The sequence below is a fragment of the Pedococcus ginsenosidimutans genome (assembly GCF_039544395.1).
In the GTDB taxonomy this organism is placed as follows: domain Bacteria; phylum Actinomycetota; class Actinomycetes; order Actinomycetales; family Dermatophilaceae; genus Pedococcus; species Pedococcus ginsenosidimutans.
Map to the genome: position 1 here is coordinate 112,278 of NZ_BAABLO010000001.1, position 55,742 is coordinate 168,019.

General features: G+C 72.6%; 58 protein-coding genes and 1 tRNA gene (2 of these 59 cut by a window edge). 24 read left to right on the forward strand and 35 right to left on the reverse strand.

Annotated features, from left to right (window positions below; translation table 11 throughout):
- The 7 genes from paaA to ABEA42_RS00605 all read left to right on the forward strand — a co-directional run.
- Window positions 1-210: the 3' portion of a 1,2-phenylacetyl-CoA epoxidase subunit PaaA gene (gene paaA, locus ABEA42_RS00575; protein WP_345500433.1), read on the forward strand. 750 nt of this gene lie to the left of the window's left edge; the window shows 210 of its 960 coding nt (coding positions 751-960); its start codon lies beyond the left edge, outside the window; the stop codon is at window positions 208-210.
- Window positions 207-515, forward strand: a complete 309-nt coding sequence (gene paaB, locus ABEA42_RS00580; protein ID WP_345500435.1) for a 1,2-phenylacetyl-CoA epoxidase subunit PaaB — start codon at window positions 207-209, stop codon at window positions 513-515. The genes paaA and paaB overlap by 4 nt, the downstream gene beginning before the upstream one ends.
- A gap of 8 nt (window positions 516-523) precedes the next feature.
- Window positions 524-1,531, forward strand: a complete 1,008-nt coding sequence (paaC, locus tag ABEA42_RS00585; protein WP_345500436.1) for a 1,2-phenylacetyl-CoA epoxidase subunit PaaC — start codon at window positions 524-526, stop codon at window positions 1,529-1,531.
- Window positions 1,528-2,076: a 1,2-phenylacetyl-CoA epoxidase subunit PaaD gene (gene paaD, locus ABEA42_RS00590; RefSeq protein WP_345500437.1), complete on the forward strand. Its 549-nt coding sequence runs from the start codon at window positions 1,528-1,530 to the stop codon at window positions 2,074-2,076. Before paaC ends, paaD begins: the two co-directional genes overlap by 4 nt.
- Window positions 2,077-3,177 (forward strand): 1,2-phenylacetyl-CoA epoxidase subunit PaaE, encoded by a 1,101-nt coding sequence (paaE, locus tag ABEA42_RS00595; RefSeq protein WP_345500438.1) that lies wholly within the window; start codon window positions 2,077-2,079, stop codon window positions 3,175-3,177.
- Window positions 3,178-3,280: 103 nt separating this feature from the next.
- Window positions 3,281-4,459 (forward strand): thiolase family protein, encoded by a 1,179-nt coding sequence (locus ABEA42_RS00600; RefSeq protein WP_345500440.1) that lies wholly within the window; start codon window positions 3,281-3,283, stop codon window positions 4,457-4,459.
- A gap of 65 nt (window positions 4,460-4,524) precedes the next feature.
- A complete protein-coding gene (locus tag ABEA42_RS00605; protein WP_345500441.1) occupies window positions 4,525-5,385 on the forward strand; it encodes a 3-hydroxyacyl-CoA dehydrogenase family protein in 861 nt (286 codons plus the stop codon).
- Here ABEA42_RS00605 and ABEA42_RS00610 read toward each other — a convergent pair.
- Complete coding sequence (locus ABEA42_RS00610; protein ID WP_345500442.1) at window positions 5,373-6,041, reverse strand: TetR/AcrR family transcriptional regulator; 669 nt, start codon at window positions 6,039-6,041, stop codon at window positions 5,373-5,375. The two genes, ABEA42_RS00605 and ABEA42_RS00610, sit on opposite strands and share 13 nt — an antisense overlap.
- A 24-nt stretch (window positions 6,042-6,065) precedes the next feature.
- A complete protein-coding gene (locus tag ABEA42_RS00615) occupies window positions 6,066-7,316 on the reverse strand; it encodes a D-arabinono-1,4-lactone oxidase (RefSeq protein WP_345500443.1) in 1,251 nt (416 codons plus the stop codon).
- A 91-nt stretch (window positions 7,317-7,407) separates the two neighbouring features.
- Between ABEA42_RS00615 and ABEA42_RS00620 the strand changes: the two genes are divergently transcribed.
- Window positions 7,408-7,872: an SRPBCC family protein gene (locus tag ABEA42_RS00620; RefSeq protein WP_345500444.1), complete on the forward strand. Its 465-nt coding sequence runs from the start codon at window positions 7,408-7,410 to the stop codon at window positions 7,870-7,872.
- Window positions 7,873-7,985: 113 nt separating this feature from the next.
- Here ABEA42_RS00620 and ABEA42_RS00625 read toward each other — a convergent pair whose 3' ends face one another.
- Genes ABEA42_RS00625 through ABEA42_RS00640 form a run of 4 tightly spaced genes read right to left on the reverse strand, consistent with a single transcriptional unit; the run spans window position 7,986 to window position 12,654 of the window.
- Window positions 7,986-9,044 carry an NAD(P)H-binding protein gene (locus ABEA42_RS00625; RefSeq protein ID WP_345500446.1) on the reverse strand — a complete coding sequence of 353 codons (1,059 nt, stop codon included), beginning with the start codon at window positions 9,042-9,044 and terminating at the stop codon, window positions 7,986-7,988.
- A 49-nt stretch (window positions 9,045-9,093) separates the two neighbouring features.
- The gene (locus tag ABEA42_RS00630; RefSeq protein WP_345500448.1) at window positions 9,094-10,446 is read right to left on the reverse strand and encodes a glycoside hydrolase family 130 protein; all 1,353 of its coding nucleotides are present in this window, start codon (window positions 10,444-10,446) and stop codon (window positions 9,094-9,096) included.
- A complete protein-coding gene (locus ABEA42_RS00635) occupies window positions 10,443-11,519 on the reverse strand; it encodes a glycosyltransferase (protein WP_345500450.1) in 1,077 nt (358 codons plus the stop codon). Before ABEA42_RS00635 ends, ABEA42_RS00630 begins: the two co-directional genes overlap by 4 nt.
- Window position 11,520: 1 nt before the next feature.
- Window positions 11,521-12,654 (reverse strand): glycosyltransferase, encoded by a 1,134-nt coding sequence (locus ABEA42_RS00640; protein ID WP_345500451.1) that lies wholly within the window; start codon window positions 12,652-12,654, stop codon window positions 11,521-11,523.
- A 349-nt stretch (window positions 12,655-13,003) separates the two neighbouring features.
- On the opposite strand from ABEA42_RS00640, the gene ABEA42_RS00645 reads away from it, so the two are divergent.
- Window positions 13,004-14,023 (forward strand): glycosyltransferase family 4 protein, encoded by a 1,020-nt coding sequence (locus tag ABEA42_RS00645; protein ID WP_345500452.1) that lies wholly within the window; start codon window positions 13,004-13,006, stop codon window positions 14,021-14,023.
- A gap of 44 nt (window positions 14,024-14,067) precedes the next feature.
- On the opposite strand, the gene ABEA42_RS00650 is transcribed toward ABEA42_RS00645, so the two are convergent.
- Window positions 14,068-14,652, reverse strand: a complete 585-nt coding sequence (locus tag ABEA42_RS00650) for a TetR/AcrR family transcriptional regulator (protein ID WP_345500453.1) — start codon at window positions 14,650-14,652, stop codon at window positions 14,068-14,070.
- Window positions 14,653-14,767: 115 nt separating this feature from the next.
- Between ABEA42_RS00650 and ABEA42_RS00655 the strand changes: the two genes are divergently transcribed.
- Window positions 14,768-16,282 (forward strand): MFS transporter, encoded by a 1,515-nt coding sequence (locus ABEA42_RS00655; protein ID WP_345500454.1) that lies wholly within the window; start codon window positions 14,768-14,770, stop codon window positions 16,280-16,282.
- An 80-nt stretch (window positions 16,283-16,362) separates the two neighbouring features.
- Here ABEA42_RS00655 and ABEA42_RS00660 read toward each other — a convergent pair.
- Window positions 16,363-16,446: transfer RNA gene (locus ABEA42_RS00660), tRNA-Tyr, on the reverse strand.
- Window positions 16,447-16,535: 89 nt separating this feature from the next.
- Between ABEA42_RS00660 and ABEA42_RS00665 the strand changes: the two genes are divergently transcribed.
- Window positions 16,536-17,036: a YajQ family cyclic di-GMP-binding protein gene (locus ABEA42_RS00665; protein WP_345500455.1), complete on the forward strand. Its 501-nt coding sequence runs from the start codon at window positions 16,536-16,538 to the stop codon at window positions 17,034-17,036.
- 408 nt (window positions 17,037-17,444) lie between these two features.
- On the opposite strand, the gene ABEA42_RS00670 is transcribed toward ABEA42_RS00665, so the two are convergent.
- Complete coding sequence (locus tag ABEA42_RS00670; protein ID WP_345500456.1) at window positions 17,445-18,020, reverse strand: hypothetical protein; 576 nt, start codon at window positions 18,018-18,020, stop codon at window positions 17,445-17,447.
- A gap of 120 nt (window positions 18,021-18,140) precedes the next feature.
- Here ABEA42_RS00670 and ABEA42_RS00675 point away from each other — a divergent pair, with 120 nt between their 5' ends.
- Window positions 18,141-18,695: a hypothetical protein gene (locus ABEA42_RS00675; RefSeq protein WP_345500457.1), complete on the forward strand. Its 555-nt coding sequence runs from the start codon at window positions 18,141-18,143 to the stop codon at window positions 18,693-18,695.
- A gap of 9 nt (window positions 18,696-18,704) precedes the next feature.
- Here the strand turns inward: ABEA42_RS00675 and ABEA42_RS00680 are convergent, their stop codons facing one another.
- The 15 genes from ABEA42_RS00680 to ABEA42_RS00750 all read right to left on the reverse strand — a co-directional run bounded on the left by ABEA42_RS00680 (window position 18,705) and on the right by ABEA42_RS00750 (window position 33,551).
- Entirely contained in the window at window positions 18,705-18,959 is a 255-nt protein-coding gene (locus tag ABEA42_RS00680) for a hypothetical protein (protein WP_345500458.1), read from the reverse strand.
- Window positions 18,960-19,760: 801 nt separating this feature from the next.
- Window positions 19,761-20,711 carry a serine/threonine-protein kinase gene (locus tag ABEA42_RS00685; protein WP_345500459.1) on the reverse strand — a complete coding sequence of 317 codons (951 nt, stop codon included), beginning with the start codon at window positions 20,709-20,711 and terminating at the stop codon, window positions 19,761-19,763.
- A gap of 153 nt (window positions 20,712-20,864) precedes the next feature.
- Window positions 20,865-23,339 (reverse strand): aminopeptidase N, encoded by a 2,475-nt coding sequence (pepN, locus tag ABEA42_RS00690; protein ID WP_345500460.1) that lies wholly within the window; start codon window positions 23,337-23,339, stop codon window positions 20,865-20,867.
- 151 nt (window positions 23,340-23,490) lie between these two features.
- Entirely contained in the window at window positions 23,491-23,694 is a 204-nt protein-coding gene (locus ABEA42_RS00695; protein ID WP_056882186.1) for a cold-shock protein, read from the reverse strand.
- A gap of 246 nt (window positions 23,695-23,940) precedes the next feature.
- Complete coding sequence (gene htpX / locus ABEA42_RS00700) at window positions 23,941-24,816, reverse strand: zinc metalloprotease HtpX (RefSeq protein WP_345500461.1); 876 nt, start codon at window positions 24,814-24,816, stop codon at window positions 23,941-23,943.
- A 38-nt stretch (window positions 24,817-24,854) separates the two neighbouring features.
- On the reverse strand, window positions 24,855-26,327 hold the full coding sequence (locus tag ABEA42_RS00705) for a proton-conducting transporter transmembrane domain-containing protein (protein ID WP_345500462.1): 1,473 nt from the start codon (window positions 26,325-26,327) through the stop codon (window positions 24,855-24,857).
- On the reverse strand, window positions 26,324-27,799 hold the full coding sequence (locus ABEA42_RS00710) for a complex I subunit 4 family protein (protein WP_345500463.1): 1,476 nt from the start codon (window positions 27,797-27,799) through the stop codon (window positions 26,324-26,326). The genes ABEA42_RS00705 and ABEA42_RS00710 overlap by 4 nt, the downstream gene beginning before the upstream one ends.
- Entirely contained in the window at window positions 27,793-29,670 is a 1,878-nt protein-coding gene (locus tag ABEA42_RS00715; protein ID WP_345500464.1) for an NADH-quinone oxidoreductase subunit 5 family protein, read from the reverse strand. Before ABEA42_RS00715 ends, ABEA42_RS00710 begins: the two co-directional genes overlap by 7 nt.
- Window positions 29,667-29,966 carry an NADH-quinone oxidoreductase subunit NuoK gene (gene nuoK / locus ABEA42_RS00720; RefSeq protein WP_345500465.1) on the reverse strand — a complete coding sequence of 100 codons (300 nt, stop codon included), beginning with the start codon at window positions 29,964-29,966 and terminating at the stop codon, window positions 29,667-29,669. The genes ABEA42_RS00715 and nuoK overlap by 4 nt, the downstream gene beginning before the upstream one ends.
- Window positions 29,963-30,472, reverse strand: a complete 510-nt coding sequence (locus tag ABEA42_RS00725; protein WP_345500466.1) for an NADH-quinone oxidoreductase subunit J family protein — start codon at window positions 30,470-30,472, stop codon at window positions 29,963-29,965. The genes nuoK and ABEA42_RS00725 overlap by 4 nt, the downstream gene beginning before the upstream one ends.
- Window positions 30,469-31,119 (reverse strand): NuoI/complex I 23 kDa subunit family protein, encoded by a 651-nt coding sequence (locus ABEA42_RS00730; RefSeq protein WP_345500467.1) that lies wholly within the window; start codon window positions 31,117-31,119, stop codon window positions 30,469-30,471. Before ABEA42_RS00730 ends, ABEA42_RS00725 begins: the two co-directional genes overlap by 4 nt.
- Window positions 31,116-32,081, reverse strand: a complete 966-nt coding sequence (locus ABEA42_RS00735) for a complex I subunit 1/NuoH family protein (protein WP_345500469.1) — start codon at window positions 32,079-32,081, stop codon at window positions 31,116-31,118. Before ABEA42_RS00735 ends, ABEA42_RS00730 begins: the two co-directional genes overlap by 4 nt.
- Entirely contained in the window at window positions 32,078-32,608 is a 531-nt protein-coding gene (locus ABEA42_RS00740) for an NADH-quinone oxidoreductase subunit C (protein ID WP_345500470.1), read from the reverse strand. The genes ABEA42_RS00735 and ABEA42_RS00740 overlap by 4 nt, the downstream gene beginning before the upstream one ends.
- Window positions 32,605-33,192 carry an NADH-quinone oxidoreductase subunit B gene (locus ABEA42_RS00745; RefSeq protein ID WP_345500471.1) on the reverse strand — a complete coding sequence of 196 codons (588 nt, stop codon included), beginning with the start codon at window positions 33,190-33,192 and terminating at the stop codon, window positions 32,605-32,607. The genes ABEA42_RS00740 and ABEA42_RS00745 overlap by 4 nt, the downstream gene beginning before the upstream one ends.
- Window positions 33,192-33,551: an NADH-quinone oxidoreductase subunit A gene (locus ABEA42_RS00750; protein WP_345500473.1), complete on the reverse strand. Its 360-nt coding sequence runs from the start codon at window positions 33,549-33,551 to the stop codon at window positions 33,192-33,194. The genes ABEA42_RS00745 and ABEA42_RS00750 overlap by 1 nt, the downstream gene beginning before the upstream one ends.
- Window positions 33,552-33,647: 96 nt before the next feature.
- Here ABEA42_RS00750 and ABEA42_RS00755 point away from each other — a divergent pair, with 96 nt between their 5' ends.
- The gene (locus ABEA42_RS00755; protein WP_345500474.1) at window positions 33,648-34,295 is read left to right on the forward strand and encodes an LON peptidase substrate-binding domain-containing protein; all 648 of its coding nucleotides are present in this window, start codon (window positions 33,648-33,650) and stop codon (window positions 34,293-34,295) included.
- Between the two features lie 57 nt (window positions 34,296-34,352).
- A complete protein-coding gene (locus ABEA42_RS00760; RefSeq protein WP_345500475.1) occupies window positions 34,353-34,856 on the forward strand; it encodes a DinB family protein in 504 nt (167 codons plus the stop codon).
- 126 nt (window positions 34,857-34,982) lie between these two features.
- On the opposite strand, the gene ABEA42_RS00765 is transcribed toward ABEA42_RS00760, so the two are convergent.
- The 4 genes from ABEA42_RS00765 to ABEA42_RS00780 all read right to left on the reverse strand — a co-directional run bounded on the left by ABEA42_RS00765 (window position 34,983) and on the right by ABEA42_RS00780 (window position 37,679).
- On the reverse strand, window positions 34,983-35,522 hold the full coding sequence (locus tag ABEA42_RS00765; protein WP_345500476.1) for a GNAT family N-acetyltransferase: 540 nt from the start codon (window positions 35,520-35,522) through the stop codon (window positions 34,983-34,985).
- A gap of 42 nt (window positions 35,523-35,564) precedes the next feature.
- A complete protein-coding gene (locus ABEA42_RS00770) occupies window positions 35,565-36,587 on the reverse strand; it encodes a glycoside hydrolase family protein (RefSeq protein WP_345500477.1) in 1,023 nt (340 codons plus the stop codon).
- A gap of 90 nt (window positions 36,588-36,677) precedes the next feature.
- The gene (locus ABEA42_RS00775; RefSeq protein ID WP_345500479.1) at window positions 36,678-36,980 is read right to left on the reverse strand and encodes a DUF2087 domain-containing protein; all 303 of its coding nucleotides are present in this window, start codon (window positions 36,978-36,980) and stop codon (window positions 36,678-36,680) included.
- A gap of 21 nt (window positions 36,981-37,001) precedes the next feature.
- Window positions 37,002-37,679, reverse strand: a complete 678-nt coding sequence (locus ABEA42_RS00780; RefSeq protein WP_345500481.1) for a hypothetical protein — start codon at window positions 37,677-37,679, stop codon at window positions 37,002-37,004.
- 102 nt (window positions 37,680-37,781) lie between these two features.
- Here ABEA42_RS00780 and ABEA42_RS00785 point away from each other — a divergent pair, with 102 nt between their 5' ends.
- From ABEA42_RS00785 to rarD, 10 genes are all read left to right on the forward strand, one after another.
- Entirely contained in the window at window positions 37,782-38,084 is a 303-nt protein-coding gene (locus tag ABEA42_RS00785) for an urease subunit gamma (RefSeq protein WP_345500483.1), read from the forward strand.
- A 54-nt stretch (window positions 38,085-38,138) separates the two neighbouring features.
- Window positions 38,139-38,531, forward strand: a complete 393-nt coding sequence (gene ureB / locus ABEA42_RS00790; RefSeq protein WP_345500484.1) for an urease subunit beta — start codon at window positions 38,139-38,141, stop codon at window positions 38,529-38,531.
- Entirely contained in the window at window positions 38,524-40,233 is a 1,710-nt protein-coding gene (locus tag ABEA42_RS00795) for an urease subunit alpha (RefSeq protein ID WP_345500486.1), read from the forward strand. The genes ureB and ABEA42_RS00795 overlap by 8 nt, the downstream gene beginning before the upstream one ends.
- Window positions 40,233-40,940: an urease accessory protein UreF gene (locus ABEA42_RS00800; protein WP_345500487.1), complete on the forward strand. Its 708-nt coding sequence runs from the start codon at window positions 40,233-40,235 to the stop codon at window positions 40,938-40,940. Before ABEA42_RS00795 ends, ABEA42_RS00800 begins: the two co-directional genes overlap by 1 nt.
- On the forward strand, window positions 40,933-41,640 hold the full coding sequence (gene ureG / locus ABEA42_RS00805) for an urease accessory protein UreG (RefSeq protein WP_345500488.1): 708 nt from the start codon (window positions 40,933-40,935) through the stop codon (window positions 41,638-41,640). The genes ABEA42_RS00800 and ureG overlap by 8 nt, the downstream gene beginning before the upstream one ends.
- Window positions 41,624-42,358: an urease accessory protein UreD gene (locus ABEA42_RS00810; protein WP_345500490.1), complete on the forward strand. Its 735-nt coding sequence runs from the start codon at window positions 41,624-41,626 to the stop codon at window positions 42,356-42,358. The genes ureG and ABEA42_RS00810 overlap by 17 nt, the downstream gene beginning before the upstream one ends.
- Window positions 42,359-42,424: 66 nt before the next feature.
- Window positions 42,425-42,673 (forward strand): SCO4226 family nickel-binding protein, encoded by a 249-nt coding sequence (locus tag ABEA42_RS00815; RefSeq protein WP_345500491.1) that lies wholly within the window; start codon window positions 42,425-42,427, stop codon window positions 42,671-42,673.
- A 207-nt stretch (window positions 42,674-42,880) separates the two neighbouring features.
- Window positions 42,881-44,788 carry a 2-oxoacid:acceptor oxidoreductase subunit alpha gene (locus ABEA42_RS00820; RefSeq protein WP_345500492.1) on the forward strand — a complete coding sequence of 636 codons (1,908 nt, stop codon included), beginning with the start codon at window positions 42,881-42,883 and terminating at the stop codon, window positions 44,786-44,788.
- Window positions 44,785-45,882, forward strand: a complete 1,098-nt coding sequence (locus ABEA42_RS00825; protein WP_345500493.1) for a 2-oxoacid:ferredoxin oxidoreductase subunit beta — start codon at window positions 44,785-44,787, stop codon at window positions 45,880-45,882. Before ABEA42_RS00820 ends, ABEA42_RS00825 begins: the two co-directional genes overlap by 4 nt.
- A 20-nt stretch (window positions 45,883-45,902) precedes the next feature.
- Window positions 45,903-46,823: an EamA family transporter RarD gene (rarD, locus tag ABEA42_RS00830; RefSeq protein ID WP_345500495.1), complete on the forward strand. Its 921-nt coding sequence runs from the start codon at window positions 45,903-45,905 to the stop codon at window positions 46,821-46,823.
- On the opposite strand, the gene ABEA42_RS00835 is transcribed toward rarD, so the two are convergent.
- The 7 genes in view from ABEA42_RS00835 to nuoL are tightly spaced (at most 59 nt apart) and all read right to left on the reverse strand, a layout consistent with a single transcriptional unit that may run on beyond the window.
- Complete coding sequence (locus tag ABEA42_RS00835; RefSeq protein WP_345500496.1) at window positions 46,820-47,320, reverse strand: DinB family protein; 501 nt, start codon at window positions 47,318-47,320, stop codon at window positions 46,820-46,822. The genes rarD and ABEA42_RS00835 overlap by 4 nt on opposite strands.
- Before the next feature lie 59 nt (window positions 47,321-47,379).
- Window positions 47,380-48,684 carry a D-arabinono-1,4-lactone oxidase gene (locus tag ABEA42_RS00840; protein ID WP_345500497.1) on the reverse strand — a complete coding sequence of 435 codons (1,305 nt, stop codon included), beginning with the start codon at window positions 48,682-48,684 and terminating at the stop codon, window positions 47,380-47,382.
- Window positions 48,681-49,826, reverse strand: coding sequence for an alanine racemase (locus tag ABEA42_RS00845; protein ID WP_345500499.1), 1,146 nt, complete (start codon window positions 49,824-49,826; stop codon window positions 48,681-48,683). Before ABEA42_RS00845 ends, ABEA42_RS00840 begins: the two co-directional genes overlap by 4 nt.
- A 55-nt stretch (window positions 49,827-49,881) precedes the next feature.
- Complete coding sequence (locus ABEA42_RS00850) at window positions 49,882-50,883, reverse strand: polyprenyl synthetase family protein (RefSeq protein WP_345500500.1); 1,002 nt, start codon at window positions 50,881-50,883, stop codon at window positions 49,882-49,884.
- Window positions 50,880-52,478 carry an NADH-quinone oxidoreductase subunit NuoN gene (gene nuoN / locus ABEA42_RS00855; RefSeq protein WP_345500502.1) on the reverse strand — a complete coding sequence of 533 codons (1,599 nt, stop codon included), beginning with the start codon at window positions 52,476-52,478 and terminating at the stop codon, window positions 50,880-50,882. The genes ABEA42_RS00850 and nuoN overlap by 4 nt, the downstream gene beginning before the upstream one ends.
- The gene (locus ABEA42_RS00860; protein ID WP_345500504.1) at window positions 52,478-54,004 is read right to left on the reverse strand and encodes an NADH-quinone oxidoreductase subunit M; all 1,527 of its coding nucleotides are present in this window, start codon (window positions 54,002-54,004) and stop codon (window positions 52,478-52,480) included. Before ABEA42_RS00860 ends, nuoN begins: the two co-directional genes overlap by 1 nt.
- Window positions 54,004-55,742, reverse strand: the 3' portion of a protein-coding gene (nuoL, locus tag ABEA42_RS00865; protein ID WP_345500505.1) for an NADH-quinone oxidoreductase subunit L. 199 nt of this gene lie beyond the right edge of the window; 1,739 of the gene's 1,938 nt are visible here — the last part of the coding sequence; its start codon lies beyond the right edge, outside the window — the gene reads right to left on this strand; it ends in the stop codon at window positions 54,004-54,006. Before nuoL ends, ABEA42_RS00860 begins: the two co-directional genes overlap by 1 nt.

Genomic DNA, 55,742 nt, shown 5'->3' on the forward strand with positions numbered 1-55,742 from the left:
CTGCGCTGGAACGCCGAGCGCGGCCACCACGACTTCGGCCAGCCCGACTGGGACGAGTTCATGCAGGTGGTCAAGGGCAACGGCCCGTGCAACACCCAGCGGATCGCCCACCGCCGCAAGGCGCACGAGGACGGTGCGTGGGTGCGGGAGGCCGCCACCGCGTACGCCGCGAAGCAGGCTGCCGTCGCCACCGCCGGGGGTGCCGCATGAGCGACGCACAGCCGGGTGGCGTCAAGGCCGAGTGGCCGCTGTACGAGGTGTTCGTCCGCGGCAAGCGCGGGCTCAACCACGTCCACGTGGGCTCGCTCCACGCGGCCGACGACGACATGGCCCTGCGGCACGCGCGCGACGTCTACACGCGGCGCAACGAGGGCGTGAGCATCTGGGTGGTGAAGTCCAAGGACATCGCCGCCTCGAGCCCGGACGAGAAGGACCCGATGTTCGCGCCGAGCAACGACAAGGTCTACCGGCACCCGACGTTCTACGAGATCCCCGACAACGTCCCCCACATGTGAGGCCTGCGATGACCGACCACGTCGAGCCCGCCTCGCACCCTGCTCCCGAGCCCGCCTCGCACCCTGCGCCCGAGCCCGCCTCGCACCCCGCGCCCGACCCCTCCGACGCCCACGGCAGCGTCTACGACGGCCTGCTCGGTGGCGACCCCTCCCACTGGGCGTTCGGCACCGACTTCGAGGACCCGCTCGCCGGTGTCGACACGACGATCCCGGACGGCGTCGACGCCCACGACCTCGGCACCTACTGCCTCATGCTCGCCGACGACGCGCTCATCGCCTCGCAGCGGCTGGCGCAGTGGACCAGCCGCGCACCCGACCTCGAGGAGGACATCGCGCTGGCCAACATCGCGCTCGACCTCCTCGGCCAGGCCCGGTTGCTGCTGGCCCGCGCGGCCGCGGCCGACCCCTCCCTCGTGCCGGTGCTGCCGGAGGGCTCGCCCGTGCCGCCGGAGGACGCGCTGGCGTTCTTTCGCGAGTCCGGCGAGTTCCGCAACGTGCGCCTCGTCGAGACCGACAACGGTGACTTCGCGGTGACCATCGTCAAGCTCCTCGTCCTCGCCACGGCCCGGCTGGCCCTGCTCGAGCGCCTGGCCTCGAGCAGCGACCACGTGCTGGCCGCCGTCGCCGCGAAGGGCGTCAAGGAGCTCACCTACCACCGTGACTACGCCGGGCGCTGGTTCCTGACCCTCGCGCAGGGCACCGACGAGTCACGGCGCCGCCTCGAAGCCGCCCTCGCCACCGTCTGGCCGCTGCAGGCAGAGCTCTTCGCCACCCACGACGTCGAGCGCCGGGTGGCCGAGGCCGGAGTGGGTGTCGACCCCGCCACCATCGCGGACGACGTCGCCGTGGTGCTGGCCCAGGTGTTCGCGGTGAGCGGTGTCGACCAACCGACCCAGGGCGCCCTCGCGGCCGTGCAGGGGCGCCAGGGTCGCGACGGCCTGCACACCGAGGCGCTCAGCCTGCTGCTCGCGGAGATGCAGGTGGTCGCCCGCGCCCACCCCATGGGTCGGTGGTGACCGTGCCGACCACCACCCCTGCCCCGGTCGAGTCGGAGACCCGGAAGGCGTTGCACGACAAGGCGATGGCCGTCGCCCGGACGGTGACCGACCCCGAGATGCCCATGCTGACGCTCGAGGACCTCGGCGTCCTCCGCTCGGTGGACGTCGACGACGACGGGCACGTCGTCGTCGCGATCACCCCCACCTACACCGGCTGCCCCGCCATGGCCGCGATGCGCGACGACCTCGTGCGGTCGCTGCAGGAGGCCGGCCTGCCGGGCGCCACGGTCAGGGTCTCCCTGACGCCTGCGTGGTCGAGCGACTGGATCAGCGAGCGCGGTCGGCAGGCCCTGCGCGACCACGGCCTCTCCGCACCCGGGCGCGTCCCGGCCCGCAGCGGCCCGGTCGCGCTGTCCCTGATGCCGACGCGTCGTGAGATCGCTTGTCCCCGTTGTGGATCCGCACAGACCGAGCTCACCTCGGAATTCGGTCCCACGGCCTGCAAGGCGCTCTACCGGTGCACCAGCTGCCTTGAGCCCTTCGAGCACGTCAAGGAGATCTGAGTGACCTCGGCCGCCCCCTCGTTGCTGCTGAAGAAGCCCCGACGCCCCGCCCCCACCTTCCACACGCTCACCGTCCACGGGATCGAGCAGCTCACCGACGACGCCGCTGCCGTGTCGTTCGACGTCCCCGACGAGCTCACGGACGCCTACGCCTTCGCCGCCGGCCAGTCGCTCACGCTGCGCCGCCGCATCGACGGCGTCGAGCACCGCCGCACCTACTCGATCTGCGCCGCGGTCGGGGAACGGCCGCGCATCGGCGTCCGCGAGATCCCCGGAGGCCTGTTCTCGCAGTGGCTCCTGCACGAGCTCCGACCCGGCGACGAGGTCGAGGTGCAGACACCGCACGGCACGTTCCGCGCCGACCCCGAGGAGGGCGGCCGCCACCTGTGCATCGCCGCGGGGTCCGGCATCACGCCGATGCTGTCCATCGCGACCACCGTCCTGACCAACCCCGGGGCCGAGGTGACGCTCCTCTACGGCAACCGCACCACCGGGTCGGTGATGTTCGCCGAGGAGCTGGCCGACCTCAAGAACCGCCACGGCAGCCGCTTCCAGCTCGTGCACGTGCTGTCGCGCGAGCCCCGTGACGTCGAGCTGTTCTCCGGGCGCCTGGACGCCGACCGGCTGCGCCGGCTCTTCGACGTCCTCGTTCCGGTCCACGACGTCGACCACGTCTGGCTCTGCGGACCGCTCGCCATGATCGAGTCGGCGCGCGAGGTGCTCACCGAGCTCGACGTCCCCGCCGACAGGGTCCACTTCGAGCTCTTCTACGTCGACGAGCCGCCGCCGGAGCTGCACCGCGCCGACGCGGTCGTCGAGGGCGAGACCAGCGACGTCACCGTGGTCCTCGACGGCGTGAGCTCGACGACCGCGATGCCCCGCGGCCGGTCGATCCTCGACTCGGCCCAGGCCACCCGCACCGACGTGCCGTTCGCCTGCAAGGGCGGCGTCTGCGGCACCTGCCGGGCGCTGGTCCGCGAGGGCGAGGTCGACATGCGCCGCAACTACGCGCTCGAGCAGCGCGAGGTGGAGCAGGGCTTCGTCCTCACCTGCCAGAGCCACCCCGTCAGCGACACCGTGACCGTCGACTTCGACGCCTGACCACCTGACCCCCTGACCCCCTGACCCCACCCCCGGCGACCGCACACCGGTGCGGCGGCGGGGCCCCGGCCCAGCGCCGTACGGACCCCGAAGGAGCACGACCGTGACCGAGGCCTTCCTCCTCGACGGAGCCCGCACCCCGATCGGCCGGTATGCCGGCGGGCTGGCCACCGTGCGCCCCGACGACCTCGCGGCGCTCGTGGTGCGCGAGGCCGTGCAGCGGGCGGGTGTGGACCCCGAGCTGGTGGACGAGGTGGTCCTCGGCGCCGCCAACCAGGCGGGTGAGGACAACCGCAACGTCGCCCGGATGGCCACGCTCCTCGCCGGGCTGCCGCAGTCGGTGCCCGGGTTCACCGTCAACAGGCTCTGCGCCTCCGGCCTGACCGCCGTCGCGACGGCCCGGCAGATGGTCGCCTCGGGCGACGCCGACCTCGTCGTGGCCGGTGGCGTCGAGTCGATGACCCGGGCGCCCTGGGTCACCGAGAAGCCGACCAAGGCGTTCGCGCGCCCCGGGGCGACGTTCGACACCTCGATCGGGTGGCGGTTCACCAACCCGCGCTTCGACGCCGACACCACGCTGTCGATGCCGCAGACGGCCGAGCGGGTCGCCGAGCGCTGGGGGCTGACCCGTGACGAGCTCGACGCGTTCGCGCTGCGTTCGCACCAGCGGGCGGTCGCGGCGATCGAGGCGGGACGGTTCGCCGACGAGATCGTGGCCGTGCCGGTGGGCGACGGCGAGTTCGCCGTCGACGAGGGTCCGCGCGCCGACACCTCGCTCGAACGCCTCGCGAAGCTCCGTCCGGTCAACCACCCCGCGGGCCTGGTGACCGCCGGCAACTCCAGCTCGCTCAACGACGGCGCTGCTGCAGTCGTCGTGGCCAGCGAGGCGTTCGTCGTCCGGCACGGGCTCGAGCCCCGGGCCCGGCTCGTCGCCTCGGCCAGCGCGGGGGTCGCCCCCGAGGTCATGGGCATCGGCCCGGTCCCGGCGACGCACAAGGCCCTGGACCGTGTCGGGTGGGCCATCGGCGACCTCGACGCCGTCGAGCTCAACGAGGCCTTCGCGTCGCAGTCGCTCGCCTGCATCCGCGACCTGGGCCTCGACGAGGACATCGTCAACGCCGACGGCGGCGCCATCGCCCTCGGCCACCCGCTCGGCTGCTCGGGCACCCGCATCCTGCTCACGCTGCTCGGCCGCCTCGAGCGCGAGGGCGGCCGTCGGGGTCTGGCGACGCTGTGCGTCGGCGTCGGCCAGGGCGCCGCGCTGCTCGTCGAGCGTCCCTGACCCGCGCCCGACCACCCCCACCCACCCCCGCCGACCGGCCCCGCCCACCACCCCCGGGAGAACCCATGACCGAACCCGCTGCCGCCGCCCTGCCCGACCTCGTCGGGGTCTACGGCGGAGGGCGCATGGGTGCCGGCATCGCCCACGCCTTCCTCGTCCGCGGGGCACGCGTCGTGGTCGTCGAGAACGACCAGGCGGCCGCGGACGCAGCCCGTGAACGCGTCGCGACCAGCGTGGGTCGGGCGGCCGACCGCGGCCTGCTGTCCTCAAGCGTGGACGAGGCACTGGCGCGCCTGCGCGTCACGACCGCCGCCGGTGACCTGGCCGGCGCCGGCCTCGTCGTCGAGGCGGTCCCCGAGGACGCCGGCCTCAAGCTCGACGTGCTGCGGCGGGTCGAGCAGGTCGCCCCGGACGCCGTGCTGGCGACCAACACCAGCTCGCTGTCGGTCAGTGGCATCGCCGAGGGCCTGCGGTCGCCGCAGCGCTTCGTCGGCCTGCACTTCTTCAACCCCGTGCCAGCCAGTGACCTCGTCGAGGTCGTGCTGGGCGCGCAGACCGGCGACGACCTGGCCGAGCAGGCCCGCCAGTGGGTCACCGCGCTGGGCAAGACGGCGATCACCGTGCAGGACTCCCCCGGGTTCGCGAGCAGCCGGCTGGGCGTGGCCATCGCGCTCGAGGCGATGCGGATGGTGCAGGAGGGCGTCGCCTCCGCGCAGGACATCGACACCGCCATGACCCTCGGCTACCGCCACCCGGTCGGCCCGCTGCGCACCACCGACATCGTCGGCCTGGACGTGCGGCTCGCCATCGCAGAGCACCTCGAGCGCGAGCTCGGCCCGCGGTTCGAGCCGCCGCAGGTGCTGCGCGACATGGTGGCCGCCGGCCACCTGGGTCGCAAGACCGGTCGCGGCTTCTACGACTGGTGAGGTGAGGCGACCGGTGCCCGCGACGCGCCGGTGGACGGTTCTGCGGGCACCAGGGCGAGGCCGTCGAAGGCGATCGTGGTGATGGCGTCCGAGAGCTGGGCGGCGTCGACCGTGCCGCCGGGCCGGTGCCACTCGACGACCGAGTTGACCATGCCGAACAGCAGCCTGCTCACCAGCACCGGGGAGACGTCGGCCCGCAGCGACCCCTCGTCGACGGCCTCCTGCACCAGCGCGGCGAACCGCGCGTCGAGGTCGCGGCGGCGGCGCAGGGCGGCCACCTCGACGTCGCTGTTGCCACGCACCCGCAGCAGCAGCGTGACGGCCGGCTGGTGGTCCACGAGCACCTCGACACTCATCCGCACCGCCCGCCGCAGCCGGTCGTACGCCGTCGCGCCCTGTGCCTCCCGGCCCGCCTCGTCCAGCACCTCCGTGAGCCCGTCGAGGGCCTCGTCGAGCGCCTGGGACAGCAGGTGCGTCTTGCTCGGGACGTGGTGGTAGATCGCGGACTTGCTGAAGCCGAGGGCTCGCGCGAGGTCACCCATGCTGGTGCCGTCGTAGCCCTGCTCGATGAACAGGTCGACGGCCTTGCGCAGCACCGTCTCCTGGTCGTGGCCGGGGCGTCCCCGACGGGGCGCCCCTGCCTCTGCGTCACTCACGCGGCCACACTCTCACAGGGCGCCTCAGCCGAGCACGGTGTCGAGGAAGGCGTTGCCGAACACCCGTCCCGGGTCGAGGTCGTCCCGCAGGCGCCGGAAGTCGTCCCAGCGCGGGTAGAGGGGCGCCAGGTCGGCAGCCGTCGCGACGAAGCACTTGCCCCAGTGCGGCCGGCCGCCCAGCGGCAGGAGGACGTCCTCGGCGGCCGGCAGGACCGCGTACACGGCCGCCTCGTCGAGCACCCACGTGAAGTGGAACCCGACCACGTCCCGCTCGTGGGACGCGCTGAGCCACAACGGGTCCGCGGCGACGGTCCGGATCTCGGCGTTCTGCAGCACTGGCGCGAGCGCCGGCCCGAGCCGTCGCAATGCGGCGACCGCCTCGAGCGCCCGGGGCCGCGGCACGAGGTACTCGCTCTGGAGCTCCGCGCCCCGGCTGGGGGTGAACTCGACTCGGAAGTGCGGCAGCCGTTCGAGCCACGGTCCTGGCACCCCGGTCTGGTCGGTGACCGACTCGGTGGGGACGCCGTCGAGCATGTGCAGCGTCGCCGCGGCCCGGGGTGCGCCGAGGAGGTCAGGTGGGGCCTGCGGTGAGCGGCTCTTGCACCAGGCCTGGAAGACCCCGCGCTCGTCGAACCGGGTGAAGAGGCTGACGCTGTCGGCCGCCCCGGTCAGGTCGTCGAACCGCTCCTCGACCACCGACCACGGCAGGTCGGTGTAGACGTCCTGGCGCACCGGGTAGGTCGGCTCGACGTCGAGGGTGACCCGGGTGAGGACCCCGAGCGCCCCGAGCGCGACGACCATGCCGTCGAAGTCCTGCTCGCCACGCGCCCTGTGCAGCAGCTCGCCGTCGGCGGTGACCAGCTCGACCCCCGCCACCGCGGCCGCCAGGGAGGGGGTGCGGTCGCCGGAACCGTGCGTCCCCGTCGCCACCGCGCCGGCGACGCTGATGTGCGGCAGCGACGCGAGGGACGCGAGCGCCCAGCCCTGCCGCTCCAGCTCGGCGGCGACGAGTCCGTACGACGCGCCCGCCGGCACCGTGGCGGTGCGGGCTCGCGTGTCCACCTCCACGGCTGCCGCGCCTTCCGGGGGCTCGAGGTCGGCGACGCAGACCAGGACGCCCTCGGTGTCGGCCAGCCCGGTGAACGAGTGCCGCGACCCCAGCGCCCGGACCTTCGCCGCCCCGGCCACGAGCTCCTGGAGCTCCTCGACCGTACGGGGCCGCGCGAACGACGACGCGCGGTAGACGTGGTTGCCCGCCCAGTTGCGCTCGGTCATGGCCCCAGTCTCGCGTGGTGCGGCCCGCCTGTCGCCGCACGCCCGCCGGCCGGTGGCGCACCGTACGGCGCGATGGCCCACAATCGAGCCCATGACGGTCTTCTCGGCTTCCAAGCGCTCCACGGCCGTCGTGCCCTTCGCCCGGGACGCCGTCTGGGACGTCCTGCGCGACGCCTCCCAGGTCGCCCGCCTCACCCCGATGGTGCGGTCCATCGAGGACCACGGCAGCACCTGGCTGTGGAAGCTCGCCCCCATCGAGGTCCTCGGCAAGAGCATCGGCCTGTCGTTCACGGAGAGGATGGACCTGCACCCCGTCGAGCGCATCGTGTTCACCCACGACCCCCAGGGCGACGAGCGGGCCGGGGTCGAGGGCACCTACCTGCTCGAGGAGAAGAGCAGCGCCACCCGCCTGTCGATCGACCTCGAGGTCAACGTCAACCTGCCGTTCCCCAGGCTCGCCAAGCCCGCGGTCCAGACCTCCATGCAGGCCGTCATCGCCGCGATGGGTGCGGGCTTCGCGCACAACCTCGACCGCCACCTCAAGTCGCACCACTGACGTCTCCACCCCCTGCAAAACGCCGGTTGCCCGGCAGAACGAGGGTTAGGAACCCGCGTTCTGCCGGGCAACCGGCGTTTTCCGGGGGGAGCGGCCAGGCGGACCCGTGGCGGTCAGGCGGGCGGCGGCGGGCCGAGCAGCACGTCGCGCCAGCCGCCGAGACGGTGGTGCACCGGTCGTCCACCGGCTCGGGACACCTGCCCGCCGGCCCAAGGGGCGTCGGAGTGCAGCGGACCCACGATGTCGCGGTCGCGGTCGGGCACCGAGTCGGCCGGCACGGCCAGGGCCCGGTCGAGGGCGTCACCGACACCCACGAGCCGGTGCCCCTGCGGGAGGAGGTCGGTGCGGAAGTCCTCCTCGCGGCACACCATGTCGTGGTGCAGGCTCTCGACGAGGGTCTGCACGGTCGAGGCCGGGGCGGCGGTCAGCACCGGCGCCAACCGGGCGACCAGTGCGGTCGGGACGAACGGCACGCTCACCTGGACCCGGGTGAGGCCGGCGAGGCGCGCGTAGCGACGCAGCAGGGCGGAGTACGCGAGCGGCTCCCCGCTGCCGACGTCGTAAGGGCGGCTCACGGCAGGCGCCGTCAGGGTGCCGACGAGGGCGGCCACGACGTCGGTCACGGCCACCGGCTCCACGCGGCTGCGCATCCACGTGGGCAGCGTCTGCACGGGCAGGCGCTCGCTGATCTGCCGCATGATCTCGAACGACGTCGAGCCGCTGCCGACCACCATGGCCGCGCGCAGCGCGTGAGTGGTGACGCCCGAGTCGGTGAGGACCTGCTCGACCTCCAGCCGCGAGCGCAGGTGCGGCGACAGGTCGCTGTCGTCGAGGTCGGGCACCAGGCCGCCGAGGTAGGCGATGCGCCCCACCCCCTCGCGCACCGCAGCATGGGCGGCGTTGTAGGCACCCTCCCGGTCGGTGGTCGCGAAGTCGTCGCCCCCGAGCCCGTGGATCAGGTAGTAGAGCGCCTCGGCGCCGCGGCAGGCAGCCCGGACGGAGACGCGGTCCAGGACGTCCATGCCCACGACGCGGACCCGGTCGGCCCACCAGAACCGCGCGGCCGACGCGGGGTCGGTGAACGTCGCCGTGACGTCGTGCCCAGCCTCGAGCAGGGCGGGTACGAGCCGGCTGCCGACGTAGCCTCCCGCTCCGGTGACGACGACGCGCACACACACCTCCGGCTCGACCGGGCGCCGACGGCACCGCACTCCCGCGAACCTACTCTCCGCGCCCCTGCAGCCTCGCGAGCAGGGGTCCGAGGTCGACGAGGGCGAACCGGACCACGGCATCGCTGCACCCGTACGGGAGCACGAGCTGCCCCGCGTGGACGAGGCCGCCGCAGGAGTAGACGACGTTGGGGACGTACCCGTCGCGCTCCTGTGCGGTCGGGGTGAGGAACGGCGCCTGTAGGGAGCCGAGCACCCGCGTGGGGTCCTCGAGGTCGAGCAGCATCGCACCGATGCCATAGGTGCGCATCGGGCCGACGCCGTGGGTGAGGACCAGCCACCCGGCGTCGGTCTCCACCGGCGAGCCGCACTGACCCAGCTGCACCAGCTCCCACGGGCGCCCCGGACGGGTCAGGGTCGTCGACGCCCCCCACCGCACCGCGTCGGTCGAGGAGGTGAGACCCAGCGACTCACGGTCCCACCGGGTGAGGGCCAGGTAGCGCCCGCCGACCTTGCGAGGGAACAGGGCCATCCCCTTGTCCTTGGCCGAGGGCCCCTCCTGACGACGGCTCTCGAAGGTCACGAAGTCCTCCGTCGTGAGCAGCCGCGGCGCCACCGAGGTGCCGTCGTAGGCCGTGTACGTCGCGTGCCACGTGGGTCGGTCCCCGCCCGTGAACCTCACGAACCTCGCGTCCTCGATGCCGTTGCTCTCCACCGCCGCCGTGGGGAACACGACGCGGGCCGACAAGGGACGGTCGGCGTCGTACCGCACCCAGTAGGTGGCGTCGCGGGCCGGTTCGGCGCGGTCGCCGGGGGGTGGGGCCGCCCGTTGGTCGCTGGACAGCCAGACCGGGGCGACCGTACCCGTCGAGGGGTGGGGGTCGGGGGCGTCGAGCCGCGGCCCACCGGCGCCGCCGAGGACACCTGTACGGAACTCGATGCTGGACACGTGGCCCTCACCGACGGCTCGCAGGCTCATGACGAACCGCAGCTCCCCGTCTGCCAGCCCCGCTTGGTCGGGGTGGGCGACCAGCGAGGGGTTGAACAGCGCTGCCGCCTCGAGGGCGTACTCCTGGGTGAAGTACGCCCCCAGCAGGTCGCGTCGCGTCGCCGAGAGCTCGGCTGCACCGGCGATGCGGTGGGCCACCAGTGAGAAGTGCGCCCTGAAGGTCCCGAGCAGGTCGTGGTGGCGGTCGGCGAAGCGGCTGACGGTGTCCGCGAGCACCGCGGTGGCAGTCTGCTCGTCCAGGGCCAGGATCCGGTCGATGACCGCGGCGGCCCGTGAGGTCCCGCTGCTCATCAGCTCCTGCCCCGGCAGGAAGAGGCGTGCCAGCACCCGCGAGGGGTCCGGGTGCAGCTCCGGTCCGGTGCGGTGGACCCACTCCGGGTCCCCGCCGCCGCTCACGGGGCCTGTGGACCGGGTGCGGCCACCCCGAGCCGTTGTGCCTGCTGGAGAGTGGAGATCATCGCGATGGTCGACTCCGCGCCCTGGTTCTCGTTGCGGCCCCCCGCTTCCAGGCCGTCGCAGCCGCCCCCGCTGTGGGGGTCGTGCAGCACGGTCTGGGAGTCGTTGGAGCCCTCGAACCACGCCGCACACCGACCGACCGCGTCGCGCCAGCGGGGGTCTGCCGTCACGTCGAACGCCCGGGCACAGGCGTCGGCGAGTGCCGCGACCTCGATGGGCTGCTGGTCGAACTGCGGCCGTGGCTCGCCGATCCCCCAGCCCGCGGCCGGAGAGACCGAGACGTGGCCGGCGGCGGTGTCGGTGTCGAGCAGCCAGCCCAGCATCCCCAGTCCCTCGGTGAGCCACTTCCAGACCCCCAGCAGCGAACCGGCCGCGACGAGGGTCTCGGCGAGGGCCGCGTTGGCGTAGGAGAGGCGCTCCTCGGGCCAGCGCCAGCCGGGGATGAGCACCTGTGCCGTCCCGAGCAGGGGGTCGGCGGGGGCGATCAGGGCTGCGGCATCCGCGAGCAGTGCCCGCGCCGCCGCGTCGTCGGGGTGCACCGTCAGCACCTCGGCCGCGCCCAGGGCGGCGAACGCCATGGCACGGGGCCACGGCGAGCGTTGCTGCGCGCCGGCCGTGAAGGCCTGTAGTCCCTTCCAGTCCACGAGCTCGGGGGCCCTTGCGACTCCCGTGCCGAGGGCCCACAGGGCGCGCCCCCAGCAGTCGTCGGTGCTGGGTTCGTCGGACCACGGGGCGTCGACGTGGCGCCGGTTGTGGAAGCGCCCGTCGTCCACCTGGGCGTCCAGGACGAAGTGGAGGTACGTCGTGGCCAGGGCCGCGAGCTCGACGGTGTGCTCGGGCTGTCGCGCGGCCACCACGAAGGCCCGCGCCACGTCGTCGACGCAGTAGCCGTGCTCACGGCGAGGCACCGTCAGCTCCGCGTGCTCGAAAAGGCCCACGGCGTCGGTGAGGGTGTACAGGTGCTGGAACGAGACGGGGGGCAGCGTCACCGGGACGGGGGTGGTCTGCGTCATCTCAGACCCCCGCGAGGACGCGGGCGGACAGGACCTGGCCGGCCAGGTCGCGGTACTGCTGGGCCACCGCCGGCCACAGGAGCTGGGGTGCGATGCGGCGCGCCTCGGCGGACATGGCCTCGGCGAGGCCCGGCTCGGTCAGCACCCTGCGCAGGCCCTGCGCGATCGCGCCGGGAGCCTGCCGCCCGACGAGCAGCCCGGCGCCGCTGCCGAGCACCTCCACGGCGTGGGGGAACCGCGTGGACACCACGGGCTTGCCCGCAGCCAACGCCTCGACGAGCACTCCCGAGGTGACCTGCTCGGTCGAGTCGTAGGGAAGCAGCACGACATCCGCGGCATCGACCTCACGTCGGAGGTCATCCGGCGGGAGGTAGCGGGCGTCGAACTCGAGGAGGTCCTCCACCCCGGTGCGACGGGCCCGCTCGACCAGGGCGTCGCGGTACCTCTCACCCTCGTGCTCGAGCACCTTGGGGTGCGTCCGGCCGACGACCCGGTAGCGCGGCGAGAGGTCGCGCAGCTGGTCGAGGGCCTCGACACCCCACTCGATCCCCTTGCCGGCCCCGAGCAGCCCCCACGTGAGCACCACGGGTCGCTGCTGGGCGGGCCGGACGCGATGGGTGGACGCCACGGCGGTGCCGGGTGCGGCGCCGTGCGGGACGACGGTGACGGCCTCGACGTCGAGGCCGTAGTGCGCGACCAGCCGGTCGCGCGCGGTACGGGTCATGGTCACCACGGCAGCGCTGCGCGCAGCGAGCTCGCGGACGATGTGGAGCTGGCGTGCGGACGGTGACACCAGGACGGTGTGGACGACCAGGACGACCGGCGCCGACAACCGGCGGGCGACCTCGAGGACGTCGGCACCGTCGGGTCCGCCGAAGATGCCGTACTCGTGCTGGACCACCACGACGTCGTGCCGGTCGAGGACGGCCGCCGCCCCCGCGGCGCCCTCGGCGCTGCCGCGGACCCACTGGTGCACGACCTCGGGGTGGGTCACCTCCTCGGGGCCGTCGACCAGCTGGACGACACCGACGACGTCCTCGGGCGAACCGAGGGCGTCCACGAGCGACCGGCTGAAGGTCGCGAGCCCGCACGGGGTCGGGGGGTAGGTGCTGAGGACTCCGTAGGACACGGACATTGGGCGAGCCTTCCTGGTCGACCCCCGCGTCGACAGCCGACGTGGAGCACTCCACCCGGAAGGGTGGGACGTGCACGCACGGTGCGCTGGGGGCCGTCGCGGCGTCTTCACGCGCAGGCCTGTCGAGACGTCGTCGTCGCGATGCGCCTCGTTTCCTGACGAGACGGCGAGACCCTTGACGGTAGCAGCCCCACCACCCGGGGGCCCGGGTCCGACCGCGCCTCGGACCATGAGCCGCCCTCCCCTCCGACGGCGTGGCTAGGGTGGCCCTGACGCCCCGTACCGCGCAGCATCCTCACCGCTGCCGCACCGGCACCTGCCGCGCCACACCCAGCGGACGGAGCGCCCCATGAGGATCGGCGTCATCGCCTCGATCGCCCATCGCCTGCCCCCGGTCGGTTACGGCCCCTGGGAACAGGTCGCCTCGACCCTCACCGAGGGCTTCGTGGCCGCGGGCCACGAGGTGACGCTGTTCGCGACCGCCGACTCCACGACGACGGCCCGTCTGCACCCGACGGCACCCCACGGGTACGAGGAGTCACCCGGCCTCGACGCCAAGGCCTGGGAGGGCCTGCACAACGCGGCGGCGTTCGAGCGGGCGGGCGAGTTCGACGTCCTCGCGAACCACTTCGACTTCATGCCCCTGACCTACAGCCGCCTCGTGGACGTGCCCGTCGTGACGACGATCCACGGCTTCTCCTCAGCGGCGATCCTGCCCGTGTACCGCGAGTACGACGACGTCGCCCGCTACGTCGCCATCAGCGACGCCGACCGGCACCCCGACCTGCACTACACGGCGACCATCCACCACGGGGTCGATCCGGCCGCCTTCACGTTCGTGCCGGGGCCCGGCACCTACCTGCTGTTCCTGGGGCGGATCCACCCCGCCAAGGGGACGCACGCCGCGATCGAGGTCGCTCGCCGGGCCGGCCAGCGCCTGGTGATCGCCGGCATCGTCCAGGACCAGGCGTACTTCGCCGACCGGGTCGCGCCGCTGGTGGACGGCGAGGCCGTCACCTACGTCGGACCTGTGGGACCCGCCGAGCGCGACTCCCTCCTCGGTGGCGCGCTGGCACTGCTCCACCTCATCGACTTCGAGGAACCCTTCGGACTGTCGGTGGTCGAGGCACTGGCCACGGGGACCCCTGTCGTCGCGACCCCGCTGGGGTCGATGCCCGAGCTGTTGCGCCAGGGCGTGACGGGCTTCCTCGTCAAGGACGTCGAGGCCGCGGTGGCGGCCGTCGCCGAGGTGGCCACGCTCGACCGCAGGGTGTGCCGCGACGAAGCACTCACGCGGTTCTCCGCGGAGCGGATGGTCCGCGACCACCTCAGGGTGCTGGAGCGGGTCGTCGGCGAGTCCCGGACCTGAGGAGCCTGCGACCGACGAGGCGTCGGGGTGGAGCGACGCCGGGGTCAGACCGCCCGGATGCCGCCCAGGACGATGCTCACGACCCGCTCCTGCTGGGCAGGGTCCAGCTCGCCCATCATCGTGCAGCCCCCGACGAGGCGCAGCAGGTCGGAGGGCTCGACGTCCTTGCGGGCGACGCCGGCGTCCTGGGCGTGGTGGAGCACGGCGGCCGCTGCGTCGTTGACCGCCTGGCGGGAGTGCGTGAGCAGCTCGGAGTCGCGACCGACCGCGTCGACGAGCGCCTGGAACAGCGCACGCTTGGTGGCCACGTAGTCGAGCAGCACCCACACCCACTTCTCCAGGGCGACCCACGGCTCCTCGTCCTCGACGAGCCGCTGGGCCTGGGCGCCGAGCGAGTCGACGTCCTCGCGGTACACGGCCTCGAGCAGGGACAGGCGGGTGGGGAAGCGCCGGTAGAGCGTGCCGATGCCCACTCCCGCCCGGCGGGCGATCTCCTCCAGCGACGCCTCCGCACCGGACTCGCGCAGCACCTCACGGGCGGCGAGGAGCAGCCGCTCGAGGTTGCGCTGGGCGTCGGCGCGCATCGGTCGCTCCGCAGCGAGCTGGTCGGCGGCGGGCGTCGGGACCACCTTGCATACCTCCATCACGGGAAAGGACTTGCAAACCGGAGGCACCCTCCGTATCTTCGTATGCGGAGGGACCTTCCACTTCTCCACCCATCGTACTCGAAGGAGCAAGGCCAACGTGTCTGCCCAGACCCTCGCCGCTCCGGCGGCCCGCCCCGCGTCGCCCCCGGCACGCGGCCCCCGCCTCCGCGTCTCCCCCACCGTCGTCCTCGGCGTCATCCTCACCGCCCAGCTCATGGTCGTGCTCGACGCGACCATCGTGAACGTCGCGCTGCCCCGGATGCAGACGGCGCTCGGCTTCAGCCCCACGGGCCTGTCATGGGTCCTCAACGCGTACACGCTCGCCTTCGGCGGGCTCCTGCTGTTCGGGGCCAGGGCCGGCGACCTGTTCGGCCGGCGCCGGGTCTTCCTGACCGGCATGGCCCTGTTCGCCGCCGCCTCCTTCGCCGGGGGCTTCGCCACCACCTCGACCTGGCTGGTCGCCTCCCGCGCGGCCCAGGGCGTCGGCGCGGCACTCGCCGCCCCGGCGGTCCTCGCCCTGCTCATGTCGACCTTCCCCGAGGCCCGCGAGCGCACCCGCGCCCTGGGCCTGTTCACCGGCGTCTCCATCGGAGGGGCCGCGATCGGGCTCATCGCCGGAGGACTGCTCGTGCAGTGGTTCTCGTGGCGCTGGGTGATGTTCGTCAACGTGCCGATCGGCCTCGCCGTGATCGCCGCCGCGCTGCTCGTCGTGCCGGAGACCCCGCGGGCGACCGGGCGGATCGACGTCGCCGGCGCACTGAGCTCGACCCTCGGCATGACCGCACTGGTCTACGGGTTCGTCCGCGCCGCCGAGGCCGGCTGGGGCGACGCCGAGACGATCGCGTCATTCGTCGCCGCGGTGGCGCTGCTCGCCCTGTTCGTCCTCGTCGAACGACGCGCCGCCCACCCGATCGTGCCCCTCGAGCTGTTCGCCAACCCGACCCGTGCGGGTTCGTACGCGGGCCGGCTGCTGCTGGTCGCGGGGATCATGGGGACGTTCTTCTTCACCACCCTGTTCCTGCAGGACGTGCTCCACTACAGCCCGCTGCAGACCGGCCTGGGCTTCCTGCCGCTGACCGCGGCGCTGTTCCTCGCCTCCCAGCTCAGTGCGCGACGCTTCGTCGAGCAGTTCGGGCCGCGCCGCGTGATGGTGGTCGGGACGCTGCTCTCGACGACCGCCCTGGCGCTGCTCAGCCGGATGTCCGAGACCAGCAGCTACTGGGCCATCCTCGTGCCGCTCGTCCTGCTCGGCCTGGGCAACGGCACCGCCTTCGTGCCGCTCACCGGCGCCTCCCTCCACGAAGTGGAGCCGCAGCACGCCGGCGCCGCCTCCGGCCTGGTCAACGTCACCCAGCAGGTCGGCGGGTCCCTGGGCCTCGCCCTGCTCGTGACGGTGTTCGGGACCGCCAGCCGGCACGCTGCCGCCGAGCCGCGGCACGGCCGCTCGCTCGTCGAGCAGTCGCAGCACGTCTTCGTCGCCGGTGCGTCGACCGCCCTGACGGTCGCCGCCGGGCTGCTGCTGCTCACCGTGGTGGTCGTGTCCCAGCTGCACCGCACGCCGCGGGCCGCTCGTGCCGAGGTGGCACAGGCCGAGGTCGCCCCGGCTGCGTAGCCCCGACCCGCCCTGGGCACAGGGACGAATGACGAAGGGCCTCCGGTCAGCGTTTCCGCTGTCGGAGGCCCTTCGGCACGTGGTGGCAGGTGAAGGATTCGAACCTTCGTAGCTTTCGCGATGGATTTACAGTCCACTCCCATTGGCCGCTCGGGCAACCTGCCTGGGTGCGCGTGGAAGGATAGCAAGGACACCCGCGATTGCCGAAACCGGCGCCCACCGCACCTCGTGGCGCCCAGGAAGGACACCCCACATGGCCGACAGCTCGTTCGACATCGTCAGCAAGATCGACCACCAGGAGGTCGCCAACGCCCTCAACAGCGCTGCGCGCGAGGTGGCGACGCGCTACGACTTCAAGAACGTCGGCGCCTCCATCGAGGCCAGCGGTGAGGACAAGGTCGTCATCAAGGCCAACACCGAGGAGCGCGCCAACGCCGTCCTCGACGTCTTCCAGACCTGGCTGGTCAAGCGCAAGGTCTCCCTCAAGCACCTCGATGTCCCCGAGCGCGGCCCGCAGCTCTCCGGCAAGGAGTACCGCCTCGAGGTCGGCCTCAAGGAGGGCATCTCCCAGGAGAACGCCAAGAAGATCGGCAAGATCATCCGCGACGAGGGACCCAAGTCGGTCAAGAGCCAGATCCAGGGCGACGAGCTGCGGGTGACGAGCAAGTCCCGTGACGACCTGCAGGCCGTGCAGGCGCTGCTCAAGGGCAAGGACGACCTCGACTTCGCGATCCAGTTCACCAACTACCGCTGAGAAGCGGTGCGCCCTCACCGCATCGTCGCAGGTGAGGGCGCTGCCGCTTCTACTGCTGCTGCGCGCTGGGCACAGGCTGGGCACACCACGCGCGGTCCAGTGCGGCGCGCACCCGGTCCTCGCTCTGCGGCCACTACTACGCGCCTCGCTGGAACCGCAGGACGGACCCCGATGAGGGGCCGACGTCGTTCCCCCAAACTGACGCCCCTAAAGCCACGCGCCGTCCGCCTGCTGGCAGCCGCAGCGGAGACCATGCCCCCGTGCCGCCGCGCCCCCCGCCTGTGGGACGGGCGCACCCCAGACGACAGGGAAGCCGCCAGCCACCAATGCCTGGCCTGCCCCCTCGAAGGCTGGCGCGGGTGCCGCGCGCCGCGAGAGGGCTGCGGGCTAGGAGGTGGGGTCTGCGGGCTAGGAGGCGGGGTCTGCGGGTGCGTCGTCAACGACTCCCAACTCGTGTCGCACCATTGCGCGTAATTTCTGCAGGCCGTCATCGGCCTTCCCGAAGTAGTCCCTGACCTGTTCCGCATAGGCGTCGCTGTCGTCGCGTCGTCGCGCGTTGCCCATAACGCCTGCCATGACCAGGCATTGGCTCACGTACTGCGCCTCTCGGTGGATGGCCTTTGCGCCCAAGATGCCGATGGCTTCCACCGCCTTGTCGGCCTCATTTCCTAGTTGCTCCGCCTCTTTTCGTGCCATGGCATTGCTCTCATCGTCGGGCCCCACACCCAATAGCAGGTCGCTGGCGTAGCCCCAGCGCGTACGGCTCAACTGCGCCTGAAGGACCGTCATCAGGGCGGAGTAAAGCCGGTGCTGTTCTGCCAGCCATCGAGCGCGGTCCTCCCGCTGCCAGCGCTGGTTCTCGCGCTCTACTTCACGCTCCCAGCGCTCCTGATCCTTCCTGCCTTGCAGGACGCCACCGATGTACACGCCAGCGAGGCCGGACACGGGCGCGGCAACCACCTTCGCGAACTCCACCCAGTCCATGAGGGGCACGGTATATCCAGAACGGGCTGCGCACAGGGGAGGGTGAAGGCAGCAGTGGTACCGCGCGCCCTGCGTGGGAAGTCCCTCGCGCAGCCCTCACCAATGCGATGCTCTGCGGCCATGAGCAATTTCACGTGGCAGGTAGCGGTGATATCGGCCGCGATCAGTGCCGTTGTGGGGGCGGGCGTTTCGCTACTGGCCGTGTCACAGACCACCATTCGGCAGCGCAGAGCGGAGAGCCGCGACGACGCGCGGTTGGAGTTGCGTCGCGTGCTGCAGCCAATGCGCGCGAAGGTGCGCAAGTACCGGGCGCGAATGCTGTCGGGCATGAAGCGGGACGCTCACCGCATCGAGGGAGACGACTACGTGCTGGCGAGCGCGGTGCTGGCTGCTGCCGACGGGCTGCACCCGGTGAGGCGGTGGCTGGTGCTCCGGCGCGCGCGTCGGGTATTCGGTCCCTTCATGGTTGCCGTGGCTGACCTGTCGCCGACGCAGGGCGACACGTTGGGCTCAATAGCGCCGTTACTCATGGCGCAGCACGACCCATCCAAACTGGGTTTGGCTGATGACGAGTTGCGGCTGGGCCTACTTCATGAGGCCCTAGTGTGCGACCCGGGGTCGGAGCAGGTGCGCCGCCTTGAGCGGGAATTAACCCGGTTAGCGTCGGGGTGGTGAGGCACCCGATCAGATGTCGAAGTACGCGTCACCCATCACCAACATGGGGTCGGCGCCGAACTCCACGCACTTGTCCGCCATGTCTCGGTTGGTCAGCTTGTCCACCCTGTCGATCCGCACCTTCACCAACAGCTCCCCCAGGCGCACACCCTCGGCGATCAGCCGCAGGTCCGGCGGGTTGCCCCCCCCAACCTCAGCAGCCCGTAGTTCGACAGCACCTCCACCTCCAGCACGGTGCGGAAGTACGGTGCCGGCGAACCCCACAGCGGGTCGCCCAGCCCCACACCACGTTGCTGTCGTTCATCACGATCTCCTCTCGGCCGGTCGCTCCCGACGATGCCATCGCCGAGGGTGCGGGGGCGCGAATCAGCCAACCCCGACCCCGGCCCTGCCCTCCCCGTTAGCCCACTACGGCAATCGACTTTCTGCCGCTGGGGGTCATGCCGATGGTGGAACCGCCGTCATCGGCTTCGGCCTAGGTTCGCTGGCATGCTGGCGACGCAGCGGCTCCAGGCGGCATGTGTGTGGGTAGCCCTGTGCTTCGTGTTCTTCCTGCTCATGTTCATCGTCCCGGTGCAGGGAGCACGCGCTCCGCAGGGTTATTGGTATCAATGTCCCTCCCTGTCCACCATCGCCCGGCTCAGAGCCGACCCTCATGCAGAGGACGACCGCATGTCGGGGCTCACGACCAGCCGCGCCTACATCGCATGCCGCAAGGGCCCCGCCACCCGGTGGGCCGCAGCAAGCGTGCTACTGCCAACGCTGCTGTGCCTAAGCGGGTTCGTATCCTTCGCCCGCGCCGACTCACGGGCGCGCCTGCCGCAGTGACGCGCTTGCGGGTAGCGGCTGGGCGCACGTTGGGCACGGAACAGGTACCAACGGGGGTCACCGCAGTACAACGCTGTGAGTGCCGGCCGCAGGTCGGTGTGGGTAGAGGGGGCATTCTTGGAGGTCAACGCCTTGCCTACGGCAGCAGACCAACTACCGCTGAGCCGCACCCCCGCCGCGACGAACGACGCCGCCGCACCCCGGACGGGATGCGGCGGCGTCGTTCGTCAGTGCGTGTCAGGCCTCGATGGCCAGGGTGGGACCGCCGAGGTCCGGGAACCGCAGGACCGAGCCGTCGGAGTCGGTGTCGGGCGAGTCGTCGGACCAGCCGTCGAGGGCGATCGCGAGGCCGAGGGCGAGCCCTGCCATCTCGTGCTCGCCGATGCCGACGCGGCGGGCGACCTCACGGGCGTTCTCGGGCCGGGCGGCCGGGTCCTTGGACAGGCAGTCGGTGACGAGCTCGGCCAGGTCGTGCGGCACGTCGTCGGGCAGCGGCGGCGGGGGCTCGTTGACGTGGCTCAGGGCCGTCGCGACCGGGGTGCCGCGGTCGAACGGCCGCCGCCCGCTGAGCATCTCGTGGGCGACGACGCCGAGGGCGTAGAGGTCGCTGGCACCGGTGGCCGACTCACCCATCGCCTGCTCGGGGCTGATGTAGTGCGGCGTCCCCAGCATCTCCCCCACCCGGGTGTGGCCGGCGGCGTCGAGCGCCCGCGCGATACCGAAGTCGGTGAGCTTCACGAGGCCGTCGGGGCGCACGAGGATGTTGGCGGGCTTGACGTCGCGGTGGACGACGCGGGCCTCGTGGGCGACACCGAGGGCCAGCGCGGCCTGGCCGAGCAGGGAGCGCACCTCGGGGGCCGGCAGGGCACCGCGTCGGCGCAGCAGGAGCGACAGCGGCTCGCCCCTGACGAGCTCCATGACGAGGAAGGCCAGCCCGTCGTCCTCGCCGTAGTCGAACAGCGTCGCGATGTTGGTGTGCAGCAGGGCCGCGGAGTGGACGGCCTCGTCGCGGAACCGCTTGGCGAAGAGCTCCTCGTGCCCGGTGTCGGGCCGCATCACCTTGATCGCGACCGAGCGCTGGAGGACCTGGTCGGTGCCGGCCCAGACGTCGGCCATGCCACCGGAGGCGATCCGTGCGCCGAGCACGTAGCGGTCGCCGAGGACGAACCCCTCGGACAACCTGTTCATGCTGCGAGCTCCACGCGGAGACCTCCGTCGACCGAGGTGGGCGTCGATTGACATCTCAAGAACCTCGCCCGTGCATCGTACGCCCACCGGGGACAAAACGCGCGCGGACGCCCAAGCCTCCCACCCCGCCTGACCTGCGACGACGCGGTCGGCTCAGCCGAACGTCGCCCGCGAGCGCAGGGCCTCCTCCAGCTGCGACTGCGCGTCGACGATGGACCGGCGGACCGCCGCGGTGAGGTCGCTGCGCTCGAGGGCAGCCCGGCTCAGCGTCGCGGTCTCCTCCTCCACGACCCGGGACGGGTAGGCGAGCGTGGCCACCCGGGCGAGCGCGTCGTCCCCGACCCACGCGGCCATGTCCGGCACGTCGGTGAAGTACCGCGCGGCGTACGGGCGCAGGACTTCGGGCTCCCCCGAGGACCAGAACCCCTGGGCGAGGGCGTTGAGCTCGTAGTTGGACCGCGCGCGGTTGGCCGTCAGCTCGTCCCAGGCCCAGGCCTTGGCCTCCGCCGACGGCATCGACGCCCCCGCCATCAGCGCGCTGAGCCGGCCCTGGAGGGTGTCGTCCTGCTCGCGGGTGCGCTCGACGAGGTCGCGGCCCGCGAGCCCGCGGGAGGCGAGGTTGCGCACGACGATCCAGCCGAAGTCGGAGTCGTCCTCGAGGCCCTGCGGGCGCTCCTTGCCGGCGGCCCAGTCGTGCAGGAGCGCCTCGTCGGCACTGGTGCGGGCGACCGTCCGTGCGGCGACGACGGCGCGGGTGGACCCGGGCGCGGCGTCGGCCAGCACCGCGGTCGCCGCCCGCGCGACGACCTGCTCCGCCTCGTCCTGCTCGGCGTGCGGAAGGAAGGTCGGGATGATGCGCCCGAGCAGGCTCATCACGGTGCGGTTCAGCACCGAGTCGTTGTCCTCGCGCGGCCACGCGTGGCCGAAGGTGCGGACCATGACCCGGGGGTCGACCTTGCCCAGGGCGACACCGTCGATGAGCGACACCCACACGACCGCGCGCGCCTGCGGGTCGGGCACCTCGGCCAGCGCCGTCGGGACCGCCTCCACGGAGGCGGGGTCGAGCGTGACCGTGGCCCAGGTGAGGTCCCCCGCGTTCGGGACGACGAGGTCGGCGGAGGCCGTGTCACCCAGCTCCGGCACCTGCGTGGCGTCGGCGGTCACCGTCACCCCGGTGCGGAAGACCTCCGACCCCCCGGCGAACCCCGCGACGTCGAACGTGTGCGGGCGGTCGGCCGGCGAGTCGGCCGGTACGGCGCGGTGCAGCGTGCCACTCGCGCGGTCCAGGGAGATCACGTCGACCCCCGAGGTCAGCAGCCACGCGCGTGTCCACGAGGCGAGGTCCTTCCCGCTCGCCTTCTCCATGAAGCCCATGAAGTCGGCCAGCGTGCCGTTGCCGAAGGCGTGCTCGCGCAGGTAGTCCGAGACACCGGCGATGAACGCGTCGTCGCCGATGTGCGCGATGAGCTGGCGCAGCGTCGCCGCGCCCTTGGCGTAGGAGATGCCGTCGAAGTCCTGCAGCGCCGACTCGGCGTCCAGCGCCTCGGACCCGGCGACCGGGTGGGTGGAGGGGGTGCGCTCGGCTGCATACCCCCACGCCTTGCGGGCCATGGTCGAGTCCACCCACGCCTCGCTGCCGAACTCGGTCACCGCCGAGATGGTGCGGTGCGACATGTACTCGGCGAACGACTCGTTGAGCCACAGGTCGTCCCACCACTGCATGGTGACGAGGTCGCCGAACCACATGTGCGCCATCTCGTGGGCGATGGTGTTGGACCTGGTCAGCACCTCGTCGCGGGTCGCCTGGCCGCGGAAGACGTAGACGTCGCGGAAGGTGACGCACCCGGGGTTCTCCATGGCGCCGGCGTTGAACTCGGGCACGAACACCTGGTGGTACTCCCCGAACGGGTATCGGATCCCGAAGAGCGAGTGGTAGTAGTCGAAGCTCTGCCTCGTGACCTCGAGCATCTGCGGCGCCTCGCGCTCGAGCGCGTCCCTGAGCGACGCGCGCGCGTGGATGCCGAGCGGTATGCCGTCGTGCTCGCTCCGCACGGACGCGTAGGGCCCTGCGCAGACGGTGACGAAGTAGGTCGCCAGCGGCCGGGTCTCGGCGAGCTCCCAGCGACCGGGCGCCGTGCGGGTCGCGGCGCCGTTGCCGAGGACGGTCCACGCCTCCGGCGCGGTGACGGTGACGGCGTACGGCGCCTTGAGGTCGGGCTGGTCGAAGCAGGCGAAGACGCGCGGACCGGCGTCGAGGAAGAGGTGGCCGTAGACGTAGTGCTCACCGTCGGCGGGGTCGACGGCGCGGTGCAGGCCCTGGCCGTCACGGCTGTAGGCCATCACCGCCTCGGCCTCCAGCACGTTGTCGGCCGCGAGCCCGTCGAGCTGGAGGCGGCCGTCGCGCAGTCCCGCGACGTCGACGGCCGTGCCGTTGAGGACCAGCGACCGGAGCTCGACCGGCTTGACGTCGACGAACGTCGAGGCTCCCGGCTCGGTGCAGGAGAAGGTGATCCGCGTCCGGGAGGTGAAGTGCTCCTCCCCCTGGTCGAGGTCGAGGTCGACCTCCATCCGCGTCACCTCCAGCAGGGCTGAACGGGTGCGGGCCTCGGACCTCGTGAGCGACGGCATGGGTGCGATCTAACCAGCCCGACCCGGGTGTGCGTGCCGGCCCCCGGGCCGTCGCAAGCCGCCCCGGACCCTGTCGAACCGCCTCAGGACGGACCGAAGCCCCCGACCAGTGCTGGTCGGGGGCTTCGGGAAGATCACCGGTTGCGGTGGATCAGATGACGCGGACCTTCTCGGCCTGCGGGCCCTTGGGGCCCTGCGTGATGTCGAACTCCACGCGCTGCGCCTCGTCGAGCGAGCGGTAGCCGGAGGAGTCGATCGCGCTGTAGTGCACGAAGACGTCGGGGCCGCCGCCGTCCTGCTCCACGAAGCCGAAGCCCTTCTCAGCGTTGAACCACTTGACTGTTCCCTGTGCCATGGGATTTCTCGTTCCTGTTGGCCGAGGTGGACGCGGTCGCGACCCACCAGCTGCGCACACCACCACGACACGGAACAAGCCGCTGAAGAAAAAAGGCCCGCACACTGGCGGGCCCACTCAGACGAGGAACTGCAACTGCAACTGGGACCAGAGTAGCGCACCGCGGCCGTTCTCCGTACTCGGCCTCCCCGGACCCGCCCGGCGCAGCACCAGCTGCCTCCCGGACGGGGCCGGACCACCGCCGCCTCAGCGCTGGCGGAAACCGTACGCCTGCTGCTCCAGCCGGGCGATGCGCTCGGTCATCGGCGGGTGCGTGGAGAAGAAGCGCGAGACGTCCTGGGGCCGGAACGGGTTGGCGATCATCATGTGGCTGGAGTTCTGGATGGCTGGCGTGGGCTGGAGGGGTGCGCGCTGGACGCCGACCTCGAGCTTGCGCAGCGCCGAGGCGAGGGCGAGCGGGTCGCCGGTGAGCCGGGCGCCGTCCTCGTCCGCGTCGTACTCGCGGGTGCGGCTGATGGCCATCTGGATCATCATCGCGGCGAACGGCGCGAGCAGGGCCATGGCGAGCATGGCGAGCGGGTTGGGGCGGTCCTCGTCGTTGCCACCGCCGCCGAACATCCCGGCGAACATGAGCATCTGCGCGACGGAGGTGATGACACCGGCGACAGCGGCGGCGACCGAGCCGGTGAGGATGTCGCGGTTGTAGACGTGCATGAGCTCGTGGCCCAGCACGCCGCGCAGCTCGCGCTCGTCGAGCAGCCCGAGGATGCCCTCGGTGCAGCAGACCGCGGCGTGCTCGGGGTTGCGACCGGTCGCGAAGGCGTTGGGCGCGGCGGTGGGGCTGATGTAGAGCTTGGGCATCGGCTTGCCGGCACCGGTGGAGAGCTCGCGGACGATGCGGTACATCGCCGGCGCCTGCGCCTCGCTCACCGGGTAGGCGTGCATGGCCCTGATGGCCAGCTTGTCGGAGTTCCAGTAGCCGTAGGCCGTCATGCCGACGCCGAGCAGGGCGAACAGCCAGATGTAGCGGCCGCCGCTGATGACCGACCCCATGGCCAGGAGCAGGGCGAAGATCGCGCCGAACAGCGCTGCGGTCTTGAGCCCGTTGAAGTGGTTGTGCATGCCTGGGTCAACGCCGGTTCGGACCGCGGCGTTCCCGCCTACTCCAGCAGCCCGACGAGCAGCTGCGGCAGCACGCTCGTCGCCACGAGCACCGTCCCGCTGAGCACCAGGGCAGCGAGGAGCGGGCGCGCGACGGGGCCGCCGAGGAGGCCGTGGTCCGCCGCCTCCTGGGGCTCGGGGTCGCGCAGCAGCACCGCGAACCAGCGCAGGTAGACCGCGATGCCGACGACCGCGTTGGCGACGGCGACCAGAGCCAGCAGCCACTGCCCCTGCGCGACGACAGGGCGCAGCGCCACGACCTTGGCGACGAGGCCCACCACTCCCGGCGGGAGCCCGGCGAGGGACAGCAGGGCCAGGCCCAGCGCGCCGCCCAGCAGCGGCCGCGAGCGGAGCAGCCCCGTGTAGGCCGCGATCCGGCGCGGCGCTCCCCCGATGCTGACGACGTGGACCACGACGAACGCCACGAGGGTGGCCACGACGTAGGAGACCAGGTAGGCGCCGGAGGCGGCGGCGGACCCGGGAGAGGACGCGGAGAGCGGGAGCAGCACCCAGCCCGCCTGCGCCACCGTCGACCACGCCAGGAGGCTCACGGGGTCGTCCTGGGCGAGGGCCAGGAGGTTGCCGACGGTCATCGTCACCGCCGCGACGACCCCCACTGCTGCCAGCACCGGGGCGCCGGCCGCCACCAGCGGCTGCAGGACCACGACGAGGGCCGCGAGCGCTGCCACCTTCGACGTGGCGGCGAGGAAGGCCGCGACCGCCTCGCTGCCTCCGGCGTACGCCTGGGGGGTCCAGACGTGGAACGGCACCAGGGACAGCTTGAACCCGACCCCGGCGAAGAGGAGGAGCACGCCGAGCAGGAGCACGGCACGTCGCTCCGGGTCGTCCAGGGCGGTGGACACGGCGTCGGCGGCGAAGACCGCCTGGCCGGTCGCGAGCAGCCAGAGCGCGGCACCGAGCACGACGAGGGCGAACGACACCAGCGAGGTGGTCAGCAGGGCCAGGGCCCCTCGCCCCGCCTCGGCCGTGCCGCGCAGGGCGACCAGGGCCACGACGGGCAGGGTGGCGAGCTCGAGGCACACCAGCCACGACCCGAGGTCGTGGGCGGCCGCGACCCCCGCCGCACCGGCGGTGGCCGCGAGGACGAGGGACACGAGGACTGCCGGCCCGCCGCGCAGGGCGGCGCGACGGTCGGGCCACAGCAGCAGAAGCACGACGACCGCCGAGCCGAGGGCCGCGAGCTGCAGGGCGGTGGCGACTGGTCCCGCCTCGTAGAGGCAGGACCCGGCCCGGCCGGCCAGGCACAGCGACCGCAGCGGGGCCCCGCCGGAGGTCACTGCGGCGGGCAGGGCGAACCCCACCCCGGCGAGGAGCGCCGCGAGGCCGAGCAGGTGGTGCACGCGGACCAGGCGGGGGGCCGCGGCGTCGACGACGAGGACGAGCACGGCGCCCAGGGCTGGCGCGAGCACCGGCGCCAGGGCCACCCAGTCGAACGTCGCCACGGCGCTCACCGGGACGCCCCCACGAGCAGGGCCACGGTGTCGTGGGTCAGGGCCAGCAACGGTCCCGGGACCACCCCGAGCACGATGGTGGCGACGAGGAGGAGGACGACGACGCCCCACTCGGTGTGGCGGCTGTCCTCGATGGCCGGGGAGGTGCGGTCCCCCGCCCAGACGGTGCGCAGCACCCGCAGGGCGTACGCCGCTGCGAGCACCGTGCCCAGCGCGGCCACCACGGCGAGGGTGCGGAAGAGGGCGAGCGGGCGGTCGGGCGCAGGTGACCACGCGGAGTACACGCTGAGGAACTCGCCCCAGAAGCCGGCGAGGCCGGGCAGCCCGAGCGAGGCGGCGAACCCGACCACGAGCGCGAAGCCCAGCCGGGGCGCCACCTCGCGCAGGGCTGCCCTGGCCGTCTCGAGGTCGGCTCCGCCCCAGCGCTCCTTGAGGCCACCGACGACGACGAAGAGCAGGGCCGAGATGACCCCGTGCGCGACGTTCGCGAAGAGCGCCGCCTGCAGCCCGGTCTGCGTGCCGCTGGCGAGGCCGATGGCGACGAAGCCCATGTGGGCCACCGAGGAGTAGGCGACCAGCCGCTTGAGGTCACGCTCGACGAGGCAGGCGAGCCCTCCCCAGACGATCCCGACCGCGCCAAGCACGCCCAGCACCGGCGCGACCCGGGCGAACCCGTCCGGCACGGTGGCCAGCGGCAGCCGCACGAGGCCGTAGGTGCCCATCTTGAGCAGCACCGCGGCGAGCAGGACCGAGCCGGCCGTGGGAGCCGTGGTGTGGGCCGGTGGCAGCCACGTGTGCAGCGGGAAGACCGGCACCTTGACCGCGAGGCCCGCGACGAGCAGGGCCGCGACGAGCAGCTGGGTGGAGGCCGGGATGCCGCGCCCCGCCGCCTGCGCCATGGTCCCGAGGTCGGAGGTGCCCGAGGCCGAGACGAGGGCGAGGATGCCGACGAGCATCAGGGTCGAGCCGAAGGCCGTGTAGAGCACGAACCGGGCTCCGGCGTCGGCGCGCGCAGCCGGGCGGTGGGCGTCGCCGAAGCGGGTGATGAGCACCCACATCGGCACGAGGACCACCTCGAAGGACACGAAGAACAGCAGTGCGTCGCGGGCGAGGAACGTCGCGAGGGCCCCGAGCTCGACGAGCAGGAGGCAGGCGTGGAAGGCCGCACTGGTGCCGCCGACCGGGGGCCGGTCGCTCGTGTGGAGCACGACCACCACCCCGAGGACGGCGGTGAGCAGCAGCAGCGGGGCGCTGACCCCGTCGACGGCGAGGTGCCAGCGCAGGCCGAGCGAGGGCACCCAGGCACGGTCCACCTCCGGCCGCACCACGACCACGAGCACCACGGCGACGAGCGTGACGGCGCTGGCCACCGCGGCCAGCCGGTTGACGGCGCGGTGGCCGAGGCCACGACCGGCGGTGAGCAGCCAGGTGGCGACGGCGGCGGGGACCAGCAGCGCGACGAGGGTCACCACAGCGCCACCCCCGCGAGCGCCACGGCCACCGCTCCCGCGACGACCCAGGCGAGGCCGGTCGCGGCCCGCTCGGCCTGGTGGGCGCGGTCACCACCCCGGCCGGCGAGCGCGGCCCCGACGGCCGCCCCGCGCACGTACGCGTCGACGACCTCGCGGTCGAGGAAGACGACCAGGCGCGCGAGGGCGAGCACCGGGGTGGCGACCAGCGCTACGTACAGCCGGTCCACCCCGAAGCCCCGGTCGAAGTGAGGCATCCGGGCGCCGACGAGCCGCACGGCAGGGTCCGAGCCCCCGGCGAACCGGCGCACGAGCAGGCCAGTGCCGACGACGAGCAGGACACTGAGCACCGCCATCAGCCAGCCGATGTGGCCCTCGAGGTCGACGAGCGGCGTCAGCACGACGAGTCCCCCCACGACGGTGAGGACCGTGAGCACCACCACGGCCGTCCGCACGGCCGGGGTCGCGGTGTCGCCGTCGTGCCGCTCGGCGTCGAAGGCGGTGACGTCGTCGAGGACGAGCCACGCCCGCATGCAGTAGGCCGCAGTGAGGACGACGGTCACGAGCCCCGCGAGCAGCACGAGCCAGGCCCGCGCCTCACCCGCGGACGCCCCCGCCTCGGCCGCTGCGAGGACGTGCTCCTTCGAGACGAAGCCGACCAGCGGTGGCACGCCGGCGAGCGACAGCAGCCCGACGAACATCGCCGGCCGCACGACCAGGTGACCACGCAGGCCACCGCGCAGGGTCGTGGCCGCGGTGCCGCCGACCGTGACGCTGAGCCACCCGATCGCGAGGAACAGCAACGCCTTGAAGAAGGCGTGCGAGTAGAGGTGCAGCACCCCTGCGCCGGGGCCCTCCTTCGCAGGTGCCACGGCGACGGCTGAGAGCATCAGCGCCACCTGACTCAGGGTGGAGTAGGCGAGCAGCCGCTTGAGGTCGCTCTGCCCGAAGGCCAGCAGCGCGGCCCAGACCATCGTGACCGCGGTGCTGGCCGCCAGGACCCAGCGTGCGCCGTCGCTGGCCGCCAGGACGTCGAAGAGCTGGGCCAGCACGAACGTCCCGGCAGCCACCATGGTGGCCGCGTGGATGAGCGCCGAGGCCGGCGTGGGGCCCTCCATGGCGTCGGGCAGCCAGTCGTGGAACGGCACCATGCCGGACTTGCCCAGGATCCCGATGACGAGCAGCACCATGGCGACCGTGCGCAGGGTGCCGTCCGGGGCGGCGCAGGCGGCCACGGCCGTGTCGGCGCACTCCGTGACCGGCCCCCAGGCCGACAGGACCTGCCGGTATGCCGTGGAGCCGGCTCCCACGGCCAGGACCACCACGCCGAGGACGAAGCCCACGTCCGCCAGCCGGGTGACGAGGAAGGCCTTCACTGCCGCCCGCCGGGCGGACTCCTTGCGGCTCCAGTGCCCGATGAGCAGGAAGGAGCACCAGCCCATCACCTCCCAGCCGACGAGGGTGAGGACGAGGTCGGCGGACTGGACGACGAGCAGCATGCCGGCGGTGAACAGGGAGACGGTGGCGGCGAAGGTGCCGTAGCGGTCGTCGTCACGCAGGTACCAGCCGGCGAACGCCTGGACCGCCCAGCCGACGACCGCCACGACGAGGGCGATCAGCGCGGTCGCCGTGGTCGCCTGGAGCTCCAGCGGGATGCGCAGCTCGCCGGCAGCCAGGGCCGGGACGGTCGCCACCGCTCGCGACGCCGAGCCGGTGTGCACGCCCACGAGCTGGACGAGCCCCGCGAGGACCGTCAGGGCGGCGGCACCGACGGCGAACCCCCGAGCCGGTCCCGGCCGGCGGGCCAGGAAGAGCCCCAGCACGGCGGCCAGGGCCGGCAGCAGGACGACCAGCCGTGCCGCGGCGGCGCTCACGACCGGGGCTCGCTGAGGTCGACGTCACCGCGCATCCGGAACACCGCCAGCACGACCGCGAGGGCCACGCAGACCTCGGCGGCCGCGATGGTGATGACGAACAGGGTCAGCACGTTGCCCGCGGCCCAGCGGTCCCCCGCCGACGCCCCGACGGCGACGAGCAGCAGCGTGGCGGCGTTGAGGACCAGCTCGACCCCGATGAGGACGAGCACGGCGTTGCGGCGGGCGAGGACGCCGTACGTCCCGAGGCCGGCGAGGACGGCGGCGAGCAGGTAGGGGCCGGCGAGGTGGATCACGCCCCCTCCTCCCGCGAGGTGCCCACCCGCGAGACGGCGAGGGCCGCCACGAGCGCCACGAGCAGCAGCAGCGAGAGCACCTCGAAGGGCCACACCCAGGTGCCGAACAGCTCACGCGACAGGACCGAGGTGTCGGTCTCGTGCCTGTCCACGGGGTGGGCCAGTGGCAGCAGCACGCTGGCCAGCAGCGCGGTCACCCCGGCACCGAGGACCGCGGCCAGGGTGCGGTGCAACGGGCTCGTGGAGATCTCCGCCCGGGGGCCGATCGGCGCGCGGGTCAGCATGAGCGCGAACAGCACCAGGACGACCACGGCCCCGACGTAGACGAGGACCTGCACGAGCGCGACGAGCTCGGCGCCGAGCACGAGGTAGCAGCCCGCCACCGACCCGAGGCAGACCACCAGCCACAGGGCGGCGTGGACGACGTGGCGCGTGGTCACGGCGAGGAGCCCGCTGGCCGCGGCGATGGCACCCACCGCCGCGAAGGCGAGGTCGAGCCCGGTCACGCCTCGGCCTCCGGCGCCGGGGTCACCCGCGTGGGACGGGCCGGGCGTGCCGACGGCGCCCGCACCGCGCGGGGCGGCTTGTTGACGGCGGCGACCTCGGCGGGCTCGGCCGCGTGCTCGTCGAGGGCCGGCGGCGGAGGGACGGTCGGCATCCACTGGCCGAGCCTGTCCTTGTCGTGCAGCAGGTCGCGGATGTCGAGCTCGGAGTACTCGAACTCGGGGCTCCAGTGCAGCGCGTCGAACGGGCAGACCTCGATGCAGATGCCGCAGTACATGCAGAGGCTGAAGTCGATGGCGAACCGGTCGAGCACGTTGCGCTGCCGGTCGCGTCCGCCCGGGGTCGTCGCCGGGATCGTCTCCTTGTGTGAGTCGATGTAGATGCACCAGTCCGGGCACTCGCGGGCGCACAGCATGCAGGACGTGCAGTTCTCCTCCAGCAGCGCGATCACGCCACGGCTGCGGGGCGGCAGGTGCGGCTGCACGTCGGGGTACTCCGCCGTGTGGGTCGGCCTCGCCAGGGTGCGGGCTGTGGTGGCCAGGCCCTTGAGGATGCCCGGTACGGCGCCGCCGCTGCTGCGCCTGGTCGGCTGGGGCCGGGTCTGGGGCGGCTGGGGCTGGGTCGGCTCGGGTTGGGTCGGTTCGCTCATGCGCTCACCACCACCCAGACTCCGGTGAGTGCCAGCTGCGCGAGCGCGAGGGGCACCAGGACGAGCCAGGCCAAACGCTGGAGCTGGTCCTCGCGCAGCCGGGGCCACGCGACCCGCAGCCAGATGACGACGACCGCGATGCAGAAGCCCTTGAGCACCGTCCACACCCAGCCGAGCTGGTCGCTGAACGGACCGTGCCAGCCACCGAGGTAGAGCACGGCGAACAGCAGCGACATCACCACGATCCCGGCGTACTCGCTGAGCAGGAAGAACGCGAACCGCAGCCCGGTGTACTCGGTGTAGGCGCCGAAGACGATCTCGGAGTCGGCCACCGGCATGTCGAACGGCGGCCGCTGGAGCTCGGCCACGGCGGACACGAGGAACACCACGGCCCCGGGCAGCTGCCACAACAGCCACCACGGCGACCACGCCGCGGCGACGCCCGAGAGGGACAGCGACCCGGCGGCGAGGCAGACGCTCGCCACCGCCAGGACCATCGGCAGCTCGTAGGAGAGCAGCTGGGCCGCCGCGCGCATGGCGCCGAGCAACGAGTACTTGTTGGCGCTCGCCCAGCCGGCCATGAGCGTGCCGAGGATCCCGACCGCCGTGACCGCGAGGACGAACACCGCGCTGGCCGGGGCGTCGGCGGCCACGACGTCGGGCGACAGCGGGATGACCGCCATCGCGACGAGGTAGGGCACGAGGGCGACGGCCGGGGCGAACCGGAAGACACCCCGGTCGGCGGCGGCCGGGGTGATGTCCTCCTTCTGGACGAACTTCACCCCGTCGGCGACGAGCTGGGCCCAGCCGTGGAAGCCGCCGGCATACATCGGGCCGAGCCGTCCCTGCATGTGGGCCATGACCTTGTGCTCGGTCTGGCCGACGAGCAGCGGCAGGACGAGGAAGGCGGCCAGCACGGCCACCGCCCGCAGGCCGACCTCGAGGGCGTCCGCGCCGGTCACCGCGGCCCCCACTCGGGGTCCGGCACGCCGGGTGCGGAGACCCGGCGCCGACCCGTGGGCTTGCTGTGCTCGCTCTCCCCCGGTTCCTTGGCACCGGGCCACTGCTTGGACGCCCGCGCCGCCAGGACGAACGACTTGCGCAGCGGGGTGCCCTCGAAGCCGTCGGGGAGCAGCAGCGGGCGCAGCCCCCGCCCCGTGCCGTCGTCGAAGCCCCCGAAGCCGAGCCCGAACATCTCGTGCGTCTCGCGCTCGTGCCACGCCGCCCCGCGGAAGACGCCGGTGATGCTCGCGAGCGGGGCACCTTCCGGCACGCGGGTGCGGATCATGGTGCGTCGCAAGGCAGTCGGCGTCGAGGGGTCGAGCAGGTGGCAGACGACGTCGAGCCCCGGCACGTCCGTCGCGTCGGCCTGGTCGACCGCGGTGAGCCAGTCGAAGAAGGTGAAGCCCTCCGCGCGGGCCGACTCCGCCGCAGCCACCCAGTCCTGCGGCTCGACCTCGCGCCGCTGCACCGACGCGGGGTCGCTCACGGCCGCCCTCCCGCCGGCGGCTGCACGAGCCCGCGGGTGACCTCACCGGCCGACGCGGTGCGGTGCGCTGCATACTTGCCGCGAATCCCCTTGGTGCTCAACGTCTCTGCCGCGATCTTCTCCTGGAGCCGCAGGATCCCCTGGAGCAGCGACTCGGGACGCGGTGGGCAGCCGGGCACGTAGACGTCGACCGGGATGATCGTGTCGACACCCTTGGTGACGCTGTAGGAGTCCCAGTAGGGGCCGCCGGAGTTGGAGCAGGCGCCGAACGAGATGACGTACTTCGGCTCGGGCATCTGGTCGTAGAGCCTGCGCACGGCCGGCGCCATCTTGTCCGTGACCGTGCCCGAGACGACCATGAGGTCTGCCTGCCGCGGACCCGGCGCGAAGGGGATGACGCCGAGGCGGATGAAGTCGTGGCGGGCCATCGACGCCGCGATGAACTCGATGGCACAGCAGGCGAGGCCGAAGTTGAACACCCACAGCGAGTAGCGCCGCCCCCAGTTGAGGACCACCCGGATCGGCTGCGGCGCGAGGTCGGTCGCCGGGCCGACGCGCGGCAGCGGCAGGTCGACCGGGGCCATCAGACCCACCTCAGCAGGCCACGTCGCGCGGCGTGCACGAGGCCGACGAGCAGGACACCGATGAACACGCCGATCTCGACGAGCGACGCCGCGCCGAGGTCCGCGGAGCGCACGACGAGCGCCCACGGGAACAGGTAGACCGCGTCCACGGCGAAGATGACGTAGAGGAAGGCGTAGACGAAGTAACGGACCTGGGTCTGCGCCCAGCCCTGCCCCACCGGGTCGACACCGGACTCGTACGTCGTGAGCTTGGCCCGCGTCGGGGCGCTCGGGGCGAGCAGCCGGCGGGCGCCCATGGCCGCGACGAACAGCAACAGGCCGACCACGACCACTGCGGCGACGACGACGTAGGGCGACACGGTTGGCAGCCTAGTCGGAGGTGCCCGGCAGAGGGCTCCACCACCGCGACGGCGGGACGGCTGTCGGTGCCGGCCGCGCGGGCCTACCGTGGGGACATGGCGCGGGTCCCGCTCTTCCCCCTCGGCACCGTCCTCGTCCCCGGTGCGAGCCTGCCGCTGCAGATCTTCGAGCCGCGCTACATCGTGCTGCTCAGCGACCTCCTCAACGCGATGGACGTCCCCGAGTTCGGCGTGGTCGCCATCCGGCAGGGCCACGAGGTCGGTGCCGGTTCCGTGCACGACCTGCACGACGTCGGCTGCCTGGCGCGGGTCACCCAGGCTGCGTCCCTCGGCGACGGCCGCTACCTCGTGGTCAGCACCGGGGTGCGGCGCTTCCACCTCGACGCGCTCGAGCCCGAGGCCGGCACGGCATACCCCACCGGGGAGGTGACCGTCCTGGAGGAGCCCACCGGCGGCGAACGCCAGGTCGCCGACCTCGCCGAGCGGCTGCGACGGGCCCTGCACGCCTACGCGACCACCCTCGGCGCCGAGGAGCCGCAGTGGCCCGACGACCCGGTCGCGCTCTCCTACGAGGTCGGGGGCGCCGTCGGTCTCGACCTCGGCGACCGCCAACGGCTGCTCGCCGCCACCGACACCGAGAGCAGGCTGCGCCTCGCGCTGCGCCTCGTCCGGCGCGAGCAGGGCCTGGCCAGCACGATGGGTCTGGTGCCACCGCCACCGGAGCGCCCGTACAACCCCAACTGATGGCGCGAAGCGGTAACCGGTGGCGCGGGGCACGCGGCGTACGACAGGGTCGGTGCCATGAAGCCTGACGACACCCCGCCCACCTGGGACGAGCGGACCACCCTGCTCACGATGCTGCAGTACACCCGCGACGTCGCCGCCGGGAAGGCGCGCGACCTCGCCGCGCACCACGTCGCTGCCGCGCCGCTGCCCGGCTCACCACTGATGACGATCGGCGGGGTGCTCAACCACCTGCGCTGGGTCGAGCACTCGTGGGTCGAGAACCGGTTCGTCGGCGGCCCCGACCTCGGGCCGTGGACCGCGGCGGAGCCCGACCGGGAGTTCAGCGTGGGTGCCGAGACACCGTTGGCCCAGACGCTGGAGGAGTACGCCGCGCAGGCCGTGCGGACCGACGCCATCATCGCCGGGCTCGACCTCGACGACGTCTCGGCGACACCCTTCCGCAGCGGCGAGCGCCCGACCCTGCGCTGGGTGCTGCTGCATCTCATCGAGGAGAACGCCCGGCACAACGGCCACCTCGACCTGCTGCGCGAGCTCGCCGACGGCCGGACCGGCGACTAGCCCACCCGCGCCCACCTCCGAGCCCACCCCGCGCCCACCCCGGCCCACCCCCGCAAAACGCCGGTTGCCCGCCATACCGCGGGTTGTCGTCCCGAGTGTTGCCGGGCAACCGGGGTTTTGCCGGGCCTAGTCGTCGAGTCGCTCGAACGCCGGGGCGTACCGGAACGGCCCCCGCACCCCGTCGCCCCAGGCATGGAGCCGACGGAGTATGAAGAACTGCGGACCCCAGTCCTGCGGCGGGGTGACGCCGTGCTCGACAGCCGGCCCGAACCCGAACCGCGGGTAGTAGGTGGGGTGGCCGAGCAGCACCACCCCGCGCTCACCGAGGGCGTCCGCCGCGGCGAGGGTGGCGTGCATGAGCGCCGTCCCCACACCCGAGCGCTGCACCTCGGGCAGCACCCCTAGCGGGCCGAGGCCCACCAGGACCGGCTCCCCGGAGACGGAGGCCCGGCTCACGGCCACGTGACCGGCGACCACGCCGTCGACCTCGGCGACGAGGCAGCACTCGGCCACGAGGTCGCCGTCGGCCCGCAGCTCGTCGACCAGGTCGGCCTCGAGGGTGCCCTGGCGGGCGGGGGCGTCGTCGGTGGCCGGCTTCGCGAAGGCCGCGAGGTGCACGGCCCGTACGGCGTCGGCATCGGCGGGGAGCTCGCGGCGGACGATCATGGCCGCGACCCTAGCCACGGACTGCGCGGTGGCGCCTCCCGTTTACGTGGCGGCGAGGCGGGCGTAGCTCGGGGGCGCGGGGTCGTAGCCCTCGGCGGCGACGAGGTAGCCCTCGGCGTCCAGCGTCACCGGGACGGGGTCGATGATCTCGAACCCGTCGAAGCCCTGGGGTTCGACGTTGCGGAAGCCGACCATCGCCCACGACCCGTCGCGCCGCTGGACGAGCGGCGCCGCGAAGAGGTCGGGCTCGGCCGTGAACGGGCGAGCGGCGTCGATGTCCCACGGCCCCAGCGGACCGGGGCCGGGCACCGACCACGTGCAGTAGTCGCCGGTGCGGGCCCGGCGGTCGGTGGTCATCTCCTGCGGGTGGCAGGTGAAGACGAGTACCCAGCGCCCGTCCACCTGCTTGTCCTGCAGCACCTCGAGCTGGCCGAACCCGGCGCCGGGCTCGCACAGCGGCGCCCCGAGCGTCCAGTGCTCGAGGTCGCCCGAGGTGGCGTGGGCGACGACGCCGTCGTCGTTGCGGGCGGCGTCGCGGGCGCGAGCCGACAGCAGCAGGTGCCAGCCCTCGCCGTCCGGGTCGGCGAAGACGAGCGGGTCGCGCCAGGTCTCGCTCGAACCCTCCAGGTCAGGGCCCTGCGTCGGCGCCGGGGTGTTGGCGAGGTTCTTGTACCAGCGCCCGTCGACCCGCACGGCCGGCTCGGGTGACACGCGCTCCCAGTGGTGCAGGTCGGCGGAGACGGCGGAGCCGACCCGCTGGTCGTAGACGTGGTGCCCGGCGGTCGAGACGGCGGTGTAGAACATCCGCCACCGGTCGCCGTCGCGCACGACCGAGCCGGTCCAGATCGCCAGGTCGTCGAACCCGGTGTCCGCCGGCCCGAAGCACTCGCCGAGGTAGTCCCAGGACACGAGGTCGCGCGAGGTCGCGTGCCCCACCGTCGCGGCGGTGTGCCGCTTCGCCGGGTCCACCAGCGACCGGGGCGCCTGGAGGAAGAACAGGTGGTAGAGGTCGCCGTCGTCGGCGATCCAGGAGTCCCAGACCCAGTGGTCCTCGAGCCGCAGCATGCGCCGAGTCTGGCACCCCCACGCGCTCTGGACCACGCATCGCCGGCCGGGCCCTCCGTGGCGAGCCGCCCGGTCGGGGCCGAAGGAGGCTCAGATGCCGTCGACCGTGCCGCCCGACCGCCAGTAGCGGCCGTCGCGCCGGTCCATGAACCCCTCCTCGACGAGGTACCTCCGCAGCGCGGCGACGTCGTCGTGGAAGGCCCGCAGCCTGGTGTTGACCTCGGTCTCCTCGTAGACCTCGCCCACGGCGAACTCCTGCGCGATGAGGTCCAGCACGACGAGCCGCTTGGCGATCTTGGTCGGGATCGACACGAGGCTGCCGTCGGGGCGCACGAACGCACGCAGCACGGCGTCGCGGTGCTTGAGGGCGTCCTGGAGGGCTGGCCGGTCCATGCCCAGCACCCTAGGCACAGATCACCCGAGCCGCTCGCGCAGGCGCAGCACGGCACCTGCCGTGGCGGCCGGGTCGGTGAGCAGGTGCAGGTGGTGGCCGTCGACCTCCTCCACCGGCCACCCGGCAGCGCGCGCGAAGGCCAGCTCCTCGGCATACGTGCTCCCGAACCCGAGGTATGCAGCGGGCAGCGCCTCCCAGCCGGACGGCACCTCGACCGGGGTCGTGAACCACGACGGCGGGAGCCGGGGTGCCTCGTCTGACACCCGGGTGAACCACTCCCGCGAGGGGAACAGCGGCAGCACGTCGGCGGGGTCCCACCAGAGCGGCCACGGCGGGAGCAGGCCGTCCTCCTGTGGGAGCCCCGCGACGAACTCGCCGAACTGCGGTGGCGCCAGCAGCGTCGTGGCCGCGGCAGCGAGGGGTAGGGCGGCGTCGACGAAGACGACGGACTCGACCGGGGCGGCTGCACGGACGGCAGGCACGAGGTAGCCGGCGTTGCTGTGCGCGACGAGGAGGGGGGCGGCCGACGCGGTCACCTGGTCGACGAACGCCGCGAGCACGGCGGCGGGCACCAGAGCTCCGTCGGGCAGCCGGGCCACCACCGCCCCCGCGCCCCGCGCGGCCAGCGCGTCGACGAGCGGCTCGTAGCCGGCCGGGCCGAGGAGGGGGCTCGGCAGCACAATGACGTCGGCAGGCACCTTCCGCACGGTATCCCCGTCGGGGGTAGCCGGGGCGAAACCCGCTTGAAACACTGCCTTGGTCTACTGGTCCCCAGCCAGTGCCCCGACCAGGAGGCTGCAGTGCACCTGTCCCCCGCCGACACCGAGAAGCTGCTGTTGTCCGTCGCCGGCATGGTCGCGCGCGACCGCCTGGCCCGAGGGGTCCTCCTCAACCACCCCGAGTCGGTCGCGCTGCTGTCCACGTGGGTCGTCGAGCGCGCCCGCGAGGGAGCCCTCGTCGCCGACCTGATGGAGGAGGGCCGCACCGTGCTGCGTCGCGACCAGGTCATGGAGGGCGTGCCGGAGATGGTCGCCGACGTGCAGGTCGAGGCGACGTTCCCGGACGGCCGCAAGCTCGTCACCCTCCACCACCCGATCACCTGACCCGAGCCACCGAGACACCCGAGACACCCGAGACACCCGAGAGCAGGAGATCCGTTGAGCAGCAACAGTTCCGGGCCGGGTGCCGTCCGCGTGAGGCCGGGCACCGTCACCATCAACGCCGACCGCACCGACGACGAGCGCCTCACCCTCGTCATCGTCAACACCGGTGACCGCCCCGTGCAGGTCGGGTCGCACCTGCACCTGCCCGACAGCAACCCGGCCCTCGCCTTCGACCGCGCCGCGGCCCACGGGTTCCGCCTCGACATCCCCAGCGGCACGTCGGTGCGGTTCGAGCCGGGCGTCAGCCGCGAGGTCGCCGCCGTGGCGCTGAAGGGCCGCCGGCGGGTGCCGGGTCTGCAGGTCGACGGCCGGTCCGACGGCAGGCTCGACGGCAGGCTCGGCGGTCGGCTCGACGACACGAACGAGGGAGGTGCCCTCGATGGCTGAGCTCGACCGCGAGCGGTACGCCGCGCTGTACGGCCCCACGAAGGGCGACCAGGTCCGCCTCGGTGACACCGACCTGTGGGTCGAGGTCGAGGACGACCTCACCTTCGGCGGCGAGGAGGCCGTCTTCGGCGGCGGGAAGTCGATCCGCGAGTCGATGGCCCAGGGCCTGCGCACCAGTGCCGACGGGGCGCTGGACACCGTCATCACCAACGCGGTCGTCCTCGACCACTGGGGCATCGTCCGGGCGGACGTCGGCATCCGGGCCGGGCGCATCGTGGCGCTGGGTCGCAGCGGAAACCCCGACATCGCCGACGGCGTGCACCCCGACCTCGAGATCGGCCCCGGCACCGACGTCATCTCCGGCGAGGGCCGCATCCTCACCGCCGGCGGCATCGACCTGCACGTCCACTTCCTGTCGACCAGCCAGGTGCACGAGGCGCTCGCCGCCGGGCTGACGACGCTCGGCGGCGGAGGCACCGGGCCGTCCGAGGGGTCCAAGGCGACCACCGTGACGCCCGGACCGTGGCACCTGCGCTCCGTGCACCGCGGGCTGGACCACCTGCCCGTCAACGTGCTCCTCATGGGCAAGGGCAACACCGTCAGTGCCGCGGGGCTGCGCGAGCAGGCGCTGGCCGGCGCGGCGGCGTACAAGGTGCACGAGGACTGGGGAAGCACCCCGGCGGCCATCGACGCGGCGCTGCGCGCGGCCGACGAGTTCGGACTCCAGGTGACGCTGCACAGCGACAGCCTCAACGAGGCCGGCTACGTCGACTCGACCCTGCGGGCGATCGGCGGGCGCAGCATCCACGCGTTCCACACCGAGGGAGCCGGCGGCGGCCACGCGCCCGACATCATCACCATCGCGAGCCACGCCAACGTGCTGCCGGGGTCGACCAACCCGACACTGCCGCACACCGTCAACACCGTCGCCGAGCACCTCGACATGCTCATGGTCTGCCATCACCTCAACCCCGCGGTGCCGGAGGACCTGGCCTTCGCCGAGAGCCGGATCCGGGCGACCACCATCGCCGCCGAGGACCTGTTGCACGACCTCGGGGCGCTGTCGATGACGAGCTCGGACGCCCAGGCCATGGGCCGCATCGGCGAGGTCGTCACCCGGACCTGGCAGGTCGCGCACGTGATGAAGGCGAGGTACGGCGCCCTCGGCGACAGCCTGCCGGCCGACAACGAGCGGGCCCGGCGCTACGTCGCGAAGTACACGATCAACCCGGCCATCGCGCACGGCATCGACCACGAGGTCGGCTCCGTCGAACCGGGCAAGCTCGCCGACCTCGTGCTGTGGGACCCGAAGTTCTTCGGGTGGCGCCCGGACGTCGTCATCAAGGGCGGGGCGATCGTGTATGCCGCGCTCGGTGACCCGAACGCGTCGATCCCGACGCCGCAGCCGGTGCTCATGCGCCCCGCGCTGGTCGCCGAGGGCGGCGCCGGCGCCGACCGCTCGCTGACCTTCGTCGCGCCGGCGGCGCTGGAGGCCGGCCTGGCCGACGACCTGGGCCTGCGCCGCCACCTGTCGGCCGTGCGACCGACCCGCCAGGTGACCAAGGCCGACATGGTCAACAACAGCGCCACCCCGGCGATCGAGGTGGACCCCGAGTCGTTCGAGATCCGCGTCGAGGGCGAGGTCGTCACGCCGTCCCCCGCCACGGAGGTGCCGCTGGCCCAGCGGTACTCACTGTTCTGATGACGCCCGATCCAGTGTCGCCGCCTGCCGGGAGAGCAGCCCTCCCCCACCCCGAGCTCGCCGCGATGCTGCTCGCCGACGGGCGGCTGCCGGTCGGCGGCCACACCCAGTCCTCCGGCCTCGAGCCGGCGCTTCTCGGCGGCCTGGCCGAGGGCGACATCCCGGGGCTGGTGCAGACCCGGCTGTGCACCGTGGTCCGAGTCGAGGCCGCCGTCGCCGTCGTCACCCGGCACCACGTCCTCGCCGGCCTGCCGCTCCAGCCCGTGCAAGACGCCTGGGCGGCCCGGACCCCCAGCGAGGTGTCGCGCGCGGCGTCGGTCGCCGTGGGGCGCGGCCAGCGTCGGCTGGCCCTGCGGCTGTGGCCCGGGTCGGCAGCGGCCACCTCGCTCGCCGACCTGCCCACGCCGTGCCGCCCCGTCGCCGTCGGCGCCATGGCTGCGGCAGCGGGTCTCGACGCGGCTCGGACCGCACGGCTCGTGGCGTACGACGACGTGCAGACGCTGTGCGCCGCCGCCCTCAAGCTGTGCCCCCTCGACCCCGCCGACGCGACGGCCTGGCTGCTGGACGCCGGCGCGGCCGTCGAGGAGGTCGTCTCGGCGGTCGCGCACCTCACCGAGCCCCGCGCCGTACCCGCTCCTGCAGCCCCGCTGCTCGAGCAGTGGCAGCACCACCACCCGACCCACCCCCGGAGGTTGTTCAGTGCCTGACGCCAGCCCGTCCCCCACCCGCGCCCTGCGCCTCGGCGTCGCCGGGCCCGTCGGCACCGGCAAGTCGTCACTCATCGGAATGCTGTGCCGCGAGCTCGGCGGCACCCTCGAGCTCGGCGTCGTCACCAACGACATCTACACCGACGAGGACGCCCGGATGCTGCGTGCGGCAGGGGTGCTCGACCCGGAGCGGATCCGCGCCGTCGAGACCGGCGCCTGCCCGCACACCGCGATCCGTGACGACGTCAGCGCCAACCTCTCGGCCGTCGAGGACCTCGAGGCCGACTTCGCGCCGCTCGACCTCGTGCTGGTCGAGTCCGGTGGCGACAACCTGACCGCGACGTTCTCCCCCGCCCTCGTGGACGCCCAGGTCTTCGTCCTCGACGTCGCGGGCGGCGGTGACGTGGTCCGCAAGGGCGGTCCCGGCATCTCCCGCGCCGACCTGCTGGTCGTCAACAAGACCGACCTCGCGCCGTACGTCGGGGTCGACGCCGAGCTCATGGCCCGGGAGGGCCGGCACGCGCGCGAGGGCCGCCCGGTCATCGCGCTCTCGCGCACCGATCCGGCATCCGTCGCGGAGCTGAGGGCGTGGGTGCTCGGCGTCCTCGAGGAGCACCGCGGCGGCGGCCGCACCCCCGTCGACCCCGGCCCGATGGCCCCGCACTCCCACGCCGGCGGTGAGGGTGCCCACACGCACTGACGTCCGGACCGCCCGCGTCGCCCTGCTCCCCGACGACACGCGGCGGGGCGGCCCGGCGCGCCTCGACCTCCGTGGGGGCCTCGTCAGCCCCCGGGTCGTCCGCCAGGGCGCCGCGAGCGCCGAGGTCGCGCTCATCGCCACGACCGCGACCCTGCTCGGCGGCGACGAGCTGCGGCTGTCCGTCGAGGTCGGCCCGGGGCTCCGGCTGGACCTGCGCGACGTCGCCGGCACCGTGGCCTACCACGGTCGCGGCGCGGGCAGCCTCGTCGAGGTGGCGCTCACCGTGCACCCCGGCGCCGTCCTCGTGTGGGCCGGTGAGCCCCTCGTGGTCTGCGACGGCGCGCGGGTCGTGCGCACCCTCGACGTCGACGTCGCCGACACGGGTCGGCTGCTGCTGCGCGACCGCGTCGCCCTCGGACGCACCGGCGAAACCGGTGGCGACCTCACCTGCCGGACGACCATGGCGTACGCGGCCCGGCCGGCCCTCGTCGAGGAGCTCACCCTGCGTGGCGGGTCGGGTGCCGGGACCGGCGTACTCGGCGGCGCGCGGGTCGTGGACTCGGTCACGGCCCTCGGGTGGCGCCCCGCCGACCCCGGTCGTGACGTCTTCACCCTGCACGAGCCCGGAGCCCTCGGCCGGCAGCTGGCCACGGACGCGCACCACTCGACCCTCGGCCGGACCTGGGACGCCTGGGCCCGCGCCCTGCCGTCATTTTGACGGAGGAGCAGCCAGCGGCCCCGGCGTAGCGTGGCGAGACCACCACCCCTCAGGGAAGGAGCTCCCATGGCCCAGTTCATGGACGTCCACACGAGCATGCCGGGCGTCACGGCGCAGGCGCTGCACGAGGCGCACCAGGCCGACCTGGCGATCCAGGACGACGAGTCGGTGCAGTTCACCCACGCCTGGGCGGACCCGGAGTCGGGCCACGTCTTCTGCCTCTCCGAGGGCCCCAGCAAGGAGGCGGTGCAGCGCATCCACGAGCGGGCCGGACACCCCTACGACGAGATCCACGAGATCACCGTCACGGCCTGAACCCGCGGCCGCGACGGCTCGGTGCGGCCTGCCCCTCCATAACGTCGTGTTACGCGTCTCAAAAGCAGGGTGGCCGGTTTGCCCTGACCTGCACCGACGTACGATGGATGGGCAGGCTGCGCCCAGGCGCCGTCCGTGCGCCGAGCGGCTCCGGACGGCCCGGGACGACAGCCCCGAGAACTGTTCGTCCACGACCGTCAGGACCGCATGAGCAGCAAGACCGTCGAGAAGCTGGACCGTGTCGTCATCCGCTTCGCAGGGGACTCCGGCGACGGCATGCAGCTGACCGGTGACCGGTTCACCTCGGAGACCGCGGCCCTCGGCAACGACCTGTCGACGCTGCCCAACTTCCCGGCCGAGATCCGCGCGCCCCAGGGCACGCTCCCGGGCGTCTCCAGCTTCCAGCTGCACTTCGCCGACCACGACGTGCTCACCCCCGGCGACGCCCCCGACGTGCTCGTCGCGATGAACCCCGCCGCCCTCAAGGCCAACCTGCGCGACCTGCCCCGCGGCGCCACGATCATCGCCAACACCGACGAGTTCACCAAGCGCAACCTCGGCAAGGTCGGCTACGCGACCAACCCCCTCGAGGACGGCAGCCTGGAGTCCTGGCACGTCCACCCCGTCGCCCTGACCTCCATCACCGTGGAGGCCCTGGCCGCGTTCGACTCCCTGTCCCGCAAGGACAAGGAGCGCGCCAAGAACATGTTCGCGCTCGGCCTCCTGTCGTGGATGTACCACCGCCCGACCACGGGCACCGAGGCGTTCCTCGCGAAGAAGTTCGGGTCGAAGCCGGACATCCTCGAGGCCAACCTCACCGCCCTGCGGGCGGGCCTCAACTACGGCGAGACGACCGAGGACTTCGCGGTCTCCTACGAGATCGCCCCCGCGGTGATGCCCGCCGGGACCTACCGCAACATCACCGGCAACGCGGCACTGGCCTACGGCCTGGTCACCGCGGCGCACCGCGCAGGCCGGCCGATGCTGCTGGGCTCCTACCCCATCACCCCCGCCTCCGACATCCTCCACACCCTCTCGGGGCTCAAGCGCTACGGCGTGACCACGCTGCAGGCCGAGGACGAGATCGCCGGCATCGGCGCGGCGCTGGGCGCGAGCTTCGGCGGTGCCATCGGCGTGACGACGACCTCGGGGCCCGGGGTGGCCCTGAAGTCCGAGACCATCGGCCTGGCGGTCTCCCTGGAGCTGCCGCTCGTCATCGTCGACGTCCAGCGTGGTGGCCCCTCGACCGGCCTGCCCACCAAGACCGAGCAGTCCGACCTCCTGCAGGCGATGTTCGGTCGCAACGGCGAGTCGCCGGTCCCGATCGTGGCGCCGCGCTCGCCCGCCGACTGCTTCGACGCAGCCCTGGAGGCGGTCCGGATCGCCACCACCTACCGCACGCCCGTCTTCGTCCTCTCGGACGGCTACCTCGCCAACGGGTCCGAGCCGTGGGCCGTACCCAGCGTGGCCGACCTGCCCGACCTCACGGTGGAGCTCGCGACCGAGCCCAACGCCACCGACGACCAGGGCAAGCCGGTGTTCCACCCGTTCCTGCGCGACGAGCGCACGCTCGCCAGGCCGTGGGCGGTGCCGGGCACCCCCGGGCTCGAGCACCGGGTCGGCGGCATCGAGAAGGCCGACGTCACCGGCAACATCTCCTACGACCCCGACAACCACGACCTCATGACCCGGCTGCGTGCCGGCAAGGTCGAGCGGATCGCCGACACGATCGGGGACCTCGAGGTCGACGACCCCAGCGGCGAGGCCTCGATCCTCGTCCTCGGCTGGGGGTCGACCTACGGGCCGATCGCCGCCGCGGTGCGCAGCGTCCGCAACACCGGGGTCCACGTGGCGCGCGCCCACCTGCGCCACCTCAACCCGTTCCCGTCCAACACCGGCGAGGTGCTGCGGCGCTACGACCGGGTCCTCGTGCCCGAGATGAACATGGGCCAGCTCGCGATGCTGCTGCGCGCCAAGTACCTCGTGGACGTGCACTCGTTCACCCAGGTGCGCGGCCTGCCGTTCACGACCGTCGAGCTCGCCGACGCGATCGTGGGCCTGGCCGCCGGCACCGACGCCGACGAGCCCGTCACCACCCAGGGAGGCCACTCATGAGCACCGACCTCGGCATGCCGTCGACCGGCGTGCCCCAGGGCACGGCCGGCGTCCCCCGCCTCGCCGACGACGCCCCGCGGCAGACCAAGAAGGAGTTCACCTCCGACCAGGAGGTGCGCTGGTGCCCCGGCTGCGGCGACTACGCGATCCTGGCCGCCGTGCAGGGCTTCCTGCCCGAGCTCGGGCTCAAGCGCGAGAACATCGTCTTCGTCTCCGGCATCGGGTGCTCCTCGCGCTTCCCGTACTACCTCGACACCTACGGCATGCACTCGATCCACGGTCGAGCGCCTGCCATCGCGACCGGGCTCGCCACGAGCCGGGAGGACCTGTCGGTGTGGGTCGTCACCGGTGACGGCGACGCGCTGTCCATCGGCGGCAACCACCTGATCCACGCGCTGCGCCGCAACGTCAACATGACGATCCTGTTGTTCAACAACCAGATCTACGGCCTCACCAAGGGCCAGTACTCGCCCACGTCCGAGGTCGGCAAGGTCACCAAGTCGACGCCCATGGGCTCGGTGGACCACCCGTTCAACCCGGTGTCGCTCGCCCTCGGTGCCGAGGCGACCTTCGTCGCACGCACCATGGACTCCGACCGCAAGCACCTCACCGAGATCCTCAAGGCGGCGGCCGCCCACCGTGGCACCGCGCTGGTGGAGATCTACCAGAACTGCCCGATCTTCAACGACGGCGCCTTCGACCTCATCAAGGACCGCAGCGAGCAGGAGGCCCGGATCGTCCACCTCGCCGACGGCGAGCGCGTCCAGGTCGGTCCCGAGGCCGACCGGCAGGTGCTGGTCCGTGGTGAGGGCGGGACGATGGAGTTCGTACCGGAGGCGCAGGCGGCCGGGCGCGACGTCGTGGTCCACGACGCCCACGCGGGCGACCCCACCCAGGCGTTCGCCCTCTCGCGCCTGGACTCCCCGCACATGACGCACGTCCCCATGGGCATCTTCCGCGACGTGGTCCGCCCCACCTACGACGACCTCGTCCGCGCGCAGGTCGCCGCCGCGGTCGACACCTCGGGTGGGCCGGCCGACGACGCCGACCTCGACCAGCTGCTGCGCGGGCGCGACACCTGGACCGTCGCCTGAGCACCGACGGGGCGGCTCCCGTGGACGGCCGCGACGAGACCCGTCGCGGCGCGCTGCAGGGCCTGCTCGCCTACGCCGTCTGGGGTGTCTTCCCGCTCTACTTCGCCGCGCTGAAGCCGGCCGGTGCCTGGGAGATCCTCGCCCACCGCATCCTGTGGACGCTGCTGCTGTGCGCCCTGGTGCTGCTCGCGCGCCGCGACCTCGGGTGGGCCCGGCAGCTGTGGCAGCGCCCGCGGCTGGGTCTCGGCGTCACCACCGCTGCGCTGCTCATCGCCGTCAACTGGGTCGTGTACGTCGCGGCGGTGCTCGGCGGGCGCACCACCGAGGCCGCGCTGGGCTACTTCCTCAACCCGATCGTCACCGTCGCCCTCGGCGTGTTCGTCCTGCGCGAGCGACTCCGGGCTCTGCAGTGGGTCGCGGTGGCCATCGGCGCGGTGGCCTTCGTCTACCTGTCGGTGGCGGCCCGAGCGGTGCCGGTCATCGCGATCACCCTGGCCCTGTCGTTCGGCCTCTACGGCCTGGTCAAGAAGAAGGTGGGTGTGTCGCTGCAGGCGATGCACTCCCTCGCGGCAGAGACCGCGGTCCTCGCCCCGGTCGCCGCCGTGATGCTCGTCGTGCTCACGGCCCGGGGCGAGACCACCTTCACCACCGAGGGCCCCCTGCACACGGCGCTGCTCGTGGCAGCCGGGGTCGCGACGGCCGCTCCCCTGCTCCTGTTCGCGGGTGCTGCCCGCCGGGTGCCGCTGGTGACGATCGGGCTGCTGCAGTTCATCACGCCGGTCCTGCAGCTGCTCTGCGGCGTGCTGCTGCTCCACGAGCACATGACGACGAGTCGCTGGACCGGGTTCGCGATCGTGTGGGTCGCCCTCGCCGTCCTCACCGTCGACTCCGTGCGCAACCTGCCGCGGCGGTCGCCCGCACCGGTCGCCGTGCCCTCCTAGTCCTTCGGGACGTGGTGGCCGGTGCCGCCGTCGAGCAGCTCCCGCAGGATGTCGGCGTGCCCGGCGTGCCGCACGGTGTCCTCGACCATGTGCACGAGCACCCACCGCATGCTCACCGTGTGGCCGGCGTACGACGTGCCGGTCGCGTCGAGGCCCAGCTCGCGCACGGCGGCGTCGCTGGCTGCCCAGGACCGCCGGTAGAAGTCGACGACGTCCTGCGTGGTCTCCCCCTCCGCGGCGCGCATGTCCGCCTCGAGGTCCTGCGAGATGTCGGTGAGCGGCTCGGTCCGCCGGCCGAAGGTCTCGCAGAACCAGCCGTACTCGGCGTTGGCGAGGTGCTTGACCAGGCCGAGGAGGTTGGTGCCGCTGGGCACCATCGGCCGTCGTTGCTGCTCGTCGGTGAGGCCGTCGAGCTTCCAGAGCATGACGTCGCGGTGGCTCTGCAACGCGGCCAGCAGGATCGTCGTCTCGTCACCCGTGCGCGGCTCGTCCCTCATGGCCACGCACGCTAACGGGGACGTCAGACAGGCGGGGAGCAGGGCCGGAGGCAGGCGGCTCAGTCGCCCAGGACGTGGCGCAGGTGGTCGTTGGTGAAGGTCCGGCCGGGGTCGAGCCGGTCGCGCACGCCGAGGAAGTCCCCGAAGCGGGGGTAGAGCTCGGCCAGCCGGTCGGCTCCGAGGGTGTGCAGCTTCCCCCAGTGCGGGCGACCCTGGTGCTCGGCGACGATCGCCTCGAACGCCGCGAACACACCGCCGTCGTCCATCCGGTGGTACTGGTGCACCGCGACGTAGGCGTTGTCGCGCTCGTAGCCGGTCGACAGCCAGATGTCGTCGGCGCCGGTGAACCGCAGCTCGACGGGGAACGGCAGCGATACGTCGTGGCGGTCGACCCAGTCGCGCAGCGCGCGGACGACGTCGCCGGCAGCCGCCCGCGGCACCGCGTACTCGCTCTCCCGGAACCGCACCTGGCGCGGGGAGCAGAACACCTTCCACGAGTCGTCGGTGTAGTCCCGCGCCGACAGGGTGCGCGACGTCAGCTGGTTGAGCCGCGGCACGATGCGGGGCCACCGGGTGCTCACGCGGTTGACCACCTCGAAGAAGCGGTTCGAGAGCAGGTCGTCGTCGAGGGTGGCGCGCCAGGCGGGCAGCGGGCGGCCGGCGGAGTCTTCACCGACGCGGTCGTTGTGCTTCACCAGGACCCGGTCGGTGTGGGGGAACCAGTGCATGTCCACGTGGTCGTGACGGGCGACGTCGTCGTCCACGGAGGAGAGCACGTCGTGGAGGTCGGCACCGTGCTCCTGCGCGTGGAGCCGGAACGCCGGCACGCACTGCAGCTCGACCTCCGTCACCACCCCGAGCGCACCGAGCCCGACCCGTGCGGCTGCGAAGACCTCGGGCTCCAGCGTCGCCGAGCAGCGCAGCACGGTGCCGTCCGCGAGCACGAGGACCAGCCCCGTCACCGCCGAGGCGATGCCCTGGTACCGGGCGCCGGAGCCGTGGGTGCCGGTGGCGATGGCGCCGCTGATGGTCTGGCGGTCGATGTCACCGAGGTTGGGCAGCGCGAGGCCGAGGGCCTGCAGGGCGGGGTTGAGGACGTGCAGGGGCGTCCCAGCGCCGACGGTGACCCGGCCGGTCACGGTGTCGGCGGTGAGGATGCCGCTCAGGTGGTCGAGGCGCACGTGCACCCCGTCGGTGGTGGCGACGGGGGTGAAGGAGTGCCCGGACCCCACGGCCTTGACCCGCGTGCCGTCGGCGGAGGCCCGGGCGACCGTCGTGGCGAGCTCCTCGACGTCACGCGGCACCTCGACCCGCGCGGGGTGGCACGTCTGGTTGCGCCCCCAGTTGGTCCACGTGGCGCTCATCCGAAGTTCCGCCCCTCTCCGCGGTAGGTGGGCACGGTCTCCACCAGGTCCTGCCCGCGCACGAGGTGCAGGGCGTCGAACCGCTCGCAGAGCTCGCCGGCCTTGGCGTGCCGGAACCAGACGCGGTCACCGACGCGCAGGCTGCCCGTCCCCGGTCCCCGCAGCGGCGTCTGTACCTCGCCGGCACCTTCCCGGCGCACGAGGTCCAGGCCTGACCGGCCGAACACGGAGGGCAGCCGGTTCCACCCCGGTGGACCCGACGCGATGTAGCCGCCACCCGACACCGTCACGAACCCCGGGCCGGAGCGGCGGGTGACCGCGAGGGCGAAGGCCGCCGCAGGTCTCGGGCTGAAGTCGTCGTAGCCGTCGAACAGCGTGGGCCCGTAGAGGCCGGAGCCGGCTGCCACCTCGGTGACGACGGGGTCGAGTGCCGTGAGGTGGACCGAGCCCGTGCCACCACCGTTGACGAACTCCAGGTCGCTCACCTGGCGCACCGCCGCCACGACCGCGGCACGCCGTTCGAGCAGCGACGCCGCCGAGCGCCGCTTCACCAGGCGCACGGCGGGCGAGGTGTCGGGGAGCCCCGCGATCTGGGCGTCGTAGAACATCAGGCCGACGACGTCGAGCCCGGCGGCGACGGCGGCCCCTGCCACCGCGGCGGCCTGCGCAGGGCTGCGGACGGGCGAGCGCCGCACCCCGATGTGAAGGCGCCCGAGGCGCAGCGACGCGTCGACGTCGACCGCGACCCGCAGGCCGTGCGGGCGGTCGAGGGAGGCCAGCAGCTCCACGTGCTCGAGGGAGTCGATGGTGAGCGTGACCCTCCGGGCGGCCCACGGGTCCCGGCCGAGCTCGGCGAGGGCCAGCACGTCGACGCTCGGGTAGGCGACGAACACGTCGTCGACCCCGGACTCCACCAGCCAGCAGGCCTCCCGCACGGAGTACGCCATGACGCCGGCGAAGCCCGGGCGGTTCAGCACCCGTGCCAGCAGCGAGCGGCACCGCACCGACTTGGAGGCCACCCTGATGGGCACGCCCCGGGCACGGCGGACCAGGTCGTCGGCGTTCGCCTCGAGAGCGTCGAGGTCGACCACCGCGAGCGGCGCGGCGAGGCCGGTGGTGGCCACGTCCCAGTTCCGGGTCACGTGCGCGACCCTACCTGCGGCTCGTGCCCCGCCGACCGGAATGCGCCCTGCGGGTTCAGCCGACGCGGGTGACGACGCTGCTCGCCAGGGCCGCCAGGGCGGTGCGCGCCTCGCTGTCCGGCAGCCCGTCCAGCGCGGCGACAGCTTCCTCGGCGACGGCGTTGGTCTGCTCCTGCGCCAGGTCCATCGCGGGGTGGGCCCGAAGGAGCCGCAGGGCCTCGGCCAGCGCGTCCTCGTCGCGCAGGTCCGAGAGCAGCAGCTCCTGCAGGCGGGCGTCGGCCGGGTCGGTGGACGCCAGCGCGAACAGCACGGGCAGCGTCCGCTTGCCCTCGCGCAGGTCCGTCCCGGGGGTCTTGCCCGTGTCCTCGGAGTCGGAGGCGATGTCGATGAGGTCGTCGGCGAGCTGGAACGCCATCCCCAGCCGCTCGCCGTACTCGCGCAGGGTCTCGACCGTGACCGGGTCGCAGCCGGCGAACATCGCGCCGTACCGCGCCGCGGTGGCGATGAGGACCCCGGTCTTGTCCGCGAGCACCTGCAGGTAGTAGTCGACCGGGTCGGCGCCTTCCGGAGCCGGCCGGGCGTCCCGGATCTGGCCGGAGCACAGCCGCACGAACGTCTGCGCCTGGATCTTGACGGCCTCGGGACCGAGGTCGGCGATGATCGAGGAGGCCGTGCCGAACAGCAGGTCGCCGACGAGGATCGCCGTGGAGTTGTCGTACAGGGCGTTGGCGCTGGGAGCCCCCCGCCGCACGAGGGCCTCGTCCATGACGTCGTCGTGGTAGAGCGAGGCCAGGTGGGTCAGCTCGACCCCGGTGGCCGCGGCCACCACCTCGCGGTTGACGCCCGAACCCACCTCCGAGGCCAGCAGGGTCAGCAGCGGGCGGAACCGCTTGCCGCCTGCCTCGGCGAGGTGCACGTTGGCACCGGCGATGAACGGGTCCTCGTGGTCGACCTCGCGGCGCAGCAGCGCGTCGACCTCCGCCAGCCCGTCCTGGAGCCGGCTGGCCAGCTCCTCGGACGTGGCCGGCAGCGCGAGGACCGGCGGCGTCGGGCTCACTTGAGCAGGAACTGCGACGAACGCTCGGCGAGGTCGAGGACCTGCGACGGCAGCACGCCGAGGACGAGGGTGACGAGGGTGCCCACCGTGATCGCGATCGTCGTGTAGGCCGACGCGGACTCCGCGACGACGGCCTCCCCTGCCGGGGCCTCGGTGAAGTACATGAGCACGATCAGGCGGACGTAGACGAACGCGGTGATGACGCTGCACAGCACACCGATGACGACGAGCGCGACGCCCGAGGTGCCACCGAAGGCGACCGCCGGCGAGAATGCCGCGAACTTGGCGGTGAAACCCGAGGTCAGCGGGATGCCCGCGAAGGCCAGCAGCAGGAAGGCGAAGACGCCCGCGACCACGGGGTGGTTGCGGCCGAGCCCGGCCCACTGGGACAGGTGCGAGGCCTCGGAACCGCCCTGGCGGACCATGGAGACGATCGCGAAGCCCGCGATGGTCATGAAGCCGTAGGCGACGAGGTAGAAGAGCGTGCCCGCGACACCGGTGCGGTCGAAGGACAGCACGGCCACGAGGATGAAGCCCGCGTGGGCGATCGAGGAGTAGGCGAGCAGCCGCTTGACGTCGGTCTGCGTCACCGACAGCACGGCACCGACGACCATGGTCAAGGCGGCGACGGCGATGACGCCACCGCGCCAGTCCCAGCGGTTGGCCTCGATGCCGACGTAGACGATGCGCAGGATCGCGCCGAACGCGGCGACCTTGGTGCAGGCGGCCATGAACCCGGTGACCGGGGTCGGGGCGCCCTGGTAGACGTCCGGGGTCCACGAGTGGAACGGCACGGCGCCGACCTTGAACAGCAGCCCGACGAGGACGAAGACGACGCCCGGCAGGAGCAGGCCCTCGAGGTTGGCCGAGGCGCCCGAGACCGCGGTGGCGATGTCGGCGATGTAGATGGACCCGGCGTAGCCGTAGAGCAGCGCCGCGCCGAAGAGGAAGAACGCCGAGCTGAAGGCGCCGAGGAGGAAGTACTTCAGCGACGCCTCCTGCGAGAGCAGGCGGCGACGGCGGGCCAGGCCGCACATGAGGTAGAGCGGCAGCGACAGGACCTCGAGCGCGACGAACATCGTCAGCAGGTCACCGGCGGCGGGGAACAGCATCATGCCCACGACGGCGAACAGCGTCAGCGGGAAGACCTCGCTGGTGGCCAGCCCGGCGCGCAGGGCGGCTGCCTCGTGCGGCGAGCCGGGGACCGCGGCACCCATGGGGGTGAACGCGTCGGAGCCCTGGCCGCCGAACTTCTCGGCCATGGTGAGGATCCCGAGCACCGACATGAGCAGGATCGCGCCCTGCAGGAACAGCGCGGGTCCGTCGATGATCACGGCCTGGGCGAGCGTGCCTCCCCGGTTGGCCGCGTCGGTCGACACGGCGACGAGGACGACGAAGGCGGCGACCAGGGTCACCAGCGCCAGCGCCACCTGGGCGGTGTGCCGCGCCCGGCGGGGCGCGAAGGCCTCGACCAGGACGCCGATGAGCGCGCCGGCGACGACGATGAGCATCGGGGCGATGGCGCCGTAGTTGACGTCGGCGGCCTTGAAGGCTGCCGGCACCATGGGCGCGGCCAGGACAGTCACGGCGGGCATTACTTCGTGCTCCCGTCAGCGGAGGTCGGGGTGGGGTCGGTGACGCCGACGTACTGCAGCGTCTTCGACACGGCCGGGTTGAGCATGTCCAGCGCCGGCTTCGGGTAGAAGCCGAGGACCACGAACGCGGCGATGAGCGGGGCGACGACGATCTTCTCGCGCAGGCTGATGTCGCGGACCGGGCCCTCGAGCTCCGGCTTGGGACCGGTCATCATCCGCTTGTACATGAGGAGGATGTAGAGGGCGGCCAGGACGATGCCTGCCGTCGCGACGACCGCGGCGAACTTGTAGCGCTGGAACGTCCCGACGAGCACGAGGAACTCCGAGACGAACGAGCTCAGACCCGGCAGCGCCAGGCCCGACAGGCCGGCGACGAGGAAGACCCCCGCGAGGCCGGGCGTGACGCGCTGCCAGCCGCCGAAGTCGGGGATGCGCTTGCTGCCGCGCCGGGCCACGAGCATGGCACCGACGAGGAAGAGTGCAGCGGTCGAGAAGCCGTGGTTGAGCATGTAGAGCGTCGACCCGGCGGCGCCGGTCGTCGTGAAGGCGAAGATGCCGAGCACGATGAAGCCGAAGTGGCTGACCGAGGTGTAGGCGATCAGGCGCATGAGGTCGGTCTGGCCGATCGCGAGCAGCGCGCCGTACAGGATCGAGATGACCGCGAGCACGAGCACCACGGGGGTGGCCCAGCGGCTGGCCTCCGGGAAGAGCTGGAGGCAGAACCGGATCATCCCGAAGGTGCCGACCTTGTCGAGGACGCCGACGAGCAGCACCGCGGTGGCGGGGCGCGCCTCGGTGGCCGCGTCGGGCAGCCAGGTGTGCACGGGCCACATCGGCGCCTTCACCGCGAAGGCGAAGAAGAAGGCGACGAACATGAGGCGCTCGGGCGTGGTGCCGAGGTGCAGGCCGGTCAGCTTGGAGACGAGGAAGCCGTCCGCCCCGCCGGGCCCGTAGTGGTAGAGCGCCAGGACGCCCACGAGCATCACGAGGCCGCCGGCGAGGGAGAACAGCAGGAACTTCACCGCGGCGTACTGGCGGCGCGGGCCGCCGTAGGAGCCGATCAGGAAGTAGACCGGGATGAGCATGGCCTCGAAGAAGACGTAGAACAGGAAGACGTCGGTGGCGGCGAAGACACCGACCATGAACGTCTCGAGTGCCAGCAGCAGCGCGAAGTAGTTCTTCTCCCGCTTGCCGCCCTCCGGCACGTCCCGCCACGCAGCGAGGATGCACACGGGCGTGAGGACGAGCGCCATGAGGATCATGACGAGCGCGATGCCGTCGACGCCCACCGCGTAGGAGACACCGAACTGCGGGATCCACTCGTGCTGCTCGCTGAGCTGGAACTGCGTGCCCGACTTGTTCTCGAACTGCAGGGCGGCCGCGATGCCCATGACGAGCGTCACGACGGAGACACCGAGCGCGATGTGCTTGGCCCGGTCGGTCACCCCTGCCGGGAGGGCGGCCACGACGGCAGCACCGATGAGCGGGATCAACCCGATCACGGTCAGCCAGGGGAAGTTCGTCATCACTGGATCACCCACAGAGCACCGAGGATCACGACGACGCCGGCAAGCATCGTCAGGGCATAGGAACGTGCGAAGCCGTTCTGCAGGCGACGCAGGCGACTGGACGTGCCACCGACGAGGGCAGCCAAGCCGCCGAACCCGCCGTCGACGCCGCGGTTGTCCGCGAAGACGAGGGCACGGGTCAGGTGGAGGCCGGGGCGCATGAACACGCCCTCGTTGACGTCGTCCTGGTAGAGGTCGCGGCGCGCGGCCCGCGTGACCAGCGAACCGGTCGGCTGGGCCTGCGGCACCTCGTCACGCCAGTAGCGCATCCAGGCCAGGGCGACCCCGCCGAGCACGAGCAGCAGGGTGAGGATGGTGATGACCGGCACCGACAGCACCGGGTGCTCCTCACCGTGCGAGCCGGTGATGGGCTCGAGCCAGTGGGTGAAGGTGCCACCGATGGACAGGACGAGGCCGAGCAGGGCCGACCCGACGGCCAGCACCATCATCGGCACGGTCATCGTCAGGGGCGACTCGTGCGGGTGCACGTCCTCGGTCCAGCGCTTCTTGCCGTGGAAGGTCATGAAGAACAGGCGCGACATGTAGAAGGCGGTGATCCCGGCGCCGATCATCGCGGTGAGCCCGAAGACCCACGGGCGCCAGCCCTCGCCGATGAACGCGGCCTCGATGATCTTGTCCTTGGACCAGTAGCCCGAGAACGGCGGCAGGCCGAGGATGGCGAGCCAGCCGAGCCCGAAGGTCACCCAGGTGATCTTCATGGCGCCCGACAGCCCACCGAAGCGGCGCATGTCGACCTGGTCGTCCATGCCGTGCATGACCGAGCCGGCGCCGAGGAACATCCCGGCCTTGAAGAAGCCGTGCGTCAGCAGGTGGAAGATCGCGAAGGCGGCACCGACCGGGCCGAGGCCGGCGGCGAGCATCATGTAGCCGATCTGGCTCATCGTCGAGGCGGCAAGCGCCTTCTTGATGTCGTCCTTGGCGCAACCGACGACCGCGCCGAAGAGCAGCGTGATGGCGCCGACGATGACGACGACGAGCTGGGCGTTGGGCGCGTGGTTGAAGATGAAGCCACTGCGCACGACGAGGTAGACACCGGCGGTGACCATGGTCGCGGCGTGGATCAGCGCCGACACCGGCGTCGGGCCGGCCATGGCGTCGCCGAGCCAGCTCTGCAGCGGGAACTGCGCCGACTTGCCGCAGGCACCGAGCAGGAGCATCAGGCCGATGGCCGTGAGGACCCCCTCCCCCGCGCCGCCCTGGGCGGCCTGCTGCACACCGGCGAAGGAGACCGTGCCGAACGCGGCGAACATGATCATGATCGCGACGGACAGGCCGAAGTCACCGACGCGGTTGACCACGAAGGCCTTGTTGGCCGCGGTCGCGTACGCCGGGTTGTGGTTCCAGAACCCGATGAGCAGGTAGGACGCGAGGCCCACGCCCTCCCAGCCGACGTACAGGAGCAGGTAGGAGTCGGCGAGCACCAGCAGGAGCATCGCGGCGACGAACAGGTTGAGGTAGGCGAAGAAGCGGCGCTTGTCCGGGTCGTGCTCCATGTAGCCCAGGGAGTAGACGTGGATCAGCGAGCCGACGAACGTCACCAGCAGCACGAAGGTCACCGACAGCTGGTCGATGAGCATGCCGGCGTCGACGTTGAACGACCCGGCCGGCACCCAGCTGAACAGGTGCAGCGACGCGGCCCGGGCCCCGGGGTCGCGGCCGATCATCGAGATCCAGA

Coding starts and splice junctions, on each gene's coding strand:
- ABEA42_RS00665 (WP_345500455.1), top strand. CDS start 16,536: ATGGCCGACAGCTCGTTCGACATCGTCAGCAAGATCGACCACCAGGAG.
- ABEA42_RS00670 (WP_345500456.1), bottom strand. CDS start 18,020: ATGGACTGGGTGGAGTTCGCGAAGGTGGTTGCCGCGCCCGTGTCCGGC.
- ABEA42_RS00840 (WP_345500497.1), bottom strand. CDS start 48,684: ATGAGCGCCACGTGGACCAACTGGGGGCGCAACCAGACGTGCCACCCC.
- ABEA42_RS00615 (WP_345500443.1), bottom strand. CDS start 7,316: ATGACCGAGCGCAACTGGGCGGGCAACCACGTCTACCGCGCGTCGTCG.
- pepN (WP_345500460.1), bottom strand. CDS start 23,339: ATGCCGTCGCTCACGAGGTCCGAGGCCCGCACCCGTTCAGCCCTGCTG.
- ABEA42_RS00730 (WP_345500467.1), bottom strand. CDS start 31,119: ATGAGCGAACCGACCCAACCCGAGCCGACCCAGCCCCAGCCGCCCCAG.
- ABEA42_RS00635 (WP_345500450.1), bottom strand. CDS start 11,519: ATGACGCAGACCACCCCCGTCCCGGTGACGCTGCCCCCCGTCTCGTTC.
- ABEA42_RS00860 (WP_345500504.1), bottom strand. CDS start 54,004: ATGACGAACTTCCCCTGGCTGACCGTGATCGGGTTGATCCCGCTCATC.
- ABEA42_RS00795 (WP_345500486.1), top strand. CDS start 38,524: ATGGCTGAGCTCGACCGCGAGCGGTACGCCGCGCTGTACGGCCCCACG.
- ABEA42_RS00675 (WP_345500457.1), top strand. CDS start 18,141: ATGAGCAATTTCACGTGGCAGGTAGCGGTGATATCGGCCGCGATCAGT.
- ABEA42_RS00640 (WP_345500451.1), bottom strand. CDS start 12,654: ATGTCCGTGTCCTACGGAGTCCTCAGCACCTACCCCCCGACCCCGTGC.
- ABEA42_RS00760 (WP_345500475.1), top strand. CDS start 34,353: ATGAAGCCTGACGACACCCCGCCCACCTGGGACGAGCGGACCACCCTG.
- ABEA42_RS00645 (WP_345500452.1), top strand. CDS start 13,004: ATGAGGATCGGCGTCATCGCCTCGATCGCCCATCGCCTGCCCCCGGTC.
- nuoN (WP_345500502.1), bottom strand. CDS start 52,478: ATGCCCGCCGTGACTGTCCTGGCCGCGCCCATGGTGCCGGCAGCCTTC.
- ABEA42_RS00745 (WP_345500471.1), bottom strand. CDS start 33,192: ATGGCCCCGGTCGACCTGCCGCTGCCGCGCGTCGGCCCGGCGACCGAC.
- htpX (WP_345500461.1), bottom strand. CDS start 24,816: ATGCACAACCACTTCAACGGGCTCAAGACCGCAGCGCTGTTCGGCGCG.
- ABEA42_RS00820 (WP_345500492.1), top strand. CDS start 42,881: ATGAGCAGCAAGACCGTCGAGAAGCTGGACCGTGTCGTCATCCGCTTC.
- ABEA42_RS00695 (WP_056882186.1), bottom strand. CDS start 23,694: ATGGCACAGGGAACAGTCAAGTGGTTCAACGCTGAGAAGGGCTTCGGC.
- ABEA42_RS00775 (WP_345500479.1), bottom strand. CDS start 36,980: ATGGACCGGCCAGCCCTCCAGGACGCCCTCAAGCACCGCGACGCCGTG.
- ABEA42_RS00825 (WP_345500493.1), top strand. CDS start 44,785: ATGAGCACCGACCTCGGCATGCCGTCGACCGGCGTGCCCCAGGGCACG.
- ABEA42_RS00605 (WP_345500441.1), top strand. CDS start 4,525: ATGACCGAACCCGCTGCCGCCGCCCTGCCCGACCTCGTCGGGGTCTAC.
- ABEA42_RS00765 (WP_345500476.1), bottom strand. CDS start 35,522: ATGATCGTCCGCCGCGAGCTCCCCGCCGATGCCGACGCCGTACGGGCC.
- paaB (WP_345500435.1), top strand. CDS start 207: ATGAGCGACGCACAGCCGGGTGGCGTCAAGGCCGAGTGGCCGCTGTAC.
- ABEA42_RS00755 (WP_345500474.1), top strand. CDS start 33,648: ATGGCGCGGGTCCCGCTCTTCCCCCTCGGCACCGTCCTCGTCCCCGGT.
- ABEA42_RS00685 (WP_345500459.1), bottom strand. CDS start 20,711: ATGAACAGGTTGTCCGAGGGGTTCGTCCTCGGCGACCGCTACGTGCTC.
- ABEA42_RS00770 (WP_345500477.1), bottom strand. CDS start 36,587: ATGCTGCGGCTCGAGGACCACTGGGTCTGGGACTCCTGGATCGCCGAC.
- ABEA42_RS00815 (WP_345500491.1), top strand. CDS start 42,425: ATGGCCCAGTTCATGGACGTCCACACGAGCATGCCGGGCGTCACGGCG.
- ABEA42_RS00620 (WP_345500444.1), top strand. CDS start 7,408: ATGACGGTCTTCTCGGCTTCCAAGCGCTCCACGGCCGTCGTGCCCTTC.
- paaC (WP_345500436.1), top strand. CDS start 524: ATGACCGACCACGTCGAGCCCGCCTCGCACCCTGCTCCCGAGCCCGCC.
- ABEA42_RS00800 (WP_345500487.1), top strand. CDS start 40,233: ATGACGCCCGATCCAGTGTCGCCGCCTGCCGGGAGAGCAGCCCTCCCC.
- ABEA42_RS00835 (WP_345500496.1), bottom strand. CDS start 47,320: ATGAGGGACGAGCCGCGCACGGGTGACGAGACGACGATCCTGCTGGCC.